The organism is Sedimentitalea todarodis (genome assembly GCF_032595355.1).
Taxonomy (GTDB): Bacteria; Pseudomonadota; Alphaproteobacteria; order Rhodobacterales; family Rhodobacteraceae; genus Sedimentitalea; species Sedimentitalea todarodis.
In genome coordinates, this window is record NZ_JASMWN010000012.1 from 113,356 (window position 1) to 158,662 (window position 45,307).

The 45,307-nt window shown below is 59.6% G+C and carries 45 protein-coding genes and 2 tRNA genes (1 of these 47 cut by a window edge); 21 read left to right on the forward strand and 26 right to left on the reverse strand.

The window, feature by feature from the left end:
* On the forward strand, positions 1 to 207 hold the end of the coding sequence (locus QO231_RS15225; protein WP_316778097.1) for an RNA polymerase sigma factor. 381 nt of this gene lie to the left of the window's left edge; 207 of the gene's 588 nt are visible here — the last part of the coding sequence; its start codon lies off the left edge, out of view; it ends in the stop codon at positions 205 to 207.
* Positions 208 to 330: 123 nt separating this feature from the next.
* On the opposite strand, the gene gyrB is transcribed toward QO231_RS15225, so the two are convergent.
* From gyrB to mutM, 7 genes are all read right to left on the reverse strand, one after another.
* Positions 331 to 2,748 carry a DNA topoisomerase (ATP-hydrolyzing) subunit B gene (gene gyrB, locus QO231_RS15230; protein WP_316778099.1) on the reverse strand — a complete coding sequence of 806 codons (2,418 nt, stop codon included), beginning with the start codon at positions 2,746 to 2,748 and terminating at the stop codon, positions 331 to 333.
* A 114-nt stretch (positions 2,749 to 2,862) separates the two neighbouring features.
* Positions 2,863 to 3,963 carry a DNA replication/repair protein RecF gene (gene recF, locus QO231_RS15235; RefSeq protein ID WP_316778102.1) on the reverse strand — a complete coding sequence of 367 codons (1,101 nt, stop codon included), beginning with the start codon at positions 3,961 to 3,963 and terminating at the stop codon, positions 2,863 to 2,865.
* Between the two features lie 54 nt (positions 3,964 to 4,017).
* Entirely contained in the window at positions 4,018 to 5,136 is a 1,119-nt protein-coding gene (gene dnaN, locus QO231_RS15240) for a DNA polymerase III subunit beta (protein ID WP_316778105.1), read from the reverse strand.
* A 197-nt stretch (positions 5,137 to 5,333) separates the two neighbouring features.
* Positions 5,334 to 6,707 (reverse strand): chromosomal replication initiator protein DnaA, encoded by a 1,374-nt coding sequence (gene dnaA / locus QO231_RS15245; RefSeq protein ID WP_316778107.1) that lies wholly within the window; start codon positions 6,705 to 6,707, stop codon positions 5,334 to 5,336.
* A 560-nt stretch (positions 6,708 to 7,267) separates the two neighbouring features.
* Positions 7,268 to 7,531: a 30S ribosomal protein S20 gene (gene rpsT / locus QO231_RS15250; RefSeq protein ID WP_316778111.1), complete on the reverse strand. Its 264-nt coding sequence runs from the start codon at positions 7,529 to 7,531 to the stop codon at positions 7,268 to 7,270.
* Positions 7,532 to 7,714: 183 nt separating this feature from the next.
* The gene (locus QO231_RS15255; RefSeq protein ID WP_316778114.1) at positions 7,715 to 8,491 is read right to left on the reverse strand and encodes an enoyl-CoA hydratase; all 777 of its coding nucleotides are present in this window, start codon (positions 8,489 to 8,491) and stop codon (positions 7,715 to 7,717) included.
* Positions 8,492 to 8,555: 64 nt separating this feature from the next.
* Positions 8,556 to 9,407: a bifunctional DNA-formamidopyrimidine glycosylase/DNA-(apurinic or apyrimidinic site) lyase gene (gene mutM, locus QO231_RS15260; RefSeq protein WP_316778117.1), complete on the reverse strand. Its 852-nt coding sequence runs from the start codon at positions 9,405 to 9,407 to the stop codon at positions 8,556 to 8,558.
* Positions 9,408 to 9,493: 86 nt separating this feature from the next.
* On the opposite strand from mutM, the gene ubiE reads away from it, so the two are divergent.
* The 3 genes from ubiE to QO231_RS15275 all read left to right on the forward strand — a co-directional run bounded on the left by ubiE (position 9,494) and on the right by QO231_RS15275 (position 12,682).
* Positions 9,494 to 10,246 carry a bifunctional demethylmenaquinone methyltransferase/2-methoxy-6-polyprenyl-1,4-benzoquinol methylase UbiE gene (gene ubiE / locus QO231_RS15265; protein ID WP_316778120.1) on the forward strand — a complete coding sequence of 251 codons (753 nt, stop codon included), beginning with the start codon at positions 9,494 to 9,496 and terminating at the stop codon, positions 10,244 to 10,246.
* Between the two features lies 1 nt (position 10,247).
* Positions 10,248 to 11,780: a 2-polyprenylphenol 6-hydroxylase gene (gene ubiB / locus QO231_RS15270; protein WP_316778123.1), complete on the forward strand. Its 1,533-nt coding sequence runs from the start codon at positions 10,248 to 10,250 to the stop codon at positions 11,778 to 11,780.
* Positions 11,781 to 12,115: 335 nt separating this feature from the next.
* Positions 12,116 to 12,682: a helix-turn-helix domain-containing protein gene (locus QO231_RS15275; protein ID WP_316778126.1), complete on the forward strand. Its 567-nt coding sequence runs from the start codon at positions 12,116 to 12,118 to the stop codon at positions 12,680 to 12,682.
* 17 nt (positions 12,683 to 12,699) lie between these two features.
* Here QO231_RS15275 and QO231_RS15280 read toward each other — a convergent pair whose 3' ends face one another.
* Genes QO231_RS15280 through QO231_RS15290 form a run of 3 tightly spaced genes read right to left on the reverse strand, consistent with a single transcriptional unit; the run spans position 12,700 to position 15,006 of the window.
* Positions 12,700 to 13,818 carry a CaiB/BaiF CoA transferase family protein gene (locus QO231_RS15280; RefSeq protein ID WP_316778129.1) on the reverse strand — a complete coding sequence of 373 codons (1,119 nt, stop codon included), beginning with the start codon at positions 13,816 to 13,818 and terminating at the stop codon, positions 12,700 to 12,702.
* The gene (locus tag QO231_RS15285) at positions 13,818 to 14,486 is read right to left on the reverse strand and encodes a DsbA family protein (protein WP_316778131.1); all 669 of its coding nucleotides are present in this window, start codon (positions 14,484 to 14,486) and stop codon (positions 13,818 to 13,820) included. The genes QO231_RS15280 and QO231_RS15285 overlap by 1 nt, the downstream gene beginning before the upstream one ends.
* A gap of 13 nt (positions 14,487 to 14,499) precedes the next feature.
* Positions 14,500 to 15,006, reverse strand: a complete 507-nt coding sequence (locus QO231_RS15290) for a DUF721 domain-containing protein (protein WP_316778133.1) — start codon at positions 15,004 to 15,006, stop codon at positions 14,500 to 14,502.
* A gap of 82 nt (positions 15,007 to 15,088) precedes the next feature.
* Here QO231_RS15290 and mutY point away from each other — a divergent pair, with 82 nt between their 5' ends.
* The 4 genes from mutY to QO231_RS15310 all read left to right on the forward strand — a co-directional run bounded on the left by mutY (position 15,089) and on the right by QO231_RS15310 (position 19,106).
* The gene (gene mutY, locus QO231_RS15295) at positions 15,089 to 16,153 is read left to right on the forward strand and encodes an A/G-specific adenine glycosylase (protein ID WP_316778136.1); all 1,065 of its coding nucleotides are present in this window, start codon (positions 15,089 to 15,091) and stop codon (positions 16,151 to 16,153) included.
* A 39-nt stretch (positions 16,154 to 16,192) separates the two neighbouring features.
* Positions 16,193 to 17,326 carry an alkane 1-monooxygenase gene (locus QO231_RS15300; protein WP_316778229.1) on the forward strand — a complete coding sequence of 378 codons (1,134 nt, stop codon included), beginning with the start codon at positions 16,193 to 16,195 and terminating at the stop codon, positions 17,324 to 17,326.
* 64 nt (positions 17,327 to 17,390) lie between these two features.
* Positions 17,391 to 17,795, forward strand: a complete 405-nt coding sequence (locus QO231_RS15305) for a response regulator (RefSeq protein WP_316778139.1) — start codon at positions 17,391 to 17,393, stop codon at positions 17,793 to 17,795.
* Positions 17,796 to 18,116: 321 nt separating this feature from the next.
* A complete protein-coding gene (locus QO231_RS15310; protein ID WP_316778141.1) occupies positions 18,117 to 19,106 on the forward strand; it encodes a Hint domain-containing protein in 990 nt (329 codons plus the stop codon).
* A gap of 9 nt (positions 19,107 to 19,115) precedes the next feature.
* On the opposite strand, the gene QO231_RS15315 is transcribed toward QO231_RS15310, so the two are convergent.
* Positions 19,116 to 19,976 carry an N-formylglutamate amidohydrolase gene (locus tag QO231_RS15315; RefSeq protein WP_316778143.1) on the reverse strand — a complete coding sequence of 287 codons (861 nt, stop codon included), beginning with the start codon at positions 19,974 to 19,976 and terminating at the stop codon, positions 19,116 to 19,118.
* Between the two features lie 147 nt (positions 19,977 to 20,123).
* Between QO231_RS15315 and QO231_RS15320 the strand changes: the two genes are divergently transcribed.
* Positions 20,124 to 20,198, forward strand: a tRNA-Val gene (locus QO231_RS15320).
* A 77-nt stretch (positions 20,199 to 20,275) separates the two neighbouring features.
* Positions 20,276 to 20,401 carry a type B 50S ribosomal protein L36 gene (gene ykgO / locus QO231_RS15325; RefSeq protein WP_085850311.1) on the forward strand — a complete coding sequence of 42 codons (126 nt, stop codon included), beginning with the start codon at positions 20,276 to 20,278 and terminating at the stop codon, positions 20,399 to 20,401.
* Positions 20,402 to 20,468: 67 nt separating this feature from the next.
* Here the strand turns inward: ykgO and QO231_RS15330 are convergent, their stop codons facing one another.
* Positions 20,469 to 21,725 carry a D-amino acid dehydrogenase gene (locus QO231_RS15330; protein WP_316778152.1) on the reverse strand — a complete coding sequence of 419 codons (1,257 nt, stop codon included), beginning with the start codon at positions 21,723 to 21,725 and terminating at the stop codon, positions 20,469 to 20,471.
* A 230-nt stretch (positions 21,726 to 21,955) separates the two neighbouring features.
* Here QO231_RS15330 and QO231_RS15335 point away from each other — a divergent pair, with 230 nt between their 5' ends.
* The 4 genes from QO231_RS15335 (at position 21,956) to QO231_RS15350 (ending at position 25,865) form a co-directional block, all read left to right on the forward strand.
* Positions 21,956 to 22,972: a Fe(3+) ABC transporter substrate-binding protein gene (locus QO231_RS15335; RefSeq protein WP_316778156.1), complete on the forward strand. Its 1,017-nt coding sequence runs from the start codon at positions 21,956 to 21,958 to the stop codon at positions 22,970 to 22,972.
* A 254-nt stretch (positions 22,973 to 23,226) separates the two neighbouring features.
* Entirely contained in the window at positions 23,227 to 24,120 is an 894-nt protein-coding gene (locus tag QO231_RS15340; protein WP_316778159.1) for an adenylate/guanylate cyclase domain-containing protein, read from the forward strand.
* A 201-nt stretch (positions 24,121 to 24,321) separates the two neighbouring features.
* Positions 24,322 to 25,185, forward strand: coding sequence for a CobW family GTP-binding protein (locus QO231_RS15345; RefSeq protein ID WP_394356607.1), 864 nt, complete (start codon positions 24,322 to 24,324; stop codon positions 25,183 to 25,185).
* A 197-nt stretch (positions 25,186 to 25,382) separates the two neighbouring features.
* The gene (locus QO231_RS15350; RefSeq protein WP_316778164.1) at positions 25,383 to 25,865 is read left to right on the forward strand and encodes a DUF992 domain-containing protein; all 483 of its coding nucleotides are present in this window, start codon (positions 25,383 to 25,385) and stop codon (positions 25,863 to 25,865) included.
* Between the two features lie 81 nt (positions 25,866 to 25,946).
* On the opposite strand, the gene QO231_RS15355 is transcribed toward QO231_RS15350, so the two are convergent.
* The 9 genes from QO231_RS15355 to QO231_RS15395 form a co-directional block, all read right to left on the reverse strand.
* Positions 25,947 to 27,617 (reverse strand): ABC transporter permease, encoded by a 1,671-nt coding sequence (locus QO231_RS15355; RefSeq protein WP_316778167.1) that lies wholly within the window; start codon positions 27,615 to 27,617, stop codon positions 25,947 to 25,949.
* 152 nt (positions 27,618 to 27,769) lie between these two features.
* Positions 27,770 to 28,993, reverse strand: coding sequence for a phenylacetate--CoA ligase family protein (locus QO231_RS15360; protein WP_316778170.1), 1,224 nt, complete (start codon positions 28,991 to 28,993; stop codon positions 27,770 to 27,772).
* Between the two features lie 114 nt (positions 28,994 to 29,107).
* A complete protein-coding gene (locus QO231_RS15365; RefSeq protein WP_316778173.1) occupies positions 29,108 to 29,944 on the reverse strand; it encodes an ABC transporter ATP-binding protein in 837 nt (278 codons plus the stop codon).
* 67 nt (positions 29,945 to 30,011) lie between these two features.
* On the reverse strand, positions 30,012 to 31,295 hold the full coding sequence (locus QO231_RS15370; protein WP_316778175.1) for an ABC transporter substrate-binding protein: 1,284 nt from the start codon (positions 31,293 to 31,295) through the stop codon (positions 30,012 to 30,014).
* Positions 31,296 to 31,388: 93 nt separating this feature from the next.
* Positions 31,389 to 32,465: a branched-chain amino acid ABC transporter permease gene (locus tag QO231_RS15375; RefSeq protein WP_316778178.1), complete on the reverse strand. Its 1,077-nt coding sequence runs from the start codon at positions 32,463 to 32,465 to the stop codon at positions 31,389 to 31,391.
* A gap of 2 nt (positions 32,466 to 32,467) precedes the next feature.
* Positions 32,468 to 32,725, reverse strand: a complete 258-nt coding sequence (locus QO231_RS15380) for a hypothetical protein (protein WP_316778180.1) — start codon at positions 32,723 to 32,725, stop codon at positions 32,468 to 32,470.
* Between the two features lie 2 nt (positions 32,726 to 32,727).
* Positions 32,728 to 33,714: a branched-chain amino acid ABC transporter permease gene (locus tag QO231_RS15385; RefSeq protein ID WP_316778183.1), complete on the reverse strand. Its 987-nt coding sequence runs from the start codon at positions 33,712 to 33,714 to the stop codon at positions 32,728 to 32,730.
* 32 nt (positions 33,715 to 33,746) lie between these two features.
* On the reverse strand, positions 33,747 to 34,565 hold the full coding sequence (locus tag QO231_RS15390) for an ABC transporter ATP-binding protein (RefSeq protein ID WP_316778184.1): 819 nt from the start codon (positions 34,563 to 34,565) through the stop codon (positions 33,747 to 33,749).
* 90 nt (positions 34,566 to 34,655) lie between these two features.
* A complete protein-coding gene (locus tag QO231_RS15395) occupies positions 34,656 to 36,629 on the reverse strand; it encodes an AMP-binding protein (RefSeq protein ID WP_316778187.1) in 1,974 nt (657 codons plus the stop codon).
* A 213-nt stretch (positions 36,630 to 36,842) separates the two neighbouring features.
* On the opposite strand from QO231_RS15395, the gene QO231_RS15400 reads away from it, so the two are divergent.
* The 4 genes from QO231_RS15400 to QO231_RS15415 all read left to right on the forward strand — a co-directional run bounded on the left by QO231_RS15400 (position 36,843) and on the right by QO231_RS15415 (position 40,360).
* On the forward strand, positions 36,843 to 37,442 hold the full coding sequence (locus QO231_RS15400; protein ID WP_316778189.1) for a 2-hydroxychromene-2-carboxylate isomerase: 600 nt from the start codon (positions 36,843 to 36,845) through the stop codon (positions 37,440 to 37,442).
* A 63-nt stretch (positions 37,443 to 37,505) separates the two neighbouring features.
* Entirely contained in the window at positions 37,506 to 39,377 is a 1,872-nt protein-coding gene (locus tag QO231_RS15405; RefSeq protein WP_316778192.1) for a PAS-domain containing protein, read from the forward strand.
* A complete protein-coding gene (locus tag QO231_RS15410; protein ID WP_316778195.1) occupies positions 39,374 to 40,075 on the forward strand; it encodes a response regulator transcription factor in 702 nt (233 codons plus the stop codon). Before QO231_RS15405 ends, QO231_RS15410 begins: the two co-directional genes overlap by 4 nt.
* Positions 40,076 to 40,132: 57 nt before the next feature.
* Positions 40,133 to 40,360 carry a WGR domain-containing protein gene (locus QO231_RS15415; RefSeq protein WP_316778197.1) on the forward strand — a complete coding sequence of 76 codons (228 nt, stop codon included), beginning with the start codon at positions 40,133 to 40,135 and terminating at the stop codon, positions 40,358 to 40,360.
* A gap of 92 nt (positions 40,361 to 40,452) precedes the next feature.
* On the opposite strand, the gene QO231_RS15420 is transcribed toward QO231_RS15415, so the two are convergent.
* Positions 40,453 to 40,911, reverse strand: a complete 459-nt coding sequence (locus QO231_RS15420) for an Lrp/AsnC family transcriptional regulator (RefSeq protein ID WP_316778200.1) — start codon at positions 40,909 to 40,911, stop codon at positions 40,453 to 40,455.
* A gap of 141 nt (positions 40,912 to 41,052) precedes the next feature.
* Here QO231_RS15420 and ald point away from each other — a divergent pair, with 141 nt between their 5' ends.
* Positions 41,053 to 42,168: an alanine dehydrogenase gene (gene ald / locus QO231_RS15425; protein ID WP_316778204.1), complete on the forward strand. Its 1,116-nt coding sequence runs from the start codon at positions 41,053 to 41,055 to the stop codon at positions 42,166 to 42,168.
* A 109-nt stretch (positions 42,169 to 42,277) separates the two neighbouring features.
* On the opposite strand, the gene QO231_RS15430 is transcribed toward ald, so the two are convergent.
* The 4 genes from QO231_RS15430 to QO231_RS15445 form a co-directional block, all read right to left on the reverse strand.
* Positions 42,278 to 42,354, reverse strand: a tRNA-Met gene (locus QO231_RS15430).
* 87 nt (positions 42,355 to 42,441) lie between these two features.
* Positions 42,442 to 43,248: a mechanosensitive ion channel family protein gene (locus tag QO231_RS15435; protein ID WP_316778207.1), complete on the reverse strand. Its 807-nt coding sequence runs from the start codon at positions 43,246 to 43,248 to the stop codon at positions 42,442 to 42,444.
* Positions 43,249 to 43,340: 92 nt separating this feature from the next.
* Positions 43,341 to 43,766, reverse strand: a complete 426-nt coding sequence (gene mscL / locus QO231_RS15440; RefSeq protein WP_316778210.1) for a large conductance mechanosensitive channel protein MscL — start codon at positions 43,764 to 43,766, stop codon at positions 43,341 to 43,343.
* Between the two features lie 165 nt (positions 43,767 to 43,931).
* Complete coding sequence (locus QO231_RS15445; protein ID WP_316778212.1) at positions 43,932 to 44,381, reverse strand: YtoQ family protein; 450 nt, start codon at positions 44,379 to 44,381, stop codon at positions 43,932 to 43,934.
* A gap of 368 nt (positions 44,382 to 44,749) precedes the next feature.
* Here QO231_RS15445 and QO231_RS15450 point away from each other — a divergent pair, with 368 nt between their 5' ends.
* Together QO231_RS15450 and QO231_RS15455 are read left to right on the forward strand one after the other, a co-directional pair.
* Positions 44,750 to 45,073 (forward strand): nuclear transport factor 2 family protein, encoded by a 324-nt coding sequence (locus tag QO231_RS15450; protein WP_316778216.1) that lies wholly within the window; start codon positions 44,750 to 44,752, stop codon positions 45,071 to 45,073.
* Between the two features lie 49 nt (positions 45,074 to 45,122).
* A partial coding sequence (locus tag QO231_RS15455) for a transposase (RefSeq protein WP_316778218.1) occupies positions 45,123 to 45,307 on the forward strand: 185 nt, incomplete at its 3' end.

A 45,307-nucleotide genomic window follows, 5' to 3' on the forward strand; every position in this document is an offset into this window, starting at 1 on the left:
GGAGCATCCGGATTTGCCTATCATGAGGCCGCAGAAATGTGCGGAGTGGCCACCGGGACGATGAAGAGCCGGGTAAACCGGGCGCGGCAGCGTCTGATCGAACTTCTGGACCTTTCGCCCGACGATTCACTGGAGTTGACCGATGGCGGTACGATGGCGGTGGTTGTCGCGGGTCAAAGCGTCCAGAAGGGACTTACCTCTGCATGATTTTGATATGCAAGCCACTCGGGCTCTTCAGGCGGTTTTGCGGCGGTTTCAATCCGTAACCGGTTCAGGTTCGATCCTGCTGGAAGGGTGCGGACAGCCTTTCCCCCGCACCCGTAGATCGCCTCAGAAATCGAGGTTCTCGACACTAAGCGCATTTTTCTGGATGAACTCCCGCCGCGGTTCGACGACGTCGCCCATCAGCTTGGTGAAGAGATCATCGGCCTCTGCCATATCTTCGACCCTGACCTGAAGCAGCGTGCGGGCGTCTGGATCAAGTGTGGTTTCCCAGAGCTGCCCGGGGTTCATTTCGCCGAGGCCCTTGTATCGTTGCAGGGTCAGCCCCTTTGCACCCTCATCAAGGATCGCATCCAGAAGGCCAAGCGGGCCGTAGATGGTCTGGATCCGGTCGCGTCGCACCAGTGTGATCGGACTGGAATAGACGTCCTGCAGGCTCCTGGTGAAGCTGCCGGTCTTGCGGGCTTCGCCCGAACGCAGCATCGGCCCATCCAGGGTCCGCACCTCTTCGACGCCGCGCAGGATGCGGGCCAGGCGAATTCCGTGATCCTGCGTGATCCGGCCCTGCCAGCCACGCTCGTACTCCAACGCGATCAGGTCGAGCCGGGTTGCCACCTTGTCCGCAACTCCTTGCAGATCGGCGTCAACCGCACCGGGCACGAACGCGCCGGCGACGGCTGCCTGCTCCAGAATGTGGTGCGGATAGTGCGTCGGAAAGGCATCAAGAACCCGGCGCAGTTGCCGCGCTTCGTCCACGACGCGCGCAAGATCCTGCCCCAGCATTTCCTCGCCCGACTCCAGGCGCAGCACCGCGCCGTCAATCCCTTGCTGGATCAGGTACTCGTCAAACGCGCTCTGATCCTTGAGATAGACCTCGGACTTGCCGCGCGCGACCTTGTAGAGCGGCGGTTGCGCAATATAAAGATATCCGCCTTCAATCAGCTGGGGCATCTGACGATAGAAGAAGGTCAGAAGCAGCGTCCGGATATGCGCGCCATCCACGTCGGCGTCGGTCATGATGACAATCTTGTGGTAGCGTAACTTGGCGATGTTGAATTCGTCGCGACCAATGCCTGTGCCGAGCGCCATGACCAGGTTGCCGATTTCCTGGCTCGACAACATCCGGTCGAACCGTGCCCGTTCCACGTTGAGGATCTTGCCGCGGAGCGGCAGCACAGCCTGTGTGCGCCGGTCACGTCCCGTTTGCGCCGAGCCACCGGCACTGTCACCCTCGACAAGGAAAAGTTCGGTCTTGGACGGGTCTTTTTCGGAGCAGTCCTTGAGCTTGCCTGCGAGGAAGTTCACATCCATCGCCGTCTTGCGCCGGGTCAGGTCGCGGGCCTTGCGTGCAGCCTCTCGGGCCACGGCGGCCTCGATGATCTTGCCGACGATGACCTTCGCCTGGCTGGGGTTTTCCTCGAACCATTCGGACAGCTTTTCGTTTACCAACCCCTCGACCGCCGGGCGCACTTCGGAACTGACCAGCTTGTCCTTGGTCTGGGACGAAAACTTGGGATCCGGAACTTTGACCGACAGCACACAGGTCAGCCCTTCGCGCGCATCATCACCGGTAAAGTTCACCTTTTCCCGTTTTGCGATACCGCTGGATTGGGCATAGTTGTTGATCGTCCGGGTCAACGCCCCCCGGAAACCCGCCATATGGGTGCCACCATCGCGCTGCGGAATATTGTTGGTGAAGGGCAGCACTGCCTCGTGATAGCTGTCGTTCCACCACATCGCCACTTCGACGCCGATATCGTCGCGCTCGCCGGTGATAAAGATCGGCTCTTCCATGATCGAAGACTTGTGCCTGTCGAGGTACTTGACGAATTCCTTGACCCCGCCTTCGTAGAACAATTCGCTGCGCAGGGGTTCGGCAGGGCGCTCATCAATCAGGATGATCCGCACTCCAGAGTTCAGAAAGGCCAGTTCGCGCAGGCGCCGCTCCAGGATTTCGAACGAGTATTCGAGATTGGAAAACGTATCGGTGGAGGCGAGGAACCGCACTTCGGTTCCGCTCTTGCCATCGGCGTCGCCCACGACACGCAGATGTTCGGCGGTCTCACCATGTTCAAAGCGGGCGTAGTGCTCTTTGCCATCGCGGCAGATCCGCAGTTCGAGCCAGACCGAAAGCGCGTTCACGACCGAAACGCCGACACCATGCAGGCCCCCGGACACCTTGTAGGAATTGCTGTCGAATTTCCCGCCCGCATGCAATTGGGTCATGATGACCTCGGCGGCAGAAACGCCTTCTTCCTCATGGATTCCGACCGGAATACCACGGCCATTGTCGCTGACCGAGACGCTGTTGTCGGCGTGAATCTTGACCGTCACAGCGTCCGCGTGTCCCGCCAGCGCCTCGTCAATGCCATTGTCGACGCACTCATACACCATGTGGTGCAGACCGGACCCATCGTCGGTGTCACCGATATACATGCCAGGGCGCTTTCTAACGGCCTCCAAACCCTTGAGAACCTTAATAGAATCGGCGCCGTATTCTTCCGGCACTTTTACATCTTCGGACATCCGAAATATCCCTTTTCTTTTTGGTATCTTATACGAATTATGGGGGGCGATGTCACGCGATTGCGCTATATTTTGTGGTGCAATGGCCCGATTGACCTAATCCGCTGAAACGGGTCAGGCAACGGCGATCCGCGATAGCCCATCCGCCTCGGTCACTTCGATCCTCTGCGCCCGAGACCCGAGACCCGCGAACAGTTCCGGGCCGGTTCCGGTCATCCAGGCCTGTGCGCCAAGAGCCAAGATTTCATCGTACAATGCCGCCCGCCGATTGGCGTCCAGATGCGCCGCCACCTCGTCAAGCAGCAAGATCGGAGGAGCGCCGATTTGCTCGGCCAGCGCCCGTGCGTTGGCGAGGATCAGCGACACCAGAAGCGCCTTTTGCTCGCCCGTGGAACAATCGCGCGCAGGTACGGATTTGGCAGCGTAGACTCCGTATAGATCGGCCCGATGCGGCCCGACCAACGTGCGACCGGCGGCCAGATCACGAAAGCGGCTCTCTGCCAGGGCCTCGCGCAGATCGCCCTCGGTGTCCGGCATCACACCCTCGGTCTGCACCAACTCGAGATCGGCCACGGGAAACGCCGTTTCGGCCTGCTGCTGTGCACCGGACAGCAGGGCCAATGCCTCTGTCCGGTTCTGGTGGATGCGATGCCCGGATTCGGCCATCTGCGTCTCAAGTGCGCGATACCAATGCGCATCGCGCACCTGATCCTTGAGCAGGCGATTGCGCTCGCGCATAGCTTTTTCATAGATCAGTGATGCATCGGCATGTTCGGGCATGAAGCTGAGCGCCATGCGGTCCAGAAACCGCCGTCGCCCGTCCGCACCTTCGATCCACAGCCTGTCCATACTGGGGATCAGCCACAGAACGCGCGCGATCCGGCCCAGAGCGATCTGGCTGGCCGACTTCTCGTCAATCCGAACCTGCCGGGCAGCGCCGTGCTCGGACCAGGTTTCAATCTCGCGCACCGATCCCTGTGCCCGCAAGAGACCGGTGAGCTTCCATCCCAGGGCTTCTGGGCGTCGAGTCATATCTTCCGCACTCGCCCGGCGCAAACCGCGCCCCGGAGAAAACAGGGAAACCGCCTCGAGAATGTTGGTCTTGCCCGCGCCATTGGGCCCGAAAATCGTCACGGGACGTTCATCCAGCGCGATCCGCCCCAACTTGTGGGACCGAAAATGGGACAGGGTAAGTTCAGTCAGGGACAGGGACATGCCTGCCGCTTCTTTTGTCGGTGCACAGATGCGCGACGACCAAAGCCACCCGGATCAGACACGCATGGGCATAACCACATACACCGCACTCTGGTCATTGCCTTCCCGCATCAGGGTGGGGTCGCCCGCCGAATTGAACATGAACACCGCGTTTTCACGGTCGACCTGGCTGGCGATTTCAAGCAGGTACTTGGCGTTGAACCCGATCTCGAGGCGTTCGTCACCATATGCGACGGCCAGTTCCTCTTCCGCCGCACCGCTGTCGGGGGCATTCACCGACAGGATCAGCCGGTCTTCTTCGAGTTGCAACTTGACCGCGCGCGACCGTTCGGAAGACACCGTTGCCACGCGATCGACCGCCTGTGCGAACTCTGCCGCGTCGACCTCGAGCCGGCGGGTGTTGCCTTGCGGAATCACGCGCGAATAGTCGGGGAAGGTGCCGTCGATCACTTTGGACGTCAGGGTGATATCAGGTGTGGCGAACCGAATCTTGGTTTCGCTGACCGATACGGCAATCGCCATTTCGTCATCTTCCAACAACTTGCGCAGCTCTCCAACCGTCTTGCGCGGCACGATCACACCAGGCATGTCCGAGGCCCCCTCCGGAAGATCCGCGTCGATGCGGGCCAGCCGATGACCATCGGTTGCAACACAGCGCAGCACCTTGCCACCGTCTGCGTCTGCAACATGCATGAAAACTCCGTTCAGATAATAGCGGGTTTCCTCGGTAGAAATCGCGAATTTGGATTTGTCGAATAACCGCCGCAGCACCGCCGCCGGAGCGGAAAAATTAGTGTCATAATCCGAACTCGCCATCACCGGGAAATCCTCGCGCGGCAATGTTGCCAGTGAGAAATTCGAACGCCCGGCCTCGACAGTCAGGCGCCCGGCGGCTGCATCCGCAGTCAGCGAAACCAGCGCACCATCAGGCAGCTTGCGGACGATTTCATGCAAGGTTGTGGCCGCCACCGTGGTCGCACCCGCGCGCTCGACCTGTGCCGGAGCCTTGTCGACAACCTCTATGTCCAGATCGGTGGCGCGGAAATGAACCTCGTCGCTCTCGGCTTCGATCAGGACATTGGCAAGGATCGGGATCGTGTTGCGGCGTTCCACAACCGATTGGGCCTGAGACACGGCCTTGAGCAGCGTGCCGCGTTCGATGCTGAATTTCATGTCCTTTGATCCTCTGCATGGGCCGGGAGGGGCAACCTAGCGGTTTGCCCGGTCAGCACAAGTTTTTTGTGAATTTGTCCGCTGGAATGATTCGGGCGTCAAGGGGCCAAACACAGGCAGATCACGCGTATTGCATCAGGGCAATGGTATGAAAAGGGGCGCTCAAGCGCCCCATGTCGTTTTGAGAGGAGTCGCGATCAGGCTTCGAGCGCCCGGCGCAGGATTTCGACATCTTCCGCGATCTGTCCGTCAATGACCTTGAGTTCCTCGATCCGCTTCACACCGTGCATCACCGTGGTGTGGTCGCGACCGCCGAACCGGCGGCCGATCTCGGGCAGGCTGCGGCTGGTCAATTGTTTGGCCAGATACATCGCAACCTGGCGCGGTCTGGCGTAGGAGCGCAGCCGCTTGGGTCCGATGATGTCGCTGAGACGGATGTTGTAATAGTCCGAAACCTTGCGCTGGATTTCCTCGACCGTGATCTTGCGTTCCGACGCACGCAGAACATCGGCGAGACAATCCTGCGTCAGCTCCATGTCGATCTCGCGCCCGACCAGAGACGCAAAGGCGAAGAGACGGGTCAGAGCACCTTCCAGAACACGCACATTCGTTGAAATTCTCTGCGCAAGGAATTCCAGCACGCCATTGGAAATTTCCAGTCCGGGATAGGCATCGCGATACTGTTGTACCTTGGCTTGCAGAATGCCCAGCCTCAATTCGTAATCCGTGGGATGCAGATCGACGACAAGCCCGCATTGCAGCCGTGATTTCACGCGATCCTCGAGCTCCTTGATCTCTCCCGGCGCGCGGTCCGCGGAAATGATGATCTGCTTGTTCTGATCCACCAGTGCGTTGAAGGTGTGAAAGAACTCTTCCTGGGTGCTGTCCTTGCCGGCGATGAACTGTACATCATCCACCATCAATACATCGACCGACCGGAACAGGACCTTGAAATCCATCATCTTGCGTTCGCGCAGGGCCTGCACGAACCGATACATGAATTGCTCTGCCGACAGGTAGAGGACGTTCAACTCGGGCTTGCGCTTGCGCAATTCCCAAGCGATTGCGTGCATAAGGTGGGTCTTGCCGAGACCGACGCCACCATAGAGCACCAGCGGGTTGAAGGTCACGGGCCCACCTTCGCTGACACGGCGGGCTGCGGCATGCGCCAGTTCGTTCGGCTTGCCGACGACAAAGGCATCAAAGGTAAAACGCGAGTCCAGCGGCGCAGCCTGAAGGGCGTCCCGCGGTGAAGCCGTCGGCTCGGTCGCCCGGGCGGCAGCCTTGGATGCTTCGGGCACCGGCCGTGGCGATGGATTGGCCGTGCTGTTGGCCGAAACGCGAAAGGTTACGCGCTGAACATTGGCGCCCGCGGTGTTCAGTTCATACAGGATGACGTCGGCGAAATTCTGGCTGACATAATTACCCATGAAATTGGTGGGAACGCTGAACACGGCGACCCCATCTTGCAGGTGCTCGAATTCAAGCGGTTCAATCCAGGTGGTATAGTTGTTCTGTCCGACCGTCTTGAGCAGCCCTATCTTGAGTTGTCCCCATTTTTCTTGTGTCATGCAGCGCCTCACGCATCCCGTGCTTGTTGGCCTTTTGGCCTTTTCCATTGTTTGACCGGAGCAGAATCCGGTTGGATCCACACAGCACAGGGTCATGCACCAGTCACAAAACTGGTGCTGCGCGCGCCGGTCCCATCGGCGCTGCAGTTATGGTAACAGGGTCAAAGTTCGCTATTCGTTATGAATACGCTGGCTGACAAAGCACTGTTACACAGACATGTTATGACAGGGCTGCGAAAATCGGGTATTCCCCTCTCCTTTGCAGCACGCAGAAGCGGTCGGTATGGCAGCCGTACCACTCAGCATAGCACCCGTTACATGGCTGATGCAGTTCAGTCATGTATTGAATACCGCCTGTCCCCCCAAGCAAGTGAATCGCTGCAACAGTCGTAGCAATTTCGGGTGCGGAGCGGCAATGAAACTCTGTTGTTGACTCACGATTCCGGTGCAAAGAATCTCTGCGCCGTTTCGATTGCGGTGCAGGGATGCGCCCAACAAAAAAAGGCGCTGCAGAGCAACGCCTTTGTAATACTTAACTTTTGTCCTAACCGGACGTAACGTCAACCGAGCGCTTTGACGCGTGCGGTCAGGCGGGACATCTTGCGCGATGCGGTGTTCTTGTGAAAGACGCCTTTGGATACGCCACGCATCAACTCGGGCTGTGCCGCACGCAGCGCTGCGCCTGCGGCGTCCTTGTCACCGGATTCGATGGCTTCTTCTACATTGCGAAGGAAGGTGCGAATCCGCGAGCGGCGGGCTTTGTTGACGGCAAAACGTGCCTCGTTCTGACGGGCGCGTTTTTTGGATTGCGGCGAATTTGCCATGATGTTCAGACCTTTGTTCGGTTTCGGTTCAATTCAATTGCGCAATGCAAGTCCCAAACCGGATCCTGATCCACCAGTGTGATTCTAGCCTGAGCGGGCCGCACGCGCATGTATTGCAGTGGCTCCTATCCAGTTTCGGCGAATTTGCCAACCGGTAATATGAAGAACCACCGTCGGTGAGGCTTACTTGTCGCGGAACTGCGCCTGTCGCTTTTCGAGGAAGGCGGTCATGCCCTCTTTCTGATCCTCGGTTGCGAACATCGAATGGAACACGCGCCGTTCGAACAAAAGCCCTTCGGAGAGCGTCGTCTCATAGCTACGGTTCACTGCTTCCTTGGCGGCCATTACGGTCATCATCGACTTTTCCGCGATCTTCTGGGCCACATTGGTTGCTTCTTCGATCAGCTTCTTGGCAGGAACCACGCGGCTGACAAGCCCGCTGCGCTCGGCCTCTTCCGCCGTCATGAAGCGCCCGGTCAGGTTCATGTCCATGGATTTGGATTTGCCGACGAACCGGGTCAGCCGCTGGGTGCCACCCAATCCGGCGATAACGCCAAGATTGATTTCCGGTTGGCCGAACTTGGCTGTATCGGCGGCGATGATAAAGTCGCACGCCATCGCCAGTTCGCATCCACCGCCCAGAGCATAGCCCGATACTGCAGCGATGATCGGCTTTCTGATCTTTGTAATCCGATCGTTTGCATCGGCAAACAGGTTGATGGTGAATACGTCACCAAAACCCATGCCCGACATTTCCTTGATGTCCGCACCTGCGGCAAATGCCTTGTCCGAACCGGTCACGATGATGCACCGTACCTTTTCGTTGGCATCCGCTTCTTCCAGCGCCTGGCACAGTTCCTTGAGCAGCTGCGTGTTCAGTGCGTTCAGTGCATCGGGCCGGTTCAACCGGATCAGTGCAATGTGATCATCAACATCGACGTTGATCGTCTCAAAGGCCATGAAATTCGCTTTCGATTGTTCCGGTCAGAGTCGAAGCCTTACCACGCAAATCTTACGTTTCAAGCTATCTTTGGCATTGCGCACAATAGAAAGACGACCGCCCAGATTGCGTGATTCGCCGGATCGACCCGGTGCAATCCGGTCTGCGGCATGGCTCGCCTTCGCGCCCGTAGACATCAAAGGCATGCTGAAAGTATCCAAGTTCTCCATCGGCCTGCCTGAAATCCCGCAACGAAGAACCGCCGGCCTTGATTGCCTCTGACAGGACGTCACGGATGATCGGAACCAGCGTTGCAACACGCGCGGCGGCAATATTGCCTGCCTTGCGGCGTGGCGACAACGCAGCCCGGAACAGGGCCTCGCAGACATAGATATTGCCGAGACCCGCAACCACCTTCTGATCGAGCAACACCGATTTGACCGGACTCTGCCGCCCGCGAAATGCTTCGATCAGTTGGTTTTCATGGAACTCATTGCCTAATGGCTCCGGCCCCAGCACCGCCAGCAACCTGTGTTGCTCGGCTGTCCGGGTCTCCAGCAGGTCCATCGCACCAAACCGGCGCGGGTCATTGAAGGTGATCCGTGCGCCATTGTCCATATGCAGCACGACATGATCATGTTTCTGCGCTGCCGGATGGTCTTGCACGAACCGGCCCAACGGGTCGCCCGACACGGTCATGCGACCGGACATTCCAAGATGGATCAACAGCGTCTCTTCATTGTCGAGATCGGCGAGGATGTATTTGGACCTCCGCCGCAATCGCAACACCCGTCGCCCGGTCAGACGCTCGGCCATCCGGGCCGGGAACGGCCAGCGCAGATCCGGGCGATTCACCTCGGCACGCGCGATGACCTGGCCCTCCATCGCTGGCAAAAGCCCGCGACGCACTGTCTCTACCTCTGGCAATTCGGGCATTTGCTGCCTTTCTGATCAAGGGGCCGCATTGTGCCTGACCCACAGCGCCCTATAACAAGGACGAAACGGTGAGGCGGCAAGACCCGATGACAGATAACAACGACAAAACCACCCATTTCGGGCGCGAGACGATCCCGGAGGGCGAAAAGGCCGGCCGGGTGCAGGGCGTGTTCAATTCGGTGGCGTCAAAATACGACATCATGAACGATGTGATGAGCGTCGGCATCCATAGGGTGTGGAAAGACGCGATGATGGACTGGCTCGCGCCGCGTCCCGGTCAGCGTCTTCTCGACGTGGCGGGCGGCACCGGCGATATCGCATTCCGCTTTCTCACGCGCGCGGGCCACGGGCATGCCACCGTTCTGGACCTGACCGAGCCCATGCTTGTCGAAGGCCGCAAACGCGCCGAAGCCGCAGATATGTCTGACAGCCTGAACTGGGTTGTCGGGGATGCCATGTCATTGCCGTTTCCCGACAACAGCTTTGATGTCTACACGATCAGCTTTGGCATCCGCAACGTGACCCGTCCCCAGCAGGCCCTGAACGAAGCCTTTCGCGTGCTGCGCCCCGGCGGCCGCCTGATGGTGCTTGAGTTCAGCCAGCTACCCAGCGAGGGATTGCAGAAGCTCTATGATCTCTACAGCTTCAATGTCATTCCGCGCATGGGTCAGATGATCGCCGGGGATCGCGACAGCTATCAGTATCTGGTCGAATCGATCCGCAATTTCCCGGATCAGGACACTTTTCTGGCAATGGTACGCCTGGCCGGGTTCGAGAACGCCAAGTATCGCAACCTGAGCATGGGCATTGCCGCCCTGCATTCCGGCTGGAAGATCTGACATGCGCGGACCGCACAATATCATCCGATTGATCCGCACAGGCGCCACGCTGGAACGCACCGGCGCCATGAATGTCGTGCTTGATGCCTTTGAAGCTCCCCCAGCCCTCCGGTTCGTCGCCCATGCGCTTGGCAAGCCCTTCATGTGGCTTGGCTACAAGGGCGACGCTGCCATGCCACCGGCAACGCGGGCACTGACCGCCCTCGGTCCGGCCTACATCAAATTCGGACAGGTCCTGTCGACCCGGCCAGACGTCGTGGGTGATGAACTCGCCGTGCAATTGCGCGTTCTGCAGGACAAGCTGCCTCCGTTTTCGATTGACGCTGCCAAGGCCGAGGTCGAACGCGAACTGGGGCAGCCGGTCTCAGAGATCTTTTCGGAGTTCAGCGAACCGATCGCCGCGGCCTCGATTGCGCAGGTGCACAAGGCCAAGTTGATCGACACCGGCGAAGACGTCGCCGTCAAGGTTCTGCGCCCCGGCATCGAGCGTGCGTTCCGCAAGGACATCGACGCGTTCTATTTTGCCGCCCGCATCGTTGATCTGTTCGCTCCCGGCGCGCGCCGGTTGCGCCCTATGGAAGTGATCGAACACTTTGACGGCGTCGTGCGAGGCGAGTTGGACCTGCGACTGGAAAGCTCTGCCGCATCAGAGTTCGAAGCCAACACCCGCGATGACGAAGGCTTCCGGCTGCCACCGATTCGGTGGGCCTTCTCGGCGCGCCGCGTGATGACGCTGGGCTGGGCCGACGGTGCATCACTGGGCGACAATGCCGCTCTGGATGTTGCAGGACATGACCGCGCGGAACTGGCCGAGCGTGTCTTGCGGCTGTTCCTCCTCCATGCCCTGCGCGATGGGTATTTCCACGCCGATATGCATCAGGGCAATCTCAAGGTCGCCCCGAACGGTGACATCATCGCCTATGATTTTGGAATCATGGGCCATATCGATGAATACACCCGCCGGGTCTATGCTGAGATTCTCTTCGGTTTCATCCGCCGTGACTACAAACGTGTCGCCGAGGTGCATTTCGAAGCCGGTTACGTGCCCGCCGACAAGGACGTCGATGAATTCGCCCGCGCCCTGCGCGCCGTCGGTGAGCCGATTTTCGGAATGGACGCAACGCAGATTTCCATGGGGCGCCTGCTCAGCTATCTGTTCGAAGTGACCGAACGGTTCGGCATGGAAACCCGTACCGAGCTGATCCTGCTGCAGCGCACCATGGTCGTGGTCGAAGGTGTCGCGCGGTCGTTGAACCCGCACACCAATATCTGGGAAGTCGCGCGCCCGGTGGTCGAAGACTATATCAAACAGTCGATAGGACCGCGCGCCGTTCTCTCCGACCTTGGCAAGACCGCGCGCGTCCTTGCCCGCTTTGGACCGCGCCTGCCGGGACTGGTCGAAGCCGCACTCGTGCGCCAGGCCGCAGACCATGAACCGGTGCGCAAATCCGCCTTGCGGGTGATTCTCGCGGCTGGCACGATCGGGCTTATGATCGGCGCGGGACTTGTCCTGCTACTGGACACCCTGACCTGACCCATCTCGATCCTTCTTTTTCTTGCTGAAAATATCCTCGGGGGGTCTGGGGGGCAGACAGCCCCCCAGTTCCGTCCCGACGACAACCGCTCAATTGCCTGCGCGAGACCTTTCCCGCAACCGATGCGCATCGTCACCAGGCCCTTGGGGCCGCCACTCCGCCCAGTTAGAGGGTCCTGTGTGTGTGGATCGCAACGGCCGCTCACGCCGGGTGACCCATTGCACGATCACCTGCCTTCGTGCTCTGCATCTGACAGGCACCATCGAGCAGCCGTTGGTGCAATTTCATAACAACCATGTTGACAAGCGCCATACGACACCCGAATGAATCCGTCATGGCGGAAAATGCGGACGATATCCTGACATTGCTGCCCGCGCGGCTGAAAGAAGCGCGGCGCGAGCAAGGCTTGTCGCTTGAGGCAGTGTCGAACCTGTCGGGCGTGTCCCGCTCGATGGTCAGCCAGATCGAACGCGGCGAAAGCAGCCCGACGATTGCGACCCTCTGGAATCTCACGCGCGCACTGCAAGTGGATTTCGCGGGGCTGCTGGATACCGAGGCTGCAAGCGATAAAGTCGATTTGCTGCGCGCCAGTGACGTGCCCAGCATCGACAATATGGGCCAGGGCTGCCGCATCCGGATCCTGTCCCCTCCCGAAGAGGCCGGCGGGCACGAAGTCTATGACATCATGTTCAAGGCTGGTGGCGCGCTGCGCAGCCAACCCCATGCACGGGGCGCGCGCGAACAACTGACGGTGCTGGAGGGCACGGTGCGCGTCACCGCCGGCTCGGCCTCAAATGTGCTGAACACGGGCGATACCGGGCGCTATGCAGCAGACATCGAACATGCGATTATCGCCGAAGACGGCCCGGCGCGGGTGTTTCTGATCGTCAAGAGCGCCTGAACCGAGCCACGGAAGGATCAGTCCGGATTGTCCTCGCCCAGCTTTGGCGCGGGCCGGTGGAGGGCAAGTTCAGCATCCGAAAACCGGAACGGTGCACGAATGCCTGGCACACCATCAAGTTCGATCTGCATGCCGCGTGCGACAACTTGCGGATCTGCCATGGCTTCGTCCAGATCGTTGATTGGACCGGCCGGGATACCCTGTGCCTCACAGCCCGCAAGCAGGTCCGCCTTGCTCCAGCCAACAGTTGCACCATTCAGTCGGGCAATCATCACCCGGCGATTGGCGAGCCTGTCCTTGTTGCGCAAGAACTCTGGCGCTTCGACCATCTCGTCCAGCCCGAGCAGGCGGCACAGGCGCTGGTATTGTGCATCATTTCCGGTGGCGATGATGATGTGCCCGTCCGCACAGTCAAATGCCTGATAGGGCGTCAGGTTCACATGGCCATTGCCCATCCGCTGCGGCGCAACACCCGTCGTCAGGTAGTTCAGCGCCTGATTGGCCGTGACCGCAACGGCTACATCCAGAAGCGCCATGTCGATGTGCTGGCCGCGCCCCGTGTCCTGCCGCTGATGCACTGCTGCAAGAATGGCCGCGACCGCGTAAACGCCGGTAAAGATGTCGGTGATTGCAACGCCGGATTTCTGTGGCTGACCGTCCGGCTCACCGGTGATCGACATCAGCCCGGACATGCCCTGAATGATAAAATCATACCCCGCACGATGGGCATAGGGGCCGGTCTGGCCAAAGCCGGTCACCGAGCAATAGATCAGGCGCGGGTTGATCGCGGACAGGCTGTCATAGTCCAACCCGTATTTCGCCAGTCCGCCGACCTTGAAATTCTCGATAAAGACATCCGCATCGCGGATCATGTCGCGAAGTTGTGCCTGACCGGCAGGTGTCGAAAAATCCACCGTGACCGAGGCTTTGCCGCGATTGGTCGAATGGAAATAGGCGGCGCTCTCGTCGTCATCGCGGGTGACAAAGGGCGGACCCCAGGCGCGGGTGTCGTCGCCGCTGGGCGATTCCACCTTGATCACCTCTGCCCCCAGATCCGAGAGCGTCTGACCGGCCCAGGGGCCGGCCAGAATGCGGGCCAGCTCGACGACCTTCAATCCGGCCAGCGGTGCAGCCATCAGTTGCCAAGCTCGGCATCAAACAGCTCTGCAAACTCGGCATAGCTCTGGTTGGCAACCTTCTCGCCGTTGACCACAAAGGACGGTGTGCCCGTGATCTCGTGTTCGGCAGCATTCGCTTGATACCAGGCCACCAGGGTCTGGGCCTTGTCGGCGTCCTGCAGGCAAACGTCCAGCTCGTCCTCGCCGATCCCCGCCAAACGGCCAATCTTGCGGAACTCGTTCACGATTTCAGGCGCGCCGCCCAGTTTGGACCACTCCGACTGCCCTTTGTAGATCAGGTCTGAAATGCCAAAGAACTTCTCTGGCCCACCACAGCGCGCCACCATCGACGCCCAGAGGCCGTACTTGTCGAAATAGACCTCGCGATAGACCAGTTTGACCTTGCCGGTGTCGATATAGTTTTTCTTGATCTCCTGATACGTTCCCTGATGAAACGCCGCGCAATGCGGGCAGGTAAACGATGCGTATTCGATCATGGTGACCGGCGCGTCCGCGGCCCCCTGCACCATTTCGACGATTGTGGATGTGTCGACGTCGGCGGCATCCTGTGCGTTGGCGGCGCCGACGAGCGCATCGGTGACCGCAGGTGCGCGTTGTCCCAGATAGAGTACAGCCCCGACAGCCAGCAGGGCCGCCGCGCCGAGAATCGCGATGAGTCGGGTCATGAGAACCTCTTTCTTACTGTTTGGGCTTGCTTAGAACGTTGCGGCCCAGCCGTTCAAGGGCTTGGCGCAAATCGTCGTTTTCAATCGGGCTGGCAACCTGCGTGGCGCTGGCGAGGATTTCCGGGGCCAGCGTCGCTTGGCTGGCGGTTTTTTTTGCTTCGAATTGGGCCTGACCTTCGGCGAAGCCGGTCGCGGCGGTCTGGGTGATCCGCACGCGGCTGATTGCGTTGTAGCCATAGACCCCATTCACCTTGGCGCGCAGCGATTCCTTTTGCATTTCCAGCATCGGTGCCTGGGCACCGGTGGTCAGCAACGTCAGCGTCGCGCCGAAACCACCCCGACCATAGGTCACATTCACCGGCCGCGCGATGGTGGCGATCTCAGGTCCGGCGATTTCGGCCCAATGGGTCAAGAGGCGCGACACCGCAAAGCCCCGGCTTTCCCCGGCCTTGCGGATCGGGTCGCTGAGGACACTTGCGGTTCTCTTGAAACCGCGGGTCGTTGATTTCCGTTGTGCCATGGCTGGTTTCCGTATCCGTTGCGCCTATTGTAAGGCGCAGGCAGGCAGGTGCCAGCGAAACCGGAGGCGATCAGCATAAAGAATGCGTGACGAAGAGATGAACGCACCCGCAACAGGGACAGGCATCGCGGCGGAGATGCTGCACTGGTATGATCGCAATGCCCGTGATCTGCCCTGGCGGATTCCGCCGGGTGATGCGCAAACGCCTGATCCCTATCGCATCTGGCTGTCCGAAGTGATGCTGCAACAGACCACCGTTGCCGCCGTAAAGGACTATTTCCATCGCTTCACCGCCCGCTGGCCCACGGTAGCCGATCTGGCCGCGGCCGATGATGGCGCAGTGATGGGAGAATGGGCAGGGCTTGGGTATTATGCGCGGGCCCGGAACCTGTTGAAATGCGCACGCGTGGTGACGCAGGCACATGGCGGACAGTTTCCCGACAGCTATGACGGATTGCTCGCCCTGCCCGGCATCGGCCCCTATACCGCCGCTGCGATTTCGGCGATTGCATTTGATCAGCCAGAAACGGTTCTGGATGGCAATGTCGAGCGGGTGATGGCCCGGCTCTATGACATTCATACGCCGTTGCCCGCCGCCAAGCCCGCGCTGCGCGACCGCGCGGCACAGCTCACGCCCGCGCATCGCCCAGGCGATTACGCGCAGGCGGTGATGGACCTGGGCGCGACGATCTGCACGCCCAAATCCCCGGCCTGTGGCATTTGCCCCCTGCGCGAGCCCTGCGCCGCGCGGCAGGCCGGCACGGCAAACGACCTGCCCAGGAAGACCCCGAAAAATCCCAAACCCACGCGTCATGGCACCATCTATCTGGCGCAACGGACAGACGGTGCCTGGCTGCTGGAACGGCGTCCGGACAAGGGGCTGCTGGGCGGAATGCTCGGATGGCCCGGATCAGACTGGGGCGAGAACGCGGTCCAAGCGCCGCCGATTGATGCCGATTGGGTGACACTGCCCGCCGAGGTGCGCCACACCTTCACGCATTTCCACCTGGTCCTGACGGTCCGGTATGCAGAAGTTCCGCCCGAAACCGTGCCCCGCCAAGGAGTCTTTGTAGCTGCCCATGATTTCCGCCCCTCTGACCTGCCCACCGTCATGCGCAAGGCTTTTGACCTCTGGCGCGGTGCGTGACACAGCATGGATGAGGCAACAGGCAACACGGACAATTCGATGATTCCCGGCATGACCCTGAAACGATGGCAATCCGCCCTTCCCTTCTGGATCTCGTTCCTGCTGATCCCGATCGCCTGGATCAGCGCCATATATGGCGGCTGGACGGTGCTGCTCTTGCCGTTGGCGTCGTGGTACGTCTTTGCGGGTCTGGACGCGCTCACCGGGCTTGACCTCGAAAATGCCGATCCCCAAACACCGGAAGCAGACCTGACTTGGTACAGCGCGCTCACAATTGTCTGGGTGCCCGCCCAGTTTGTCACCCTGTTTGGCCTGATCTGGTATGTCAGCGATGCGGATCATCTGTCGGTACTGGAAAAGCTGATGGTGTTCTTTGGCGTCGGGGTGATCACCGGAACAATCGGGATCAACTACAGCCACGAACTTATGCATCAACGGAGCCGTCTTGAACGGGCCCTTGCCGATCTCCTTCTCGCGATGGTGCTCTATTCGCATTTCCGCTCCGAACATCTGCTGGTGCATCATCGCTATGTCGGCACCCCGCGCGACCCGGTAACCGCGCGGTATAACGAGGGCTTTCTGCGGTTCTATCCACGGGTGCTGAAACAATGCCTGCTGTCGGCCGGCCGGGCCGAATGGGACAAGCTGGCCCGCAAGGACCTGCCATGGACCGATCCGTCAAACCCCTTCTTCCGCTACGGGGCGTTGCAGGTGGGAATGCTGACGCTGGCCTTCCTGCTTGGCGGGTGGGCCGGGATTGGACTGTTCCTGATGCAGGCTGGTGTCGCAATCTGGCAGTTGGAACTGGTCAATTACGTTGAACACTACGGGCTGACCCGGAAACACCTGGGCAACGGCAAATACGAGCACGTGCAGCCCCGGCACTCCTGGAACGCGGCGCAGAAGGCATCAAATCGCCTGCTGATCAATCTGCAACGTCATTCCGATCACCACTACAAACCCGACCGCCGGTTTCCTCTGCTGCAAACCTACGGCAAGGCCCAGGCTCCGCAATTGCCCTTTGGCTATCCGGTCATGACAATCGCTGCGATGATTCCGCCCCTGTGGCGACGCGTCATGAACCCGCGTGTCAGACGCTGGCGGCAAGTCTACTATCCCGAAATCAGCGACTGGCGGCCCTACGACAAGGCCACCAACCCGTTGCCGCGATAGCAACCAACGGATCCTTAACGCTTGTGCGCCAAGCTGGCGGCGCAACAACGTGGGGACTGTTGACATGCAATGCCGTATCGAACCGGAAACAAATCCGTGCTGTCTGATTGTCGAAGACAGCGAGCGCGACCAACAGATGCTGAGGCGGGCCGTACGATATGCCCAAAGAGATATCAGGGTTCAGATCGCAAACACGCTCAAAGACGCCCGGCGCGCCCTGATAAAGCTTCCGGTTTCGCTCATCCTCATGGAAAACACCTTGCCGGATGGCCGAGGAGTCGAGCTGGCGCTGGAACTGTCACAACATGCACGGTTTCGGTGCATACCCGTCATCATCGCGACGGATTGGCCATCGCCTTTCATGTGGCACAAGGCCAAACAGGCTGGCGTGCGCCATGTCGTGGCAAAGGCAGACTTCGGACCAGCCCTGATTCGGGATGTTCTGAACATCGGCAGGGAATATGGCTGACAACGCGACCAGGACTTTGTGTGACATGCGGTTCCGCTGAAACAATCCGCCCTCAAGGCAAGGATTTCATTCAAACATTCACAACCACTCTGGACGCCTGCGAGCTTTCTGGATTGGGCAACGGCAAACATCGCGCGCCCGTACTGGCAATGCGTGGCCGGCGCAAATCGGGGCCGCATGGGCGCGAACAGGAGCGCATTCATCCGGGCAAAGTGACCAAGACGACACCATTGCGCTTAACCAGATTTTGCAAAGTCTTACTATTCTCTGAACATTGCTGTAGTTTCTCCTCCAGAGTACTAGTAAAAAGATCAGAGTCTAATGCCCACCACATATACAGATCAGTTCTGGACGCTTGACCCTTTTTCCCCACCCGGTGCGGGAACGCTGCTGACCTTCACCGTCTACGATATCATCGATCAGAATGACGATGATTTCCTGACGGGCGCTGGCGGCGATACCATCAACGGCATAGATATCACCCAAACCTATCTTGGCGATACGGTGACGGTGGACATCGGCGGCACGCCTGTAACCATTACTGGCGCCACCTTTTATCTTGCGAACGGCACCCAGGTCTTTACGCCGACTGATGGTACGGTGCTGCAAGATGTAGACATCATCAGCGCAACGGGTGTTCCCAGCCAGTCGCCGGTCCCGGTCGCTTTGCTTCCCCCGCCCTGTCTCGTACGAGACACGCTGATCTCGACGCCTGAAGGGGAGCGCAAGGTTCAGGACCTGCGCGCAGGTGACAGAGTTCTCGATCTTGATGGTGTGCCGATGTCTTTGCGCTCGGTGATGAGCCGTTCGATCCCCGCCAACGAGCTTCGTGCCTACCCCAAGCTGCGGCCTGTCCGTATTTGCGCAGGCGCATTGGGCAACGGGTTACCACATCGTGACCTGCTTGTTTCGCGTCAGCATCGCATGCTGGTGGCATCAAAAATCGTCGAGCGCATGTTTGCCGCCAAGGAGGTCCTGATCCCCGCGATCAAGCTGACCACCCTTCCTGGCATCTATATCGACGAGAGCGTCGAAACGGTCGAGTATTTCCACCTGCTGTTTGATCGGCACGAAGTGATCCTGGCCGAATCCGCCCCGACCGAGAGCCTGTATCTCGGCCGTGAGGCGCTCAAATCCGTGTCCGCAGAGGCGCGACAAGAGATCTATGCGATTTTCCCTGATCTCAAGGGCGCCGTGGCTGACCCGATCCCGGCCAGGCCGATCCCATCGGGCAAGCGCCAGAAAAAGCTGGTGGCGCGACACGCCGCCAACCAGAAGCCGCTCGTGCAACCCGAGTCGGCGCGCGCCTGACACAGGCGTTTATTCCGCGGCCAACGGCATCCTGTCATGTCCGATCGCTGCGATCTCGGCAATCACACCGCGCATGATCAAACGGAACGGGTCGAAATTGGCATTCCGGCAGACCCGGCGTTCATCCATATAGAGCGCTCTGTCGATTTCGATCTGCACCGCATGCTGACGACGTGAAGGTCGGCCATAGGCCTGTGCCACATATGCTCCAGCAAACGGTGCATTGCGCGCAACCCTCAGTCCAGCCGCGGCAAACGCGGCTTCGATCCGGTCGACAATTTCACCATCCGCAGCGGCACCGAATCTGTCACCCAGCACAATTTCCGGAGAGTGACCGCGCGCGCGCGCTGCCCCTTCCATCGCCTCGTGCGGCATCGAATGGCAATCCACGAGAATCGCCTGACCAAAGTTTCCATGCGCCGCTTCAAGGAGTCGCTGGATCGCATTGTGATAGGGACGCCAATACCGGTCGATCCGGGTCCGCGCTTCGCCCATCGTCAGCTTGCCCGCGTAAATCGCCCGTCCATTTGACACGACACGCGGGATGACCCCCAGCCCTGACGCCACACGCGGGTTCTGACCCCGTCGGGTGGCTCCGAGAATCAATGCAGGGTCAAGTTCGTCCGGGCTGCGGTTGAGATCCACATAGGCGCGTGGCACCCCCGCAACCAACAGGGGCGCGCCGAACTCCGGTGCCGAATCGACCAGATCATGCACAAACGCATCCTCAGACGACCGAATCGCCACCCGATCCAGAATGCTCTGGCTCAGGAACTCCGGCGGATAGGTGCTGGCGCTGTGCGGCGACGCAAATACGACGCTGGACAGGCACTGGTCCGGTTCGGTCAGGTGAAAGGGCGAGTGGTCCATTGAGTCTCCTCGTTGCCTTCAACATAGACCGGAAAACTCTATTGCCAAAAGCCCTTGATCACGCTGACGACTCCTTTTATAGACCCCGCTACCGGCGCGGGTTTCCGCGCCCCATTTTGTTGGGGCAGGGGTCGTGCAGGTATTCATGGGCGCTTAGCTCAGCGGTAGAGCACTTCGTTGACATCGAAGGGGTCACAAGTTCGAACCTTGTAGTGCCCACCATGAATTCACTGTCCCGGACGTTCCGGGGCACCCGCAACAGAGGCGCTGGCCCGCGCCGCAGGAACAGGAGAAGGACCATGAAGGTCAGAAACTCGCTCCGCTCGCTCAAAAGCCGGCACCGTGACTGCCGGATTGTGCGTCGCAAAGGCCGCGTCTACGTGATCAACAAGACGCAGCCCCGGTTCAAAGCCCGTCAGGGCTAGAACCCGCTACAGCAGACAGACAACCGCGCCCTAGCTGGCGCGGTTTTTTGTTGGGGATCTCCGCGACTCAGCCGTAGCGGGCAGCCGTCAGCCCATCAAACGAGATTTCGGGCTTTTCGCCAAGAACCACATCGGCAACGGCGCGGCCCGAACCGCAAGCCATGGTCCAGCCCAGCGTTCCGTGGCCAGTGTTCAGGAAGAGGTTGTCAAACTTTGTTTCGCCCAGCACCGGCGTGCCATCCGGCGTCATTGGCCGCAGGCCGGTCCAGCCTTCGGCCTGACTCAGATCGCCACCCTTGGGAAACAGATCGCCGATCACATGTTTCACGGTATCGGTAGCGTGGGGGCCGAGCCGGTTGCTGTAGCCTGCGATCTCGGCAGTGCCCGCAACCCGGATGCGATCGCCCAGCCGGGTAATCGCGACCTTGTGGGTCTCGTCCATGAGGGTCGATTGCGGGGCCATCGCATCATCGATCACCGGCAGCGTCACCGAGTAACCCTTGACTGGATAGACGGGCAGCCGAATTCCGATGGGCTTCAGCAATCCCGGCGCGAAGCTGCCCAGCGCACAGACATATTTATCGCCGGTGATGCGCCCTGCCAGTTCGGTATCGACGCCTACAACCCGTCCGTTTTCGACGGCAATGCCGCGGATCGACTGGCCATACTGGAACTGCACGCCAAGCTCTGCCGCCTTTTCGGCCAACGCCACGGTGAACATCCGGCAGTCTCCGGTCCGGTCCGCCGTCAAACGCAACCCACCCACGAACTTGTTGCGCACCTCTCCCAGTGCCGGTTCGACCGCGATACAGGCATCGCGGCCCAGTTCTTCGAACGGGCTGTCAAACTCGGCGAGAATTTCCTGATCAGCGCGGGAGGCCTTCATCTGCTTGGCCGTTCGGAACAGCTGCAACGTACCCTGCGCGCGCCCGTCGTACTCGATTCCGGTTTCGGCGATCAGATCCGGCATTACGTCGCGGCTGTAGTTTGAAATCCGAACCATCCGGGACTTGTTGGTCCGATAGCTTTCTTCGTTGCAGTTGCGCACCATCTGAACGCACCATTTCCACATGGTCGGGCTGATCAACGGCCAGATGAACAGCGGGCGTCGCTTCATGAACATCCACTTCACCGCTTTTACCGGTATCCCCGGTGCGGCCCAGGGCGAGGTCATGCCATAAGACAGTTCTCCGGCATTGGCATAACTCGTCTCAAGCCCGGGCCCGTCCTGACGGTCAAGTACGACAACTTCGGCACCGGCGCGCGCCAGATAGTATGCAGTCGTTACACCGATCACGCCTGCGCCCATTACGACAATTTTCATGGTATCCCATCCTGTCTGTCCCAAGTCTGGATCAGACCACAAAGGCGCCGGTTTACCAATCGGATTTATTTCCCCTTGGTCACGGGGGCCAGAGGCACGGCGTAACATTTCCCTGAAATATCCCGAGTATTTCGCTCAGAAATCAGTTGCATCCAGATGTGAATCCTTTAATTGACTAAATCAGTCGGGAACACCCCGAAACCGATCCCAATCTAACAGGACTTTGCTTCATGCTGAAATCATCCACCTGCATCAAAGCCGCCCTGCTTGCCACGATGGCCAGCACAGCCAGCGCTGAAGGCGAACTCAACCTTTATTCTTCCCGCCATTATGATACCGACGAACGGCTCTATTCGGACTTTGAGGAATCCACCGGAATCACGATCAACCGCATCGAAGGCAAGGCCGACGAATTGATCGCACGGATGCAGGCCGAAGGCGCAAATTCCCCCGCTGATGTCCTTCTGACCGTGGATACATCGCGTCTCAAGCGGGCCAAGGACGCGGGTGTGTTGCAGCCAATCGACAGCGCCGAACTCGAAGCGCGCGTTCCCGGCTACCTTCAGGATGCTGACAACCAATGGTTCGGCTTTTCACAACGCTCGCGCATAATTTTCTATGACAAGGCGGACGTGACCGCGCCCCCCATGACCTATGCCGATCTGGCCGATCCGAAACACAAGGGTCTCATCTGCATCCGCTCGTCTTCGAACACCTACAACCAGACCCTGCTGGCCTCGATCATCACCCACACCGACGAGGAAACCGCCAAGGCCTGGGCGCAGGGTGTGGTCGACAATATGGCACGTGCGCCACAGGGCGGTGACACCGATCAATTGCGCGGAATCGTGTCAGGCGAATGTGACATCGCCGTCGCAAACACCTATTATTTTGCCCGCTCGATCCGCAAAGATGTAGACGGCCTGTCGGCGGAACGTGACATGATCGGCTGGGTGTTCCCCTCCCAGAATGCAGAAGGTGCGCACATGAACCTGTCGGGCGGCGGCGTCGCGGCCCATGCCCCCAACCGGGAAAACGCGGTCAAGTTCCTCGAATATCTGGCAAGTGATCAGGCACAGGAGTATTTCTCGGCCGGAAATGACGAATACCCCGCCGTTCCCGGTGTCGGCCTGTCGCCGGCCATCGCCGCCCTCGGCTTTTTCAAGCCCGATGACATCGACCTGTCTGAAGTGGCAGAAAACATTCCTGCGGCGCAGCGAATCTTTAACGAGGTGAACTGGAATTAGTCCTTTCCACCATGACGAGAAAGAGCGGGTGCAAAGGTCAACTTTGCACCCGTTTTCTATAGGAAAACCGCCAGATGCAGCCTGCTGCATGGATTCTTTTCTGTGGATCTGCCAGAATAGAGGTAAGGAAGACCGGTATACGAAGCAGGCAGGAAATGTGGCAGCCTGCGCAGAGTTGACGAGTTTCAAATCGGCTTCGATTTCCCTGCGGGCAAGGCTCGCGACCATTTAGAATTGATCAGGATCCATTTCAGATGCCCCTTGCCTGCGTTCTGATATCTGACATCACCGGCAGCACCCAGCTTTATGAGACGGCAAGCAACCAGTCCGCGCTTGAACAGGTCAGCAAGGTGTTGGCGAGAATGCGGCAGATCATCGAAGCCGCAGGAGGCGAATGCGTCAAATCCCAGGGCGATGATGTGTTGAGCTTTTTCGAAACCTCTGAACAGGCGTTTCAATCCGCATGGGCAATGCTCAACGAAAACTGGCCTGCGGGGCTGTCGGTGCATATGGGCACCTATTTTGGCGAAATTCTCAATCATGAGAACGACATTTACGGCAGTGCCGTCAACACGGCGGCACGGCTCTCATCGCTGGCCAAGCCGGGCGAAATCCTCGTGGGCGACCGGGGTTACGATGATCTGTCGGCTGAAAGCAAGGCGCGTTTGCTGATGATCGGAGAAATCCAGTTGCGCGGCAAGGCCAGCCCCACGCGTGTCTATTCCTGTTCGGTGACCGAACTTAGCGAACAGACCGTGATTTTTGGTGGCGCAAGCAAGGAACGGGGTCGCGGCACCGAGTTGGCCGATCTGCAACTGAACGGCAAGACATGGCAGATCAGCGAAGGCGAAAGCCTGACGCTCGGGCGATCTTCCGACTGCGATATCGTCCTGAAACCGGCCTGGGTTTCGCGCAAGCACGCGGCGTTGTCGATCCGGCGCGGACAGCTAGAGTTCACCGATCACAGCAGTTCAGGCAGCCTGATCCGCATGGCCAACGGCAGCGAAGTCACGCTGCACCGTCGCGCAACGCTCCTGAACGGCAGCGGCGCGATATACCTGGGGCCTGGCACCCATATCGATGATGATTGCTGTATCCGCTTTACCACCCACGATCTTGCTCTGGTGCAGCCCAAACAGGCAGTCTGAACCCGTTCGCCACATTCGCCTGTTCCTCGGCACATTGCCGACAACGAATCCGGTTTGCCTCGCCTCGCCGCTGCGCTAGGGCTGGGGCAACATGGAGGGGCAGATGTCAAAGATTACCGTTTTCGACGTGAACAGGATCATCATGGTTCAGGACCGCGCAGCTCCGACAATTGTTGCCCTGACATGTATGGGATGGCGATGATGACTGCACCACTGCCCCTCACCGTCATCAGCGGCTATCTCGGCGCTGGCAAGACGACGCTGATCAACCGGCTTCTCGCCGAGGATCACGGGCTGCGCCTGATGGTCATTGTCAACGATTTTGGTGCAATCAACATTGACAAGGCGCTGATCAAGGCGCGAGGCGACGACACGATCGCGCTGACGAATGGGTGTGTCTGTTGCACGATGGACGCGGACCTCTTCATGGCGCTTGGCGAGGTGCTCGACCGGTCGGACCGGCCGGATCACCTGATCATCGAAGCCAGCGGCATCGCCGATCCCGCGGCGATCGCCAGCACCGCCATCGCCGAACCGGACCTCAGCTATGCGGGCATCATCACGCTGATCGACGCTCAGAATATCGACGCATTGCAGGACGACCCTCTGATCGCTCCACAGGTCACACATCAGATCACCTCCGCCGATCTGGTGCTTCTGACCAAGACTGGCGCTGCGAACACGGCACTCATTGACCGGCTGGCGACCCTGGGCGTGCGCAATCCACAGGTGCTGGACGGCACGCCGCTTGGCCCCCTGCTCTTTGACGTCATGCCTCTGCCCCGGGGCCGTGCGACTGCCCCGCACCCGGCCTATGCAAGCTGGCAGCACGATAGCGACATGGTGCTCGACCGCAGGGCCATGGGGGACAAGCTCGCCAACCGCCCGCATGGGCTTTACCGTCTCAAGGGGTTCGTCCAGACAAATGACGGCGGGTATGAAGTGCATGTCGTTGGCCAATACGTCAAAGCCAACCGCGCCCAAACCGATCGCACCACGCTGGTCGCCCTTGGCCCAGCCGACCGCATCAGCCGCGACGACATCGAAGCATGGTGGAGTGCCTGACACCGGGGCCGAGCATCGGTTTTGGCAAGCTTTGATTTCTGCAATTCATAAAGAGAGCACTCGGAAAGAAAATCAATTCTAACGTGATTCAGACCCCGTACATTGTTGTTTCTGCCGGGGTTGCGCCATATCAACGACCTCGGGTGCGTATCTGCGCCAGGACTAGATCTCGGATCACAAACAATGGGGACTTCACCATGAACATCTCAACCGGTCTGCTGAAAACAGCGCTGGCCAGCGGCGCCCTCATCCTTTCGCTCTCAGGTGCAGCGCTCGCCAACGAGAACACCCAGCAGGGTGTATTGAAATGCGATGTCGAGGGCGGCGTAGGCCTGCTTCTTGGCTCCAAGAAGGATATGACCTGCGTTTTCACAAAGAATGACGGGACGGTCGAAAACTACACTGGGCGCGTTCTGACAATCGGCGTCGATATCGGCGTGACCAAGGACAGCCATATTACCTGGGCCGTTCTCGCCCCCTCAGGTGACAATGATGCCGGCGCACTGGCGGGAAGCTACGATGGCGTCAAGGCGGAAGCGACCGTCGCAGGCGGCGTCGGTGCAAATGTCCTCGTCAGCGCCGGAAATCAATTCACGCTTCAGCCAATCAGCGTACAAACGCAAAAGGGTCTGAACGTTGCTGGTGGATTTGGCTCGATCAAACTGAAATACGTCAAGTAGGCTTCGGGTTTACCGGCTGACCAAAGAACAGGGCGCCCTCGTAACGGGGTGCCCTTGTTCGGTTCCCCGACGACCGCCAGTTCAACGGTTCCGCCCGACTTGCCGGCAGATCAGGATCACCGGCAACAACCCCGCGGCGACGATGACCAGCGACGGCACCGCCGCGCCTTCCAGGCGTTCATCGCTCGCAAGTCGATAGGCCTGCACGGCCAAGGTATCGTAGTTGAACGGTCTCATGATCAAGGTTGCCGGAAGCTCCTTCATCACATCAACGAACACGATCAGAAGCGCAGTAAGTAGGCTTGGCGTCAGAATCGGCAGATGCACCCGGCGCAACGTTCCGAAGGGCGTTTCTCCAAGAGATCGCGAAGCGGCATCCATATTGGCATGAACAGTGCTCTGCCCGCCTTCGTATGCGCCCAGTGCCGCCGCGAGAAACCGCACCATGTAAGCCGCAACCAACAACCAGATCGACCCGGTGACCAACAGGCCGGTCGAGATATCAAACGTCGCCCGCATCCAGGAATCCAACGCGTTGTCAAACGCCGCGAACGGAACCATCAACCCCACCGCGATCACCCCGCCCGGAACAGCATAGCCCAGCCGTGCGACATACCCCGCCACCGCCGATCCACGCCCCGGGCGCAGCCGCTGAAAGAACCCGATGGCAATTGCCGCCAGCAAGGTCACGACCGCGGCCGTCCCGGCCAGCGTGATCGAATTCCGGATAAACCCGATATAGCGGCGGCTGAGCAGGTCCTGTTCACCGCCCATCCCCATTGCAAACAGCACCAGCGCTGGCAGCACACACCCCAGAACCACCGGGATCATGCAAAGCAGCATCGCCAATACCGCCCGCCAGCCTTCAAGCTGGGCAGCCTCCATCGCCATCTGGCGTTTGCCCGCCTCGTGGTATTTTGCCCGTCCCCGCTGCACCCGTTCGGTCACTGCCAAAAGCAGCGCAAAACTCAGCAGACAGAGCGCAAGCTGGGCGGCGGCGGCGCGATCCGCCATCGAAAACCAGCTTGTGTAGATGCCTGTCGCGAAGGTCTGCACACTGAAATACGCGACCGTACCGAAATCGGCGATTGTCTCCATCACCGCGAGCAGGACGCCGCCCGCGATTGCCGGGCGCGCCATCGGCAGGCTCACTGTCCAGAATGCAGCCCAGGCGCTCTTGCCAAGGGTCCGCGCCGCCAGAAACGCGGCGGAACTCTGCTGCAGGAATGCGGCACGTGCCAGTAGGTAGACGTAGGGATAGAACACCAGCACCAGCATGGCCGCCGCGCCCCAGAGTGAACGTATCTCGGGAAACCAATAGTCCCGCGGCCCCCACCCGGTCACGTCACGCAAGGTCGATTGCACGATGCCCGGATGATCCAGCAAATAGGTGTAGGCATAGGCGAGCACATAGGCCGGAAAGGCGAGCGGCAACACCAGCATGATCTCCAGGACCCGCACCCCCGGAAACCGTGTCATCGTTACCAGCCAGGCCGCCCCGACGCCGATCGCAAAGGTGCCTGCAGCGACCAGTGCCACCAGCGCCAATGTCGTACCGGCGTAGCGGGGCAGCACAGTATCCAAGAGATGTGAAACAGTGTCGGTGCCACCCGTGACGGCCGCCAAGACGACAGCCAACATCGGCAACAGGCAGACCGCCGCAACAAGATAGGCGATTGTGGCCAGCAGCCCGGCACCACCATCTCTGCGTCGCCGCTTGCCATTTGCGGGCAGCTCGATGGCTTCGGACATTGCGGGTTTGCCTCTACCTGACGTGACAGAACAGAGGGGCAGGCGCCCTCCTGCCCCTTATTCGATCAATTTCGTCGGATATTCCAGCCCGAAACCGCAGGACTGCGACAGCATACCATTGGCCCCGGCACTCTCAAACGCAGGCGGAGATGCTAGTCGTAGCTCCGCTGATCCTCGATCACCAGCCCATCCCTTGGCAGGCTGCCCGGCGCGACAACGTCGATTGCGCCCTTGAGTTTGAGCACATCTGCCACGGTTCCGGCATAGACGGCGGCGTCTCCGCCGGTCGCCTCGATCCGCACCGTCATCGCATCCATTTCGCCCTCGCGGCTCGCAATCACCCGCGCCTTGACGATTTCATCGTGACGCGCGACCAATGCGGCAACCTGTTCGGGGCGAATGAACATCCCTTTGATCTTGGTGGTCTGGTCAGCCCGGCCCATCCATCCCTTGATCCGCATATTGGTGCGCCCACAGGGGCTCTCCCCGGCCATGACCGCGCTCAGATCGCCCGTGGCAAACCGGATCAGCGGATAGTCGGGGTTCAACGTCGTCACCACCACCTCGCCAACCTCACCCGGAGCAACCGGCGTGCCGGTTCCGGGGGTGACGATTTCGACGATGACCTGTTCGTCGACAATCATTCCCTCCATCGCGGCGCTTTCATAGGCGATATTTCCCAGATCCGCAGTGGCATAGCTTTGCAGACACAGAATTCCGCGATCTGCGTATTCCGCGCGCAGGCTGGGGAACAATGCACCGCCGCCGACCGCCGCCTTTGTGATTGCAAGCGTCACGCCCATGCTGTCAGCCTTGTCCAGGATCACCTTGAGATAATCCGGCGTGCCCGCATAGGCCGTGGTACCGACATCCCGTGCTGCCGTGACCTGCAATTCGGTCTGCCCGGTTCCGGCAGGCAATACCGCTGCTCCGACCGCACGTGCGCCGCTCTCAAACAGCATTCCCGCTGGTGTCAGGTGATAGCCAAAGCAATTCTGCACAATGTCGCCTGCTCCGATGCCAGCGGCATGCAGAACCCGCCCGAACCGCCACCAGTCATGATCAACCCCGCCTGGCTCGTAGATCGGACCGGGAGACTGAAACACATGGGCAAAACCCGACACGGGTTTCGCCGTAAAGCCCCCGAAAGGCGGATTGGTCGACTGCGCCCTGCCCAGTTCCGATTTGCGCAGCACCGGCAGCGCGGCAAGTGCCCCGGCATCGGTGATCGCATCCGCCTCAACCTGTGCCAGCGACTCCGCATAGCCCTTCAAAGCCTGCGCACGGGCAATCTGCACCGGCAATGCACGGGCCAGATCTTTGGCTCTCTGGTCGGCGCTACGGGTTTCAAGTTCGTCGTAGAATGATGATGACATTTCGCCCTCGTGTCCTCTGACGTTATGCGCTGGCCAGCGGACGCAACCACGCCAATAGAAGACCTGCGATGAAAATGGGGATTTGGGTCAGCAGAAGTGACGCAGGGCCTGCCATCAACTCAACCAGCGCTTGCGACGACGGTAAGAGCGCACATCACGAAACGATTTGCGGCCTTCATCCGACATGCCGAGATAGAACTCCTTGACGTCCGGGTTTTCACGAAGCTCGGCGGCGGGACCGTCCATCACCACGCGCCCGGATTCGAGAATGTAGCCGTGATGCGCAAAACGCAGCGCGACGTTGGTGTTCTGTTCGGCCAGCAGGAAGGACACGCCTTCCTTTTCGTTGAGATCCTTGACGATCCCGAAAATCTCCTCGACCAACTGCGGTGCGAGGCCCATGGACGGTTCGTCCAGCAGGATGGTCTCGGGCCCGGCCATCAGCGCGCGGCCGATTGCCACCATTTGTTGTTCTCCGCCGGACGTATACCCGGCCTGGCTCTTGCGCCGCTCGCGAAGGCGCGGGAAATACTGATAGACCTTTTCCAGATCGGCCATCATCTCGCCGCGACCCTGGCTCCGCGTATAGAACCCGGTCAGCAGGTTTTCCTCGACCGTCAGATGTTCAAAACAGTGACGCCCCTCCATGACCTGGATCACACCGCGTTTCACAAGTTCGGCAGGGTCGAGATCCTGCACCCGGTCTCCGCGATAAACGATGGACCCTTTGGTCACCTCGCCACGCTCGGAATGCAACAGATTGCTGACCGCTTTCAGCGTCGTGGTCTTGCCCGCGCCGTTCCCGCCCAGCAATGCGGTGATCCCACCCTTGGGCACCTTCAGGCTGACGCCCTTCAGCACGAGGATCACATGGTTGTAGATGACCTCGATATTGTTGACCTCAAGCAGGGTCTCGACGGTCGCTTCGGTACTCTGTGCAGCGTCCAGCATCGGCTTGTCTTCTCACATCATGTCCGGGTCCCGGCCGCCACAGATTGCGGCGGCCGGTCGTTGGCGTTTAGTTGCACTGCGGCTCGATATTGTTTTCCGCGGCAAAGGCTGCGGAATCCTCTTCGACCAGCGCGCCGATCACTTCACGATCCGACTGTTTGAATTCGGAAACCAGCGACCAGGTCTTCGCGCTTGCATCCCACTGCGCCACGCCCACCATGCCGTCGCCACCGTGGTTCTTGCAGCTCACCGAAAAGGCCGGACCGAAATTGGGCATGCCCAGTTCGGCCATGCGTTCCTCGGTGATTACGAGGTTCTCCATCGCATCGCGCATCATACCCGACGTGATTTGAGCAACACCGTTGGCCTCTTGTGCGTCGCGCGCAGCTTCGGCTGCAAGCATTGCGGCATAGACGCCACGGTTGTAGAGAACCGTGCCAATCTGATCGCCATTGCCTGCGGCCTTGCCGGCATCGACAACGAATTTCTGAATGTCGTCAAACACCGGGAAATCCTTGCCAACCGCGTGGAAGGTGATCGCCTTGTAGCCGTTCGCAGCGTCGCCAGCGGGCAGAACGTCATGTTGCGCACCAGCCCACCAGACGCCGATAAAGTTCTCCATCGGGAACCGGATATTGGCCGCCTCCTGAATGGCAACCTGGTTCATCACACCCCAGCCCCACATCACGACGTAGTCCGGCTTGTCGCGGCGGATCTGCAGCCACTGCGATTTCTGTTCCTGACCGGGACTGTCGACCGGCAGCAAGAGCAGTTCATAGCCGTATTTCTTGCCCAATTCCTCGAGCGTGCGGATCGGCTCCTTGCCATAGGCTGAGTTGTGGTAAACCAGTGCGATCTTCTTGCCTTCGATGTTTCCATCGTTGGTCTCGAGCAGATAGTTCACCACACCCGAAGCGCCATCCCAGTAGTTGGCCGGATAGTTGAAGACATGGCTGAACACATTGCCGTTTGCAGCCGAGGTTCGACCATACCCCATGGTGTGAATGGGGATGTCATCCACGATGGCTTTCGGAATGATCTGATAGGTGATGCCGGTCGACAAGGGCTGAAGCACCAGCGGGTTCTGGCTCTTGAGGCTTTCATAGCATTCCACACCCTTTTCGGTGTTATAGCCGGTCTCGCATTCCGGAACGAGAATTGTCTCGCCGCCGATGCCGCCATCACGCTCGTTCAACAGTGTGAAATAGTCGGCGTAGCCATCCGCAAACGGAATGCCACCCGCCGCAAAAGGCCCGGTACGATAACTCATCGACGGGAACACAAGGTCCGCCATCACGGGCCCTGCCGCCATGAAGGCGCCAAGCGCCAAGGTTGTCAGTTTCAGTTTCATCGGTTCGTTTCCTCCCTGTTGGTTATTCCGATGGTGTGTCCGTCCCGGTCGGGACGGTCGATCCGTAAGATGGGCGCGTGGCCCTTTCCTGCGTCAATACGGGAATGGCCAAAGCCTCAGCTTCTCCTTTGCGAGGCGCCACAACTGTGCCAGCCCGTGTGGTTCAACGATCAGAAAGAACACGATCAGCGCCCCGACGACCACCAATTGCAAATGCGCGACGATATCGGTCGGCCAGCCCATCAGGTCGACGCCCACAACCTTGAGCACGACTGGCAGCAGCACCAGGAACGCCGCACCGGCGAAGGAGCCGAATATCGACCCCAGACCGCCGATGATCACCATGAACAACACGAGAAACGACTTGTTGATGCCAAACGCTTCGCCGACCTCGACGGCCCCCAGATAGACCGAGAAGAACAGTGCGCCCGAGATGCCGATAAAGAAGGAACTGACCGCAAAGGCCGTCATCTTGGCCTTCAGCGGGTTCACCCCGATGATCTCGGCCGCGATATCCATATCCCGGATCGCCATCCAGGTGCGGCCCATCGTACCTCGCGTCAGGTTCCGCGCGATCAGCGCGCTTGCCGTGACAAAGATCAGGCAGAACATATAGGTGGCCCAGGCCGGCGCGCTTGCGCCCGTGATCAGGACGCCGAACACTTCACGCTCCGGCGCGCTGATCTGGCCAGAGGCCGAGTAGTTGTAAAACCATGGCACCCGGTTGAACAGCCAGACCAGAAAGAACTGTGCCGCGAGCGTCGCGACCGCGAGGTAGAACCCCTTGATCCGAAGACTCGGCAGCCCGAACAGAACCCCGACCGCCGCAGTGATGACACCTGCCAGCGTCACGTGAACAAACATGCTGACATCGGGGAATGACGTCATCAGCTTGTAGCAGGCATAGGCGCCCACCGCCATGAACCCGCCCGTGCCGAGGCTGACCTGTCCGCAATATCCGGTCAGAATGTTCAGTCCGATCGCCGCAATCGCATAGATCAGGAATGGCAACAGGATCGCGTTTGCCCAGTAGTCGTTGATGACGAACGGCACCACGAGAAAGGCAACCGCCAGCACCGCGTAGTACCGATACCGGTCAAAGCGGATGGGAAAGGTCTGGTTGTCTGAGGCATACGAGGTATGATAATCCCCGGCTTCACGATAGAACATGTTCAGCGTGCCCCCTTGGCATGTGCGCGGTTGCGCGTTTCTGCATCGATCTGGTTGGACTTGCGTGCATAGCCGCTCTCCTCCGCTGCCCGCACCAGTCTCATGTAGGCGAGAATGCCCCCGAAGAACCCTGCGAATGCCAGCAGCGCCGCAATCACGATCTGCCGGTCGCTCAGCCCGTCAGCGGTCAGTGCAAGATATCCGAAGGCCCAGAATCCCGACCAGGCGATGACATTCAGGATGGCAACGATCTTGGTCAAGCTCACACCCTCTCGATGATCTTGTCGCCAAACAGACCCTGCGGACGGAACAGCAGGAACAGCAGCGCCAGCACATAGGCGAACCAGTTTTCCGTAGCGCCGCCCACCATCGGGCCAATCGCGAATTCAAACAGCTTTTCACCGACCCCGATGATAAGCCCGCCGACAATAGCGCCCGGGATCGAGGTGAACCCGCCCAGCATCAGAACCGGCAACGCCTTGAGCGCGATCAGCGAAAGGCTGAACTGCACACCCGACTTGGTGCCCCACATGATCCCTGCAACCAGGGCCACGATCCCGGCCAGCGACCAGACCAGCACCCAGATGTAGTTCAGCGAAATACCCACCGACAGCGCCGCCTGATGGTCATCGGCCACGGCACGCAAGGCGCGCCCCTGCTTGGTGTACTGGCTGAACAGCATCAGCGCGATCACCAGAAGCGCCGCGATCACGCTGGCCACGATGTCAAGATTGTCGATGAAGAAGCCATAGCCGAATATCTCGTAGGTGACTGCATCGATGGTCTCGTTGATCCCCTGCGGCAGCCCCACATCCAGCTTCTTGATCTCCGACCCCCACATGAGGTCGCTCAGACCTTCGAGGAAATAGGCCAGCCCGATGGTGGCCATGAACAGGATGATCGGCTCCTGGTTGACCAGATGCCCCATCACGAATTTCTGCACCGCCATCGCCAGCAGCACCATGACCCCAACGGTCAGCATGATCGCGAACAGTGCCGGGACATGCCAGCCGAAATGGTGAATGTCCGTGCCGAATATGGCGTTGATCAGATGCGAAAACGGCACCTGCCCCTCCATGATCCCGACCAGCGTCATAGCGGCAAAGAGCGCCATGACGCCCTGCGCAAAGTTGAAAATCCCGGACGCCTTGAAGATCAGCACAAATCCCAATGCCACCAGCGAATAGAGCACGCCGGACATCAGGCCGTTCAAAAAGACCTCCATCCCGAAAATCATCTGTTCAGGCATGTGCCGCACTCCCTTTCATCGCCCGCGCCGGTTCAGTCATGGCTCACCCCCAAATAGGCATCGATCACATCCTGGTTGCTGCGCACCTCGTCCGGTGTGCCATCGCCGATCTTCTTGCCGTAGTCCATCACCACGACCCGGTCGCTCAGGTCCATGACCACGCCCATGTCGTGTTCGATCAGCGCGATGGTGGTGCCGAATTCGTCATTCACATCCAGGATAAAGCGGCTCATGTCCTCTTTCTCCTCGACATTCATTCCCGCCATCGGCTCGTCCAGCAACAACAGCGTCGGCTCCGCCGCTAGCGCCCGGGCCAGCTCGACCCGCTTTTTCAACCCGTAGGGCAGGCGTGACACCGGGGTTTTGCGGATATGCTGGATCTCGAGAAAATCGATGACCTTCTCGGCAATGTCCCGGTTCGCGGTTTCTTCCGCCTCGGCCTTGCCCTTCCACAGTGCCTGAGACAACAGCCCGGTCTTCATCTGTGTCAGCCGCCCGGTCATCACGTTGTCCAGAACGCTCATGCCCTCGAACAGCGCAATGTTCTGAAACGTGCGCGCGATACCCTGACGCGCCACTTCATAGGGTCGCATCTGCGGACGGCGCGACCCCTTGTACCAGACCTCGCCTTCCTGCGGCACGTAGAACCCCGAAATCACGTTCAGCATCGAAGACTTGCCGGCCCCGTTGGGGCCAATGATCGCGCGGATCTCTCCTTCGCGGATGTCGAAACTGATATCGGTGATCGCCGTCACGCCGCCAAATCGCAGGGTGATGTTCTTCATTTCCATCACCACGCCGCCGATCTTGCGGCCGTCCTCGGTCACGTATCCTTCGGATGCATCAAGCATCACAGCGTCCTTTCCTGTTCGGGCAATCCGCACCGTCACGGGACGGCGGGCGGGGCGATGACCGAAGGTCAAGCGTCGTCCTTCCGGCCCTCATTCCGCTGCCACTTTCTGCGGGACAACCGGCACAACCTTGGCATCGCGGATCTCCAGCGTCGCCTTGATCGCGCCCTTGCGCCCATCCTCATAGGTCACTTCCGTCACCGTACTGACCTTGGGAGACCCGTCATAAAGCGCCTGCACGATATCGGCGTATTTGTCCTCGACGATCCGGCGGCGCACCTTGCGGGTACGGGTCAACTCGCCATCATCGGCGTCGAGTTCCTTGTGCAGAACCACGAACCGGTGGACCTGGCAGCCCGACAGCATCGAATCCTCCGCAACCGACAGGTTGACCTCTTCCACATGGCTCTGGATCGTGTCCATCACCTGCGGATGCCCGGCCAGTTCCTGATAGGACGCATAGGCGACATTGTTCCGTTCCGCCCAGTTGCCGACAGCAGACAGATCGATATTGATAAAGGCTGTGCACTCGTCGCGACCATTGCCAAAGACCACGGCTTCCAGCACGTTGGGATAGAATTTCAGCTTGTTTTCAACGTATTTCGGCGCAAACAGGCTGCCATCCGCCATCTTGCCCACGTCCTTGGCGCGGTCGATGATCCGCAGGTGCCCGGTATGTTCCTCAATGAACCCGGCATCACCCGTCGCAACCCAACCTTCGGCATCCTTGGTATCCGCGGTGCTCTCCGGATTCTTGTAGTATTCGACAAACACCCCGGCGCTGCGATAGAACACTTCGCCATTGTCCGCGATCTTCAACTCGACACCGGGGCTTGGCACTCCCACCGTGTCCGACCGCACCTGCCCGTCCGGCTGCGCGGTAATGAACACGGTTGCTTCGGTCTGTCCGTAAAGCTGTTTCAGGTTGATTCCGAGCGAACGGTAGAAATCGAAAATCTCGGGTCCAATCGCCTCGCCCGCGGTATACCCGACCCGCACCCTTGAGAATCCCAGCGTGTTCTTCAGCGGTCCATAGACCAGCTTGTCACCGATCTGGTACTTGAGACGATCGGCAAAGCTCACCGGTTTGCCATCCAGGATATCGGGGCCAACCTTGCGCGCATGGGCCATGTAGGTGTCAAACATCCGCTTCTTCAGCGGGCTGGCATCCTCCATCCGGATCATCACATTGGTCAGTTGCGTTTCAAACACACGCGGTGGCGCAAAGTAGTAGGTCGGCCCGATCTCGCGCAGATCCGTCATCATGGTTTCCGGACTTTCCGGGCAGTTCACGCAAAAGCCGCACCAATAGGCCTGCCCGATGGAAAAGATGAAATCGCCCACCCAGGCCATCGGCAGATAAGCGAGAATTTCGTCTGTCTGACGCAGATTGTCGAAGTCGGCTGAACTGCGGGCGCTCTCGATCACGTTCCGGTTGGAGAGCACGACTCCCTTGGGTTTGCCCGTGGTTCCCGATGTATAAAGCATCACGCAGGTGCTGTCATAATCGAGCTTGCCCTGACGGGATTTCAGTTCCTCGATGTACTCGTCATAGGCGGCGCGGCCCTGATCCTGCACGTGGCTGTACTGGTGCAACTTCGTATGGTCGTATTTCCGCAAGCCCCGCGGATCCAGATAGATCAGATGCTCGAACTGATGAAGCTGGTCCTGAACCTCAAGCACCTTGTCGACCTGTTCCTGATCGCCGACAATCACGAATCGAGCACCACAATGGCCCAGCACATAGGCCATCTCTTCGGCGTTGGCGTCCTGGTACAACGGGACCGGAACCGCACCGACCATCTCTGCGGCAACCATCGACCAGTAGAGATAGGGCCGGTTGCGCCCGATTATCGCGATGAAGTCGCCTTCGTTCACGCCCAGGTTGATCAATCCCAGCGCAAGCGCCTCGATCTCGCCTGCGGCGTCCGCCCAGGTCCAGGTTTGCCAGATCCCGAACTCTTTCTCCCGATACGCGGTTAACGATCCGAATTCGAATACATTGCGATGAAGCAACGCCGGAACGGATTGCAATCCTCCGGCACCTGTCTGCGACTGAGCCAAGTCTGTTTCCTCCCACAACCGGCCTGTTAACCGGTCCTTGATCGTATTGTCTGCGACCTTGCCGACCACACAACCCGGCGCAACACTCGGCGTCAACTTTTTCCTGAAGATTTCCTAAACCTTACAAATTGTAACAGCGCACCACTCCGGCTTGACATTCCTTGCGCGCTCGCCGGGAATTGGCGGCATTGTAGTGGTCAGGAGGTGCGGAACATGTCAAAGCCTGTCGTGGAATTCTGGTTCGAGTTCGCCTCGACCTATTCCTATCTGAGCGCCATGCGTCTGCCCAGAATGGCCGAGGCTTCGGGTGTAACCGTGCATTGGCGCCCATTTCTTCTGGGGCCGATCTTTGCGGCGCAGGGAATGTCGGACTCACCTTTCAAGATCTTCCCAACCAAGGGGGCCTATATGTGGCGCGACATCGAACGTCTCGCCGCACGGCAGGGCGTGCCGTTCCGCCGGCTGGAAAGATTTCCCCAAAACGGCCTGCACGCGGCCCGCATTGCACAGATCGCCCTGCATCGTTCCGAGGGCATCGCCTTTTGCCACAACGTCTATCTCGCTGAATTTGCGGATGGCAAAGACATCTCTGACCCGGAAACACTTGCCGATTGCGCCGCCCGCGCCGGATTGCCGACCGACATCCTGTCAAATGCCAAAACGCCCGAGAACAAGCTCGCGTTGCGACATGCGACCGAAGCGGCAGCAGAGCGCGGCGTTTTCGGTGCGCCGAGCTTTCTGGTCGGTGACGAACTGTTCTGGGGCGATGACCGGCTGCAAGATGCCTTGGACTGGGCCATCCGGCATGGTTAGATGATCCATCCAGGTTCAGAGGAGACCACGGCCATCCCCCCGCGTGCAGATCAGACAAAGGCAATGACGACCGCCGGGCTCAACCTGATTGCCCAGGCGCTGTCGATCTATGACAGCGATCTGCGGCTCGCGGTCTGCAACAGGCGGTTTCAGGAAATGTTCGACCTGCCTGATCACCTCGTGCAGGTTGGTGCCAGCTTTGAAGAGACCCTTCGCCATATGGCGGACAGGGGAGAGTATGGCGCGGACCACGACATCGAAAGCGCGGTAAAGCAGCGCGTCGATCAGGCGCTCGCCTTTGAGCCCCACTATGTCGAGCGCGTGCGGCCCAATGGCCAGACCATCTCTATCGAAGGCTCGCCACTGCCGCAGGGCGGCTGGGTCACGGTCTACACCGATATTACCCGGGCCAAGCGGTCCGAAGCGCTGCTGCGCGCGCGTTCGGAGGAACTGACCGATCAGGTTCTCACCCATGCCGAGGATCTGGCGGCCACCAATCGCGAACTCGCCGCAACCATCACGGCGCTGGAAGAGGCCAAGCGCCAATTGACCGAGATCGAGGCCCGAACGCGCCTGACCACCGAAATGATGCCAGCCCATATCGCCCATGTGGATCACGACGGGCGATACACCTATTCCAACCGCCGCCTGTCCAGCGTCATGCCCGGGCGTCCGCAGGATATTCTCGGCATGCATATCACAGAAGCGCTCGGCGCATCGACCTTCGACCGAATCGAACCGCATCTGAATGCCGCCTACGAGGGCAAAAGCCCGGTGTTCGAGTTTACCGAGAACCACAGCGCCAGGCGCATTCGCGTGGCCTTTACCCCGGATGGCATCGGCGGAGTCTATATCCTGTCAATGGATGTCACCGGCGAAACCCAGGCGCGTGTCGCGCTGCAGCAATCGCGAAGGCGCGCGCTCGCCGCGCAAATGACCAGCGGGCTGGCGCATGATTTCTCGAACCTCCTGACCATCATCCTCGGCATGCAGTCCAAACTCGCCCGGATGGACCTGGCACCCGAAGCCGAGGATCTCGTGACCGCGACCCAATCGGCGGCCCGGCGCGGCGGTCGCCTTCTCAACCGGCTCGCGGACATGACCAGCAGTCGCACCCTGCGCCCGCAGGCGACCGATATGCATGCACTGCTATCTGATCTCAAGTTGCTGGCAACACCAAGCCTGCCGCAGGCTGTCGGCCTTACCGTGCTTGATAACATGCCGGATGAGACGCTGCTGCTCGACGCGGGCATATTGCAGGACGCACTCCTGAACCTCATCCTGAACGCCCGGGATGCCTGTGGCACCACCGGTCAGATCACTATCAGCGCTCATTGCATCGACCAGACCTGGATCGAGATCACCGCAACCGATACCGGCCCCGGATTCTCCGGCGACGCGCTCAAGCATGCGCTGAACCCCTTTTTTACGACAAAGGGCGGCGAAGGCAGCGGGCTGGGCCTGCCGATGGTCTATGACATGACCAAGCTCGCGGGCGGCGATCTGCAACTGGCCAACACCTTGACCGGTGCCAGCGTCACACTGCGCCTGCCCTATCGCGCAGCGCCCACAACGAGCGGTGGACTCACTCTGCTTGTCGAAGACAGCGAGGCCCTGCGCGCCACCTTTCGCGACATGCTGATCGAACTTGGTCACGCCGTGATCGAGGCAACCACAGTGGACGAGGCCACCGCCCTGACCGCAGATATCGACGATATCGCGCTGGTCCTCTCCGACATCAATCTGCGCGGTGGCGGCAACGGGCTCGACCTTCTGGACAGGCTGGTATCCAGCGACCTGCCCTGTATCCTGATGACGTCACTGCCCCCTGACGATCCGCTTCACGCCGCCGCCCTTGCCCGCGCTCCGGTCCTGCGCAAACCATTTTCCGCCGCCCAACTCGCGGCGTTGATCCAACCCGAGGCCACCGCATGAGTGAACCGCTTGTCACCATTCTCGACGACGAACCCGAAATCCGTCAGATGCTGGGCGAGGTACTGACAGAGGCCGGTTTTCGCACCCAGAGCTTTGCGCGCGCCCGCGAGTTCGAGGCGGCACTGAAACATGTCACACCGGACGTCTGCCTTGTCGATCTTTCCCTGCCCGACACCGACGGGCTTGCGCTGGTGCATCGCCTGGCGCTCGAACAGGGTGCGTCGGTCATCATCATCTCGGGCCGGGCACAGGTGCAGGACCGGGTGGCGGGACTCGAGCTCGGCGCTGACGACTACATCACCAAGCCCTTCGACCCGGCCGAAGTCGTGGCCCGCATCCGCGCCCGCCTGCGCAGCAATCGCGCCACGCCCAAAGCCGGCAACACCGCGCGATTCAATGGCTGGACCGCGCATTTCGAACGCTACACGCTTGAAAACGCCACAGGCGATGAAACCACTTTTTCCCATGCCGAGGCCGAGGTTCTGCGTCTGTTTCTGGACAGCCCGAAGCGCCTGATCAGCCGTGCCCAGATGCAGGAGAGCCTTGGGGGTGCTGCGGGCGAGAGTTTTGACCGCGCGATGGATGTGCGCATCTCGCGCCTGCGCACGAAACTTGGCGAGGACCCCAAGAACCCGCGCCTGATCAAGACGATCTATGGTGCCGGTTACATCTTTCTGGGAGATGTCAGTTGGAGCTGACGGCCGAGATGCACTTTGCCTCTTGCCGGGTCAGAATGCTCGGAATACGCATTGCCCATGGCCGTCTGTCTGCTTTATCGCCAAACACCCTGTCGTGCGCCTCGCTTCTATCGCGTCGAAATCGCGATGAACCTTTTTGGCGAGGTATCGGTGCTGCGTGAATGGGGCGTGGCCCGTGGGCGCGGACATGGCGTGATCAATGTCTACGGGAATTTGCGCGACGCGTCGCGTGCGGCGGATCACCATCGCAATCGTGCTCTTGGTCGCGGTTACGCCAGAGCCTGACCGCGCATTTGCGGCCTCGCATTGAGCGAACTGCGGCCGCCCGGAACCTTGCACCATGGTCGGCAAAGCAAGCCAATCAAGCCGCGCGATATTCAAACCGGCAACGCCGTGGTCTTGAACACAGTGCGCAGGGCAAAGCTGCTCTGCATTTGCGCCACGCCTGGCAATCGTGCCAGAAATTGCCGGTGAATCCGTGCGAAATCTTCGGTGTTCTCGGCAACCACCTTGAGCAGGTAATCCGCAGTGCCCGCCATCAGGTGACATTCCAGCACATCGGGAATCCGCGCCACCGCCTTTTCAAAGGCATCCAGAACTTCATCCGCCTGCCCCTGCAATGTGATCTCGACGAACACTGTCGTTCCCACGCCCATCTTGCGTGCATCCAGCAAGGCAACATAGTTGCGGATGTATCCCTCGGCATCCAATCGTTGGACCCGCCGGTGACAGGCCGAGGGAGACAGGTTTACCTTTTCTGACAGATCGGAATTTGAGATCCGCCCCGACGACTGCAAGACTGTGAGAATTCGCCTGTCGAGCGCGTCCAACCCCATATTCGCAATGTCCTTGCATGTAGATCCACTTCCTTGGGAGATTATTCGATCACCATGGGGATAGCCAGCAACATTATCACAATCCTTGCGACGATATCATCCGATACTTTCATCACACCTGAACTCAACAGAGGATTCGTCATGAAGCTCGGCTGCCCAAAGGAAATCAAACCCCAGGAATTCCGCGTCGGAATAACCCCGAATGCCGCGCAGGAAGCTGTCGCGCATGGGCATGCGGTCTTGATCGAGACGCAGGCCGGAGTTGGCGCGGGCTTTGACGACGATGCCTATGTCGCTGCAGGTGCAACCATCATCGACACGGCGCAAGAGGTGTTTGCAACCGCCGACATGATCGTCAAAGTCAAGGAACCACAGGCCGTCGAACGCAAGATGCTGCGCCAGGGGCAGTTGCTGTACACCTACCTGCACCTTGCCCCCGACCCGGACCAAACCCGCGATCTGCTCGACAGCGGCTGCACCGCCATCGCCTATGAAACCGTAACCGACCGCAGTGGCGGCTTGCCGTTGCTGGCACCAATGTCCGAGGTCGCCGGGCGATTGGCTCCGCAGGTCGGCGCATGGACCCTGCAAAAGGCCAATGGCGGGCGGGGTGTACTGATGGGCGGCGTGCCCGGAGTCGGCCCGGCCCGCATCATTGTAATCGGCGGCGGAGTCGTCGGAACCCATGCAGCGCGGATCGCCGCCGGGATGGGCGCGGATGTTACCGTGCTCGACCGCTCGCTGCCACGTCTGCGCTATCTCGATGATATCTTTGGAAACGTGTTCAACACCGGCTATTCAACTGCCGGTCTGATGGCGGAACTGCTTCCGTTGGCCGATATGGTGATCGGTGCGGTTCTGATACCTGGCGCCGCCGCGCCGAAGCTTGTTACGCGCGCGCAACTGGGCAGTATGAAGCCCGGTGCCGTGCTCGTGGATGTGGCGATAGATCAGGGCGGGTGTTTTGAAACCTCAAGGGCCACCACCCACAATGATCCGATTTATGAGATTGATGGTGTCATGCACTATTGCGTCGCCAACATGCCCGGCGCAGTTGCGCGCACGTCGACGATCGCACTCGGCAATGCAACGATGCCGTTCATGCTGGAGCTTGCTGACAAGGGTTGGAAGAAGGCCTGCGCGGAGGACCCACATCTGTTGGCGGGCCTGAATGTTCATGCGGGCCAATTGACCTATGCAGCGGTGGGCGAGGCTCTGGGCATTGATGTCGTCGCGCCCGAGCAGGTGATCGGCTGACAGCTGCGCTTTGAAGCATGACCTCCATGGCAACGTGGAGGTCTTGTTGGCACTGCCGCTACACGTAACGTGGTGACCCTCAATTCGGCGTATGCAGATGAAAAAGGTCTGGTAGCGTGAGGCGGACTTGAACCGCCGACCCCAGCATTATGAGTGCTGTGCTCTAACCAACTGAGCTATCACGCCAGACCGTGCAAGGGCCATTAACGGCGAGTCGGGCCGGTGTCAATCTGAACCATGACATCCGGCCAAAAGTGTTTTGCCGCCGCCTGGTCAGCCCGCTTTGGAGATCTCCACCTGATGCGGATAGGGGATCGAGATGCCCTGTGCGTCAAACGCTTCCTTTACGCTCCGAGTCATCTGGAATTTCAGGTCCCAGTAGTCTGCGGCGTTGCACCAGATCCGGGTTGTCAGGTCGACCGAGCTGTCCCCCAAATTGGTCACCCGCACCCAGGGCTCTGGGTCCTTCATAACACGACTGTCTGCCGCCACCTGATCCAGAATGATCTGCATCGCCTTGCCCGCGTCATCGCCATAATCGATGCCAAAGACCAGATCGACGCGACGGGTATCGTGGTGGGAATAATTCTGGATGATCGCACCCCAGGCCTGACCGTTGGGAATGATGATCTGCACATTGTCCGGTGTCGCCAGTTCCGTGAAGAACAGGTTCAGGTCAACGACCGTCCCTGCGGTCCCCGCCACATCGACATATTGGCCCAGTTTGTACGGACGGAAGAGAATCAACATGAAGCCGGCCGCGAGATCGGCCAGCGTTCCCTGCAATGCCAGTCCGATGGCCAGTGTTGCCGCGCCCAGCATCGCGACAAGGCTGGTCGCCTCGATGCCAAAGATGCCCAACACGGCGACCAGTACGATCAGCAGGATCACCCACCGCACCGTGCTGGCGGCAAAGCTGCCCAGAGTCTTGTCAATTCGAGGGTGCCGCTCGACCCGACTGCGAACAAAACGCGAGACGCCGCCGGCAAACATCCACCCAACGATCAGGACGGCAAGCGCCTTGCCAGCGCTGAAGACAAGCGGTGCGAAATCGCCCAGCTGTTCGATAATCTGTTCCATGCGACCGGACCTCTGTTTTGGTTCAAACCTGACGCCGCATAAAGAAAAGGGCCTGCCGGAGGCAAGCCCTTTCCATTCGCATGAGTGGTCTTTTATTGCTTTTTGAGCGAGTCGCGAATTTCGACCAGCAAATCGATCTCCGTCGGCCCTGCGGGCTCTTCGGGCGCCTCTTCCTCGGGCCCCTCGGTCATGGATTTGGCCCGGTTCACCGCCTTGACCAAAAGAAACACCACAAATGCGATGATCAGAAAGTTGATCACGGCCATGACAAAGCGGCCCCAGGCGAAGACGGCGGCACCGGCTTCTTCGGCCTCGGTGATGGACGCAAAGCTGCCCTCGCCCAGAAGGACATATTGGCCGGCAAAATCGATACCGCCCATGAACAGGCTGATAATTGGATTGATCAGGTCAGCAACGAGCGAACCGACAATTGCGGTGAACGCCGCACCTATGATGATGCCAACCGCCATGTCCATGACATTGCCCTTGGCGATAAAATCCTTGAATTCATTGATCACAATCATTTTCCCTAGAATGAATATCGAATCGAGTTCACATCTCAGCGATGGCATTGTTCTAGGTTGGGACAGGGTCTTCCGTAACGGGGAAAGCGGGCCGTCTTCTCCCCGAAACAAAGGTTCGGGAAGTCAGAAAAACAGGCGATCAGGAATGGTTGGCGCATTTCAGCCGGGCAAACGGCCGGTCAGGACATAGCGCAGCACATCGACGACCTGGCCCGGCTCTTCGGCAACCGCCAGCGCCGCGGCATGCACTTCCTTCAGCGCATGCTGGTGTTCCGGCGGGTTCAGGACGATCAGTGATTTGCCGAGCGCCGCAGCATATCCTGCGTCAAAGGCGGCATTCCACTGTTTGTACTTGTCGCCAAAGCGGACGACCACGACATCGGCATCCGCCAGCCCCTTGCGGGTGCGGATCGCGTTCACCATCGCACCCTTGTGGTCATGCCAATACTTGTTCGGCTCCGCCCCAAGGATCGCGACCCCGCAATCGTCGCTTGCACCATGATCGGTCACCGGACCGTCAAAGGCCACGTCCAGATCGCCAGAGCCGTCAATGATCTGCTCACGCCAGTCTGTGTGAATTTCTCCTGAAAGGTATACTTTCAACGTCATGGCTGTCCCCTCCTGCTGCATTCGCCACAGACCTAACGCAGGTCAGGAAAGGCGGCAATCCGTGATCCGCATGAACCCGATGCGAACGCACCTGTCTCGCGTTCGATTTTCCGACGCATTTCCAATGCAGTGCCCGGCGGGACCTGCGGGCGACCATGCAGGTGCTTTCGGAACATCATATCAGCTTGCATCGCACGTCCCCTTACAACGAGATACAGAAACCACCATGACCCTGCGCAATTTCTCCTGTCACCTCTCGTTCACTTTTTGCGCTCGGAGCGCTGATATTGTTGCGATCCACGCCTCGGAAAAATATGTGCGCGCCGCGCCTCTACACGGTATAGTCGACATCAAAAGGGAGCCTGAACATGCCTGATATCCGTGCTTTGACCGAAGGCTACGTTGCCGCTTTCGATTCCCGTGACACAGACGCGGTGGCGGGCTATTTCGCGCCAAATTTTGCGCTGACCGATCCAGAGGTTACGAACCTCACGCCAAAATCAGCCGCGCGGGATTATGTGGGGGGACTGTTCGCCGCCAATGAAACGCTGTCATTTGTCGCACATCGCATAGTTGTCGAAGGCTCTACATCTGTGATTCACTTCCAACTGACATTGGGCACCACCGTGTTGGACGGCGTTGACCTTATCACCTGGCAGGGTGAACAGATGAGCACGATGCATGCCTATTGAATCGCCCCGGGTCTGTCGGAGACCATCAACTTAAGTAAGGATGATGGTTATGACAAAAAGCAAAATGGCAAATCGCTACTCGCCTGAGGTTCGCGCACGTGCGGTCCGGATGATGTTTGAGCATCAAGGCTCATACGAAACGCAGGCGGGCGCGATTGCGGCCATTGCACCCAAGATCGGCTGTATTCCCCAGACCTTGAGCGGATGGGTCAAGCAGGCCGAGAAGGACAGCGG

Excerpts from the sequence above, each read along its gene's own strand:
- ubiB (WP_316778123.1), top strand. The coding sequence starts at position 10,248 with ATGCGCGGACCGCACAATATCATCCGATTGATCCGCACAGGCGCCACG.
- QO231_RS15335 (WP_316778156.1), top strand. The coding sequence starts at position 21,956 with ATGCTGAAATCATCCACCTGCATCAAAGCCGCCCTGCTTGCCACGATG.
- QO231_RS15310 (WP_316778141.1), top strand. The coding sequence starts at position 18,117 with ATGCCCACCACATATACAGATCAGTTCTGGACGCTTGACCCTTTTTCC.
- ald (WP_316778204.1), top strand. The coding sequence starts at position 41,053 with ATGAAGCTCGGCTGCCCAAAGGAAATCAAACCCCAGGAATTCCGCGTC.
- QO231_RS15365 (WP_316778173.1), bottom strand. The coding sequence starts at position 29,944 with ATGCTGGACGCTGCACAGAGTACCGAAGCGACCGTCGAGACCCTGCTT.
- mutY (WP_316778136.1), top strand. The coding sequence starts at position 15,089 with ATGCGTGACGAAGAGATGAACGCACCCGCAACAGGGACAGGCATCGCG.
- QO231_RS15285 (WP_316778131.1), bottom strand. The coding sequence starts at position 14,486 with ATGACCCGACTCATCGCGATTCTCGGCGCGGCGGCCCTGCTGGCTGTC.
- QO231_RS15450 (WP_316778216.1), top strand. The coding sequence starts at position 44,750 with ATGCCTGATATCCGTGCTTTGACCGAAGGCTACGTTGCCGCTTTCGAT.
- QO231_RS15370 (WP_316778175.1), bottom strand. The coding sequence starts at position 31,295 with ATGAAACTGAAACTGACAACCTTGGCGCTTGGCGCCTTCATGGCGGCA.
- QO231_RS15410 (WP_316778195.1), top strand. The coding sequence starts at position 39,374 with ATGAGTGAACCGCTTGTCACCATTCTCGACGACGAACCCGAAATCCGT.
- QO231_RS15385 (WP_316778183.1), bottom strand. The coding sequence starts at position 33,714 with ATGCCTGAACAGATGATTTTCGGGATGGAGGTCTTTTTGAACGGCCTG.
- QO231_RS15305 (WP_316778139.1), top strand. The coding sequence starts at position 17,391 with ATGCAATGCCGTATCGAACCGGAAACAAATCCGTGCTGTCTGATTGTC.
- QO231_RS15280 (WP_316778129.1), bottom strand. The coding sequence starts at position 13,818 with ATGGCTGCACCGCTGGCCGGATTGAAGGTCGTCGAGCTGGCCCGCATT.
- QO231_RS15315 (WP_316778143.1), bottom strand. The coding sequence starts at position 19,976 with ATGGACCACTCGCCCTTTCACCTGACCGAACCGGACCAGTGCCTGTCC.
- QO231_RS15275 (WP_316778126.1), top strand. The coding sequence starts at position 12,116 with ATGGCGGAAAATGCGGACGATATCCTGACATTGCTGCCCGCGCGGCTG.
- QO231_RS15290 (WP_316778133.1), bottom strand. The coding sequence starts at position 15,006 with ATGGCACAACGGAAATCAACGACCCGCGGTTTCAAGAGAACCGCAAGT.
- QO231_RS15350 (WP_316778164.1), top strand. The coding sequence starts at position 25,383 with ATGAACATCTCAACCGGTCTGCTGAAAACAGCGCTGGCCAGCGGCGCC.
- ykgO (WP_085850311.1), top strand. The coding sequence starts at position 20,276 with ATGAAGGTCAGAAACTCGCTCCGCTCGCTCAAAAGCCGGCACCGTGAC.
- rpsT (WP_316778111.1), bottom strand. The coding sequence starts at position 7,531 with ATGGCAAATTCGCCGCAATCCAAAAAACGCGCCCGTCAGAACGAGGCA.
- QO231_RS15355 (WP_316778167.1), bottom strand. The coding sequence starts at position 27,617 with ATGTCCGAAGCCATCGAGCTGCCCGCAAATGGCAAGCGGCGACGCAGA.
- dnaA (WP_316778107.1), bottom strand. The coding sequence starts at position 6,707 with ATGACACAAGAAAAATGGGGACAACTCAAGATAGGGCTGCTCAAGACG.
- QO231_RS15340 (WP_316778159.1), top strand. The coding sequence starts at position 23,227 with ATGCCCCTTGCCTGCGTTCTGATATCTGACATCACCGGCAGCACCCAG.
- QO231_RS15345 (WP_394356607.1), top strand. The coding sequence starts at position 24,322 with ATGACTGCACCACTGCCCCTCACCGTCATCAGCGGCTATCTCGGCGCT.
- QO231_RS15390 (WP_316778184.1), bottom strand. The coding sequence starts at position 34,565 with ATGCTTGATGCATCCGAAGGATACGTGACCGAGGACGGCCGCAAGATC.
- QO231_RS15360 (WP_316778170.1), bottom strand. The coding sequence starts at position 28,993 with ATGTCATCATCATTCTACGACGAACTTGAAACCCGTAGCGCCGACCAG.
- QO231_RS15400 (WP_316778189.1), top strand. The coding sequence starts at position 36,843 with ATGTCAAAGCCTGTCGTGGAATTCTGGTTCGAGTTCGCCTCGACCTAT.
- QO231_RS15255 (WP_316778114.1), bottom strand. The coding sequence starts at position 8,491 with ATGGCCTTTGAGACGATCAACGTCGATGTTGATGATCACATTGCACTG.
- QO231_RS15435 (WP_316778207.1), bottom strand. The coding sequence starts at position 43,248 with ATGGAACAGATTATCGAACAGCTGGGCGATTTCGCACCGCTTGTCTTC.
- QO231_RS15300 (WP_316778229.1), top strand. The coding sequence starts at position 16,193 with ATGATTCCCGGCATGACCCTGAAACGATGGCAATCCGCCCTTCCCTTC.
- recF (WP_316778102.1), bottom strand. The coding sequence starts at position 3,963 with ATGTCCCTGTCCCTGACTGAACTTACCCTGTCCCATTTTCGGTCCCAC.
- mutM (WP_316778117.1), bottom strand. The coding sequence starts at position 9,407 with ATGCCCGAATTGCCAGAGGTAGAGACAGTGCGTCGCGGGCTTTTGCCA.
- QO231_RS15420 (WP_316778200.1), bottom strand. The coding sequence starts at position 40,911 with ATGGGGTTGGACGCGCTCGACAGGCGAATTCTCACAGTCTTGCAGTCG.
- gyrB (WP_316778099.1), bottom strand. The coding sequence starts at position 2,748 with ATGTCCGAAGATGTAAAAGTGCCGGAAGAATACGGCGCCGATTCTATT.
- ubiE (WP_316778120.1), top strand. The coding sequence starts at position 9,494 with ATGACAGATAACAACGACAAAACCACCCATTTCGGGCGCGAGACGATC.
- QO231_RS15445 (WP_316778212.1), bottom strand. The coding sequence starts at position 44,381 with ATGACGTTGAAAGTATACCTTTCAGGAGAAATTCACACAGACTGGCGT.
- dnaN (WP_316778105.1), bottom strand. The coding sequence starts at position 5,136 with ATGAAATTCAGCATCGAACGCGGCACGCTGCTCAAGGCCGTGTCTCAG.
- QO231_RS15415 (WP_316778197.1), top strand. The coding sequence starts at position 40,133 with ATGGCCGTCTGTCTGCTTTATCGCCAAACACCCTGTCGTGCGCCTCGC.
- QO231_RS15405 (WP_316778192.1), top strand. The coding sequence starts at position 37,506 with ATGACGACCGCCGGGCTCAACCTGATTGCCCAGGCGCTGTCGATCTAT.
- QO231_RS15375 (WP_316778178.1), bottom strand. The coding sequence starts at position 32,465 with ATGTTCTATCGTGAAGCCGGGGATTATCATACCTCGTATGCCTCAGAC.
- QO231_RS15330 (WP_316778152.1), bottom strand. The coding sequence starts at position 21,725 with ATGAAAATTGTCGTAATGGGCGCAGGCGTGATCGGTGTAACGACTGCA.